We start from the raw sequence: 56,380 nt of genomic DNA, 5'->3' as shown, positions 1-56,380 counted from the left end.
CGCGATGGCATCGGCGCGATGAGCGACGCGCGGGTGGCGAGCTTCTTCGACAAGATGGTGCGGGCCGGCGTGGTCCGCCGCGATATCGACTACCGCCAGGCGTACACGCTTCGCTTCACCAACAAAGGCGTCGGTCTCGACCGCCGGCCGAAGAACTGATCGGGCATGGCCGGGCCTGCATCATCCAGCGGGGATCGACGCGCCGAGGCTTTGGCCGTCCAGCTGCGCGGCGCCACCAAGGTCTATGACAACGGCGTGGCCGCGCTCGGGCCGCTCGATCTCGACGTCGCCAGGGGCGAGTTCGTGTCCCTGCTCGGCCCATCCGGCTGCGGCAAATCGACCGCGCTGCGGCTGATCGCGGGGCTCGGCGCGCCGAGTTCAGGCACCGTCAACGTCTCCCGCCATGCCAGCGAAGCGGAGGGACGGCGTTCGATCGGCTTTGTGTTTCAGGAACCCACGCTGATGCCGTGGGCGAGCGTGCGCGACAATGTCCGGCTGCCGCTGAAGCTTGCAGATTTGCCCGCGGCCGAGGCGGGCCGGCAGGTCGGCGACGCGCTGGCGCAGGTCGGTCTTTCCGAATTCGCCGATGCGTTTCCGCGCGAACTGTCCGGCGGCATGAAGATGCGGGTCTCGCTGGCGCGGGCGCTGGTCACCGACCCCGATATCCTGCTGATGGACGAGCCGTTTGCGGCGCTCGACGAGATCACCCGGTTCCGCCTCAACAACGACCTGCTGGCGCTGTGGCGCACGCTGAACAAGACCGTCATCTTCGTCACCCATTCGGTGTTCGAATCGGTCTATCTGTCGCAACGGGTGATCGTGATGACGGCGCGACCGGGGCGCATCAGCCGCGAATTCCGCATCACCACGTCAGAGCCGCGTGGCGAGGCGTTTCGCACCTCCGCGGAATACGCCGCCCATTGCCGCGAGGTCTCCGCCGCGCTGACGCCGTCCTATTCCGGGCAACCCGCCGCATGAACGCCTTCCAGAATGTCGGCCGCTGGCTGCTTCCCGTCGCCGTGCTCGCGGCGGGCCTGGCGCTGTGGGAGTTCGCGGTGCGCGTCAACGACATCCCACCTTACGTGCTGCCGAGCCCGTTGGCCGTGTTGCAGACGCTCGCCAGCGACTGGCCGGTGCTGTCGGAATCCCTGGGCGTCACCCTGCTCACCACGCTGCAGGGCTTCATCGCCGCGGCCGTCGGCGGCGTCGCGCTGGCGCTGATGTTCAACCAGTCCAGATGGCTGGAATATTCGTTGTTTCCCTATGCGGTGATCCTGCAGGTCACGCCGGTGATCGCGATCGCGCCGCTGTTGCTGATCTATCTGCCGCAGCAGGTCGCGGTGATCGTCTGCGCCTGGATCGTCGCTTTCTTTCCGGTCTTGTCCAACACTACGCTCGGGCTGAATTCGGTCGATCGCAATCTTTCCGGCCTGTTCCAGCTCTATGGCGCGTCGCGGCTGCAGACGCTGCGGTACCTGAAATTGCCGGCCGCGCTGCCCTATATCCTGGGTGGACTGCGGATCGCGGGCGGCCTGGCATTGATCGGGGCGGTGGTCGCCGAAATCGCCGCGGGCGCCGCCGGGGCCGGTTCCGGGCTCGCCTTTCGCATCGCCGAGTCAGGCTATCGGCTCAACATTCCCCGCATGTTCGCGGCGCTGTTGCTGCTGTCCGTCGCCGGGATTGTCATCCATGGGCTGCTGGCGCTAGTTTCGCATCTGGTACTACGGCGCTGGCACGAAAGCGCGCTTGGAAGGGAAAATTGATGGCTGCAGCGAATGCTTCGTCCGAGAAGGTCGATCTCCTGGTCTATGGGCCGATCCGGCCGATCATCGCGAACGGTTTCTCGGACCGGTTCGTCCTGCATATGGCGGAAGGCCGCGCCGACCTCGAGCGCCTGACGCCCGACGTGCTGGCGAAAACCCGCGGCATGGCGGTGACCTATCACACGGTGCCGGCCGACAGGAAGGCGCTGGCGCACTTTCCGAAGCTCGAAATCGTCGCGAGCTTTGGCGTCGGCTACGACCACGTCGATTCCGCCTATGCGCGCGAGCACGGTATCGTCGTCACCAACACGCCGGACGTACTGACCGAGGAGGTCGCCGACGTCGCGATGGGCCTCCTGATCGCGACCTTACGCGAATTCGTCAAGGCCGACCGCTTCCTGCGCTCGGGCATGTGGCAGACACAAAACTATCCGCTGAGCGCGGGCTCGCTGCGCGACCGCAAGATCGGGATCGTCGGCATGGGCCGGATCGGGCAGGCGATCGGACGCCGGCTGGAGGCGTCCCGCGTTCCCGTGTCCTACCATTCGCGCAACCCGTCGCCGGCCGTAAAGTACCAGCACTATGGCAACCTGATGGAGATGGCCGAGGCGGTGGACACACTTGTCGTCATCGTGCCGGGCGGCGCCGCCACCGCGAAGATGATCAACGCCGACGTCTTGAAGGCGCTCGGACCGCGCGGCGTGCTGATCAATGTGGCGCGCGGCTCGGTGGTCGACGAGCCGGCGCTGGTGGCGGCGCTGCAGTCCGGCACCATTCTCGCGGCCGGGCTCGACGTGTTCGCCAATGAGCCGAACGTGCCGGATGAACTGAAGGCCATGCAGAATGTCGTGCTGTTGCCACATATCGGCTCGGCTTCGGTGGTAACGCGCAACGCCATGGACCAGCTCGTCGTCGCCAATCTGAAAAACTGGTTTGCCGGCAAGGCGCCCTTGACGCCGGTGCCGGAGACCCCGGTGAAGGGGCGCTGATGCCGGCTGGACGCTTGAGCACAGCGGCGCTGGCGCTGCTTGCATGTGCGTCGCCTGCGCCGGCGGCGCAGGATGCCGCGACCCTTAAAAAGGAAATGGTCGGGCAGTGGGAGCTGTCGACCACCGAGCGCAGCAAGACCTGCGTCGTGACGCTGAAGCCGGACACCACCCCGCAAGGGCTCAGGCTCGAGCTCGAGCCAGGCTGCGCGGCGGCGCTGCCGTTCACAAAGGATATCATGGCCTGGAACGTCAAGGGGCTGGACATCGTGCGGCTGCAGGACGCGGCCGGGCAGCCGGTGATCGACTTCACCGAAGTCGAAAGCGGGATTTTCGAGGGCTTGCGGACCGGCGAGGGCGTCTACATCCTGCAGAACCTCGCCGCCGCCCGCTCGCTCGCCAAGTCGATGGACCAGATGATCGGCGACTGGTCGATGGTTCGCGGCAATGGCCGGCCGATCTGCGGCCTGACGCTGACCAACACCGAGGCGACAGGCGATAATTTCCAGGTGTTCCTGAAGCCGAAATGCGATCCCGCGGTCGCCGCCTTCGCGCCCACGCAATGGCGGCTTGAGCGCGGGCAGATCATCCTGATGTCGGATGCCGGCCAGTCCTGGCAATTCGAGGCCGACGACAACGCGCAATGGCGGCGGGTGCCCGACAGCGCCGATCCCCTGATCATGGTCCGGGGACAGTAAGTAGGGTTGCCGGAAGGTGCGACGCGTCTAGATCAGCCGCATCCCCTTCAGGCTAGCATGCCCGTTCTTGCCGACGATGATGTGGTCGTGCACGGAAATGCCGAGCGGGGTGGCGATGTCGACGATCGCCTTGGTCATCTGGATATCGGCCTGCGAGGGCGTCGGATCGCCGGAGGGATGGTTGTGGAGGAGAAAACCCTGCGAGCTACCAGACTGATCTCTCAATATAATTCGGTCTCAATAAAACGATAGGGGACGTGCACTGGGGGCGGTAAGTGGTGACTGTTCGTGATCATTCCAGTTGGTCATACACTGTCCCGCTAGATAATTTTTCGGCACGGAAAATCATTTCCGAGAGTCCGATTTGGACTCGATAGCGGACATTTTCTGCCATGAGCTGCATGTCCGAAAAGTGCCAATTTCGGAAGTCGGAGGTTGCGGTGGGTTTTAGCGGTAAACCACCGCACCCGCTTTTAAAGAGACAGCCCTATCTGTTCTAAGGCTTCGAAACTTTCAGGCGAATTAGACAGGCGCTCAACACTTCCTTCTCTCCCCCTCCGAGGCGATAAGCAGTTACCGCGTATTCGCTGTCGAATAGCTCGTTGACGATAATATCGTCCCCGACGATGTTGGGCCTCGATATTCCTTGAGCGTTCGTCGTTACCGTCCAGGAAACACCTCCAGATGCCGCAATCACTAAATGCCATCCAGAATTGAGAAGTTGAAAACTCGAATATTGCACGCAGAGCGTAATGGACGTACCGTTGGCGGCCCTATCAGGAACGAAGAGCTTCGACGTGATGGGATTGGGTGCTCCTGAATGAAGCCAGGCGACATCATCTTCTGCAAACCGGAGAGCCGGACCGGCTACAGTGTTGTGGGCCTTCAATGGCTCAAGCTCGCGCCAGGCGTCTGGTCGCACGCGGCCGTCTGCATTCATGGGCCTTTGGTGATCGAGGCATTCAAACCCGCTGGGATCAAGCTAAACATATGGAGCGAGGCAGCGCTGTGCTCGAAGCACTATACTGCATTCCGTTTGAAAGAACCTGTCGATCCGCTTGCGCTACGAACGGCGTCCCGCTTTTTTCTCGACCAATCCTACCGGTTACGTGCGCCCGAAACCGGGAACAGCTACTGCTCCTTTCTTGTGCAACAGATATATAAGCAGCTAAACGTCCCGCCCTTCTCGCAAATCACAAAACCGCTCTCCCCCAATGAGCTCTACCGCGTACTGAAACGTACACCCAACTGGCAGCGCGTCCATGTCCCCGCGCACTCGTACGAAGACGCAAATGTACTTGCGCAGCTCGGGGGTCGCGTGGTGATTGAGCGCGAACTATCGGGCCTATGTCGACTAATCCACGATGGCATATTGCGCGAAGTGCAGATGGCCGAAGAGGCGAGGTCGATGGCCGCGCTGGTGCATGAAGTCGAAAGTGGCTGGGACGCCTTTGATCGCCTTCTTGCCGCTGATTGGTTTCCGGACACCAAGAAGCGCGAGATTCTTGAATCTTATTTCGCCTCCAACGCGCCGCCGGCGGAACCGAACTTCTTGGCCTACCGGACGTATTCGTGCGAGTCTCCGGAGCGCGAAACGGCGAAGGTTGTTTCAATAAATGCGGCCATCCGAACGAACTGGCGGCACGAAGCATTCGATGCGGCCCAGATGTCCACCTTCGCGATAGGCCGATCTCGGCAGAAATTCGAACACTTTCTTGAGGTCGATGCAAAGCTGGATGAACTGCTGTTTGGCTTATTGAGGACAGCCATTACTTTCGGCGCCGTAACTAAGCCGGATTCCATTACCGCCGACGAGTTTGAGTACCGGAAGAAGGCACTGATGGCGTTGTTCGTCAGTGACCTCCACGCCCGCGGAGCCAAGTCGAATGCAATCTTGTCCGAAATCATTCAGGAGCTCAGCGGAGATCTGCAGTGGGCTAAGGCTTCGCCCGTTGACGCGAAATTAGTGCCGTACCTGGAACATCGCGTTGCGCTTCTCTCCCTCTCCCAGACATTTCTGTCCATGAAGAACGTCGACTTGTCTGATGAGTTCTGGACTGAACTCGGGGTCGCTGTCATGGCTAAAGGACGCGCGCAGCAGGCGGCAGTCGCCCCTGGCGAGCAAGCGTAGCACGACAGACGCGTCTTGTGTTTTCGGCCAACTGCTTCGGCGATGCTTGAGGTCCGCTGCGCACGTCTGATGCGTACGCTGTCGAAGCGCGGCTGTTTGGTTCGCGAGAAACCTTGGACGTGCCGCATTTGCAGCAAGAATCTAAAGTGACGTCTAGGGGTTCGCGTCGATCAGCTTCCGAATATAGGCGATTGGCGTATCGGTCGCCGCCCTTTCCGGAGTGGAAAGTCCTGCGGTCTTCAGAGGTTGGGCGACGTTCGAGATGAAGTCCATGCAGTCGTGGCCGTTGAGAGAGTAGCGCTCGACGGAAGCTGCGACGGCATCGGGAATCCCCAAAGCGCTGAGCGTCGGGCGGGCGGCGTCGAGAGCTCGCTGGTAGATTTCGCGATCAACCTTAAGCGTCAGGCAGGCCTGTTTCAGGTGCGTGTAGCGTTCTTCTTCCTGCTGGCCGGCCACGGAGCCGCCGCTGAAATAGGTGAACACGGCAGCCGCCAAACCCGTAGTGGGCGCGACCGTGTGCCCGATCGCGCGGAAACTGCGACTGCCGCCAGCCGCCTGGTAGCTGAAGGCAATAAATGCATGGCCAGGGAAGCCGAAGGCGTTGGGGCTTGGACGGGCGCAGACGCTGATCTCCGTGAGCCCTGCAGCATCGGTTCGTTTGCGAAGGTCCTTCTCATGTGCGCCGGCAGGCTGCTCGAAGCCAACAAGAAGCAGGCAGGCAAATAAGATGAACCTGGAGCACGAGAGTTTGCGCATAGGACATTCTCGGTACCAGGGGCGACGTGCCAATACGCACCTGATCGCAGAATCACGCAGCCGGCTTTCCCGCCATCACGTAGGTGAACTCAGGGGGCTTCCCACCTCTAATAGGATCAAAGCCATTCTTGTTGATCGTCACCGATGTCACGGATTTGTCTTTGAATAAGGGGCAGATTGGAGCGGTGAGATTTACGGTGTCTCCGTCCGCAATCTTGTCCGCGTCTGGAACAGTATCAGTGTTGAAATAGGCTGTAATAAGCTTCGCCTCCTGCTGAACGATACAAGTCGCGCTGATGTTCCAGGCCTTCCCAGTTGGGGTAGTATTCGGGTTGATCTTAACTGAGGCGGTCTTCTCCTTGCCGTCCTGGCCAGAGAGAATCTTTATGAAAAGCATAGTAGCCGCCGGGTCGGTTGTTATTCCGGCTACTACGCCGGTCGTTACAACTGCCGATTTTACGTTCCGTTTGTCGGCATCCGAAAGAAGTGCGTATCCAGGGACGCGATTGAGTTCGTCGTCGAGTACTTCTGCTGGCGACCTGACGCGGACCCGGCCTCTGCCATCGACATCGATGGGCCCGACGCGTAGCCCTCCGCCGGGCGGTCCTATTTGCACAGGTGAGGATCTCACCACCTGGTCGACAACACTTTGTGCGTACGCGGGGACAGTAGATATCGTCGCAGCGATGCCAAGTACGTATGCCGGAAAATACGGGCCCATTTCTACCTCCGTGCTGGCCGCACGCTTGGCTGTGGCGGGGTTAGGTCGCCGATGTAACAAGCGCCGTCAGATTTGATGCACTCGTCAGCTCGGTGTTTGATCAACGCCCTGAATTCGTTGAGGCTCTCCGCTTCCTGCGCAAGCTGCGGTAAATCCGTCGGTCTGCTGTAGAACTGCGATGGGTGGTTCATTATGAACTGGAGGTCACCGAGTTGGTTTCGCGCACGCGAAGACAGATCTGCCAGTTTCTCAATTTGCGCAGCACGTTCGGAAAAGGTGTCCAATGGAATACTGGGATCGTCGAGCACCGTCGTATACGAGAAGACTGCAATCTGTAGCGGAGCGGGCGTTTTGGCTGCGCTTACAGGCAAGTTGGCTGCTTCGGTTGCGATATCGTCTGGCGTGATAGGCACCGGTCCGCCTCCGCCGCGACGGAAACTCCATATCCGCACTTCGTTTGTCGAAGCTGCTTTTTTGACGGAGTTGGAGAACGAGGCTGCCCCGGAATAAGCGGCATAGGAACCGCCGATCGAAGCTGCCATGGCCTCCGTTTCGGAGCGCGAGTTCGTTGCTATCTGGATGATTGCCTTGAACTCTCCGCCTGTTGGCATCTCTGTTATGTAGCCGTCTCCGCAAATCGATCTGAATCTACCGAGTAGCTCTGGCTTGCCGCTCGCCAACAGCTTTCTGTATGGCTCCTTCAAGGTCTCGGCGAGTACGCTTTTTCCTTTTTGCTTGATCGAGCTCTCCACGACGTAGTTCAGTCCGTAGCTGCTAACGGAAAGCGCGTTGGAGTAAGATACTGAGCCACTCGCGCTGCCGACCCCCATCTTGATGGAGGCCGAGGCAGAAATACCGAGCGCCCGGTCCAATTGTTGAGAGTTCTCAATTCTGTAGGATCGAAACCCGACGCTGTCGGGGCCATAGCCCGGATTTTCTTCGGGTTTCTTCGGCACTACGCACTCGGCGCGCGGTGCGCCGGTCAGGATATCAAATCCCCTGGCCAAATTCAGGCCGGTGGTATGCTCGATGTCGTAGATGCGGAAAGTATCATCCTGTTGCGCTCGCGCCACCGGCGCGTTTAGCGCCAACTCGCATGCAGCGAAAAGAAAGAGGCCGGAAACTGCAAGACGGATCATCGCCATCTCCCAACCTTTAGTAAAAAGTGTAACGCTTCCGACTTCTTTGTCAAGACGGGGCTGTCTATTGAGCATCACCTCGATCTACCCGAGACATTGCTCGCCGAAATCGACGGTCCCGCTTCACCGGCCCTTTGCGCCTGCTCGCCTCGCAGGGTACGGTCATTGGAATGCGAAAACGTTGGATCGCGCGCCGACGACCCAAGTCGTTGCGATCCGCTTCCCGCTGCGCCCAACTCGTCCATTTTTCGGATTCCACTTGCGTCATTGGTATCTCGGCAAACCGCAATCGGGCTGATTCCACATACGTTCGGATCTGGTTAGCACGGTCCAGCGCCTTGGCCTAAGAGAGCAAACGTCGAATCCGTTCCAGCCTCTCCTGAACCTCGCGTGAGCAAACGCGCACGAACGGGCACGATTCTGATCGGGGTTCACTGAATTTGCTCGATTGTTCAGGTAGGTCACTGCGCTTATAACGGTCTGGTCGCAGGTTCGAGTCCTGCCGGGCCCACCAATGAGTCAGCGTGAACCGCGGACAGTCACGCGGCGATCATGGTCGTGGGTTTGGCGAGAAGGCGCTCGAGAAACGCGTTCCACTTCTCCATGCCGGTGCGTTTCTCGGGCATGTAACTCCAGCGATCGTAACTCTTTGAACTGACATCCTGGAATGCGTGGTTCTGAATGCGGTCGCGAATTTCCTTCGGCACGCCAGCCTTGCCGGCGAGTGTCTTCCACGTCCGCCGAAGGTCGCGATTGGTTACGAATGGAATGACGTCGCGCTGGCGCTGACGCCACATAAAGGCGTAAAGTGTTCCGTGGCTAACCCGGCTTCGTCGGGTCCATTGCGGAAGGGAAGAACCAGCCGTACTCGTTCGGCTTGTTGCTCTCGATGAGTTCGGCCGAAGCGCTCGAAGTGCCGCTGCTCACGCCTGACCGACGGTTTGCTTTCGCGGCCGGACATCGTGCGACCATCGCGAAGGTGTGAAGGCGCTGTCCTCGACGCTTCCACCGCGGACCATGACGTCGCCATTCTATATCAATCGCATCCCCTTCAAACTCGCATGCCCGTTCTTGCCGACGATGATGTGGTCGTGCACGGAAATGCCGAGCGGGGTGGCGATATCGACGATCGCCTTGGTCATCTGGATGTCGGCCTGCGAGGGCGTCGGATCGCCGGAGGGGTGGTTGTGGACCAGGATCAGCGCGGTCGCCGACAATTCCAGCGCGCGCTTGATCACCTCGCGCGGATAGACCGGGGTGTGGTCGACCGTTCCGGTCTGCTGCACCTCGTCTGATATCAGCTGGTTGCGCTTGTCGAGGAACAGCAGGCGAAACTGCTCCTTCGCTGCAAACGCCATGCCGGAGCGGCAATAGTCGATCACGTCGTTCCACGACGACAGCGCGATCTTCCGCTTGATCTCGCCCTTGGCGACCCGGTTGGCGGCCGCGGCGAGCAGCTTGATCTGGTTGATCGAGGCCTCGCCGATGCCGTCGACCTCGCGCAACCGCGCCACCGGCGCGTGAATGACCTCGGCGAAGGAGCCGAAGGTCTTGAGCAGGGCCTTGGCGAGCGGCTTGGTGTCGCGCCGGGGCAAAGCGGGGAACAGCGCCATTTCCAGCAATTCATAGTCGCTCAGCGCCTCCGGCCCGGCGCCGTGGAAGCGTTCGCGCAGCCGCTCGCGATGGCCGTGATAATGCGGCGTCTCGGCGGCTTCATCCGGAGGGTTGCTGGTCTTGCCGGGCATCGGCGGCAACCATGCCGTGCCGGTCAGGTTTTGCAACTCCGAAGTGCCGGCGCCGCCGCCGATTTAGCTAAGGAAAAAGGCGCCGTGCGTGAGCACGGCGCCTCGGTCGGGTCCGCCTGCCGTCAGGCCTTCACGGCCGCGAAGGCATAGCCGTTGCCGTCCTTGGACAGCGTGCCGACATTCGGGAAGCCGAAATGATAGCCGGCGATCATGGCCTTTTCGGCGATCACGCGGTCGAACAGCGCGCGGCGGGTGGCTTCCGCCTTCGGCCCGTCGGCGTCGAACATCGAGAACCAGCCGGGGTTGCGGACGAAAAGCTGGTGGATGCCGGTGACGTCGCCCTGGATGAACAGTTGCTGCCCGCCGGAGGCCACCAGGAACGAGGTGTGGCCAACCGTGTGGCCGGGCGTGGCGATAGCCTTGACGCCAGGCGCGACCTCGGCGCCGTCACTGAACTGCTTGATGTTCTTCCAGGTCGGGAAGGTCGCCTGGATCCGCTTGAGGTGCGGTCGGTTGGCTTCCGGCACCTTCTCCACCAGCGCTGGATCGGTGAAGAACTTGTACTCCACCTCGGGCATCATGATCTCGGCGTTCGGGAACACCTGGGCGTTGGTTTCCTTCACTCAGAGGCCCGAGATGTGGTCGGGGTGGAAATGCGAGATGATCACCGTGGAAACGGTGGCCGGATCGAGACCGGCCGCCTTCATGTTCTCGGCGAGCTTGCCGACGGTGCCCGGCCCGTTGCCGCCGAAGCCGGTGTCGAACAGCACGACCTTGCCGCCGGTCCGGATCGCGGTCACCGTGAAGGGATCGTTGAATTTGTCGGGGCCAATGCCGCCGTCCGTCAACGCCTTCTTGACGTCGTCAAGGGCAGCGTTCTTGACAAAGCCGGCATCCAGCACCCGCTCGATGGCGCCCTCATGCAGGCTGAACACGTCGATGTCGCCGACCTTGTATTTGAGGCTGTCGGCGGCGCGTTGCGCATGCGCCGCATCTCTCCCCAGAGGGCCCGTGCCATGTCCTACCCCGGACCACCCCGGATATTCCGAGGATAATCCGGCTCAATGACAATCATGTCTGCCCAGGACGGGGCGGCCGGGCGGAAAACAACGCGCCCGGTCTCATCATGTCGCAACGAACGGCTTTTCGCCGTGCCGCTGCGAGGGCGTGAAGATCTCGACACCGGTGGCGGTCACGCCGACCGAATGCTCGAACTGCGCCGACAGCGAGCGGTCCCGCGTCACCGCGGTCCAGCCGTCGGACAGGATCTTCACATGCGGCTTGCCGAGATTGATCATCGGCTCGATGGTGAAGAACATGCCGGGCTTCAGCGTCACGCCCTCGCCGGGCCGGCCGATATGGATGATGTTCGGCTCGTCGTGGAACATGCGCCCGAGGCCATGGCCGCAGAAATCGCGCACCACGCTCATGCCCTGCGGTTCGACGAAGCTCTGGATGGCGTGGCCGATATCGCCGGTGGTGGCGCCAGGCTTCACCGCCGCAATGCCGCGCATCATCGCCTCGTAGGTGACCTCGATCAGCCGCTCGGCCTTGCGGGCGATCAGGCCGATCACATACATGCGGCTGGAATCGCCGTACCAGCCGTCGACAATGAAGGTGACGTCGACGTTGACGACGTCGCCCTCCTTCAGCGGCCGGTCGCCAGGCATGCCGTGGCAGACCACATGGTTGATCGAGGTGCAGGTCGAATAGCGATAGCCGCGGTACATGAGCGTCGCCGGATAGGCGCCGTGGCTGAAGGCGAAGTCGCGGACGAAATCGTCGATGGCGGAGGTCGGGATGCCGGCCTTGACGAGATCGGTGAGTTCGTCGAGGCACTGCGCGACCAGCGCGCCGGCCTTGCGCATGCCGGCGAACCCGCTCGCGCCGTGCAGCTTGATCTGGCCGGTCTTGCGCAAGGAGGTGTCGGTCGCTTCGATATAGCTCATGAGGACATGCTTCGGCGGGAACGGGGATGGCTGGTCTGATGAGCTAATTTAGGGATCGGAGCGCTCAGCGGCAAGCCGAGGTTGGGGCGGGGGGCGGCTAAATCGGCCTGCATCTAGCCGGAAACCTCGACCACGGACTCCACCGGCAGTGCGCCGCCGCGCACCCGGATTTCACGCACCGGGTAGGGAACGCGAATGCCCTCGCGCTTGAAGGCGTCCCACAGCGCCAGCATCACGTCGCTCTTCACGCTGTCCATCCCGTCGGGGTCGGCGATCCAGAAGGTCAGCGAGAACTTCATTCCAGCCTCGCCGAATTCGGTCAGGATACAGCTCGGCGGCTTGTTCTTGAGCGCGCGCGGGGCCGCCGCTCCGACCGCGGCGGCCAGCTGGCAGACCAGCCGGGGATCGGCGTCATAATTGGCGCTGAACAGCACCTTCACCAGCGTGTTCTTGTCGGTGTAGGTCCAGTTCACGACCTTCTGCGTCACCAGATCCTCGTTCGGGATCAGGAACTCGCGGCCGTCGCCGGCGGCGACCGAAACATAGCGCGTCTTCATGGCGCTGATCCGGCCCGAACTGTCGCCGATGGTGACGAGGTCGCCGGGTTTCACGGATTTATCCGCCAGCAGGATGATGCCCGAGATGAAATTGGCGACGATCTTCTGCAGGCCGATACCGATGCCGACGCCGACTGCGCCGGAAAACACCGCCAGCGCCGATAGATTGATGCCGACCGCGCCGAGCGCGACGATGACGGCGACCGTCAGCAGTCCGATCCGGATCATTTTGACCAGCAGCACCTGGATCGACGGCGTCAGGTCGGTCGAGCGGTTGATCCGGCTTTCGACGAAATTGCTGGCGATGTTGGTCAGCCACAGCGCCACGATCAGCAGCGCGCCGAGCTTGATCAGCACCAGCGGCGTCAGTCGCAAGCCGCCGAGCTCGATCGAGACGGGATCGGAATTCAGAAACTGCAGCGTCGGCTCAAGCTGGCCGACGACGCTCAAGGCCGCGATCAGCCAGGCCGACACCGACACCAGGCGGACGATGAATTCGTTGCGAATGACCGAGGTCACCAGCCGGATCACCAGCCAGGCAAGCGCGAGCTTGGCGCACACCGCGAGCAGGTAGCTGCGGCTGGGCCAGGTCGCGTGGACCATCGCAAGACGCGCCGCGCTCACCAGGATCGCGAACACGACCGTGGAAGCGCTGCCGACCAGCACGTGGGCGAGGCGGCGCAGCGCCACCGGCCAGCCCATCGCGATCGCGCCGATGTCGATGCGCGCACGAATCGCCCTGTCGCTGGCCCAGGCAATCCCGGCAGCGGTGAGGATCAGGCCAAATTGCAGGTAGAACCAGGGCGAGGTGACCTCTGCGCCAAACGAGCGTGCGGCGGCATGCAGAAACGCGATGATTTCATTCAGGTCCATCGGCGCAATCTCGTTCAAGGCCGTTCGCCACTGCGGCCAAGGTTGATTCGCAAGGCACGGGCAGAATCCCACAAGCTCGGTGCGGATGCCATCGACAGGACGGCCGGGAGGGCAAGGCAGGCCCTCGGATCGGGCGTAGTGCGTAACTCGCAGAAATGGGGCTGGCGTTCAACTGTGGCATCGATAAGGATGCAATTGCAAGTATTTGCGGTGGTTGCGGAGATCCATGGCCTCTCTCGATTCGGTCAGCATAGCCATCCTTCTGGGCGCCATGCTGGTGATGGCGGGCATCCTGTCGAGCCTGCTGGCGCTGCGTTTCGGCGCGCCGTTGCTGCTCGTGTTCCTGGTCATCGGCATGCTGGCCGGGGACGCCGGGCCGGGCCAGCTCAGCTTCAACGACTTTGGCACCACCTATCTGGTCGGGTCGGTGGCGCTGGCGCTGATCCTGTTCGACGGCGGCTTGCGGACCAAATTCCAGAGCATCCGTACCGTGCTTGCGCCATCAATGGTGCTGGCGACGGTCGGCGTGCTGGTGACCGCGCTGGTCACGGCGCCGGTGGCCAGATATGTGCTCGATCTGAACTGGACCGAGTCGCTCCTGGTGGGCGCCGTGGTGGCGTCGACCGATGCCGCTGCGGTGTTTCTGCTGGTGCATACCCAGGGGCTGCGGCTTCGACCCCGTGTTGGCGCAACCCTGGAAGTGGAGTCCGGCACCAACGATCCGTTTGCGATCTTCCTCACGTTGATGCTGGTCGAGTTCATTTCGATGGGCCCAAGCTCGCTGGCGCAGGTGGCGGGGGCGCTGGCGCGCGAAGGCCTGCTCGGCGCCGTCGTCGGCGTCGTCGGCGGCCGCCTGGTGGTGCTCGCGCTCAACCGGATGGCGCTGCCGCAGGGCCTGCACGCGCCCTTTGTCACCACAGCCGCGCTGGTGATTTTCGGCGCGGCGCAGATCGCGCACGCGTCGGGCTTTCTCGCGGTCTATCTGGCCGGCATCATCGTCGGCAACCGGCCGACCCGCGCGCACAATTCAGTGGTGACGTTTCTCGATGCCGCGACCTGGCTGGCGCAGATCGTGATGTTCGTGCTGCTGGGGCTGCTGGCGTCGCCGCAACGCCTGCTGGATAGCGTCGGTCCCGCCGTGATCGTGGCGCTGGTGCTGATGCTGGTGGCGCGGCCGCTTGCGGTGCTGCTCTGCCTGGCGCCGTTCCGCTTCAACTGGCGGGAGAAGGTGTTCATCGGCTGGACCGGCCTGCGCGGCGCGGTCGCGATCTTCCTGGCCTCGATCCCGATGCTGGTGGGCTTGCCGAAGGCCTATCTGTATTTCGATGTCGCGCTGGTGGTGGTCATCATCTCGCTGTTGCTGCAGGGCTGGACGCTGGCGTCGGCGGCGCGCTGGCTGCATGTGGCGCTGCCGCGCACGGACCGCGGACCCCGGCGGGTCGAGCTCGATCTGCCCGGGCAGCTCGAGCAGCAACTGGTCGGCTACCCGGTCCGTTCCAGGAGCCTGTTTTTCCGCCGTGGTCTCATTCCGTCCTGGTCGAAGCCGACGCTGGTGATCCGCGACCAACGGATTCTTTCGCCCGCCGAGGCCGATCCGATCGCGCCCGGCGATTACATCTACCTGCTGGCGCCGCCGGAAAAGGCCGGGGCGCTGGACCGTTTTTTCGTCGACATGCCCCCGGGTTCGACGCCCGACCCGCATCTGCTCGGCGATTTCTTGGTTTCCGGCGACCACACGCTCGGCGAACTGGCCGAGATCTACGGCGTTTCCGTCGCGGAAGAGCAGGCGGCGCTGACGCTGGCGGATTACTTCGACATCCATCTCGACCACGCGCCGAAGGCGGGCGCCGAACTGGTGCTGGATCCCATCGTCCTGGTCGCGCGCAGCATCAGCGGCGGGCGGGTCAGCGTGATCGGCCTGCGCCTGCCCGAGGAGGAGGAGGTTGTGTCGCTGACACGTCGGCAGAAGGCCAGGCGCAAGCTCGCGGATATCTGGTCACAGGTGGCGGGGGTGTAGAGTCTGACCAGATGTGGATCGATTTGCGTCCACGACGAAGCTGCGCTCCCTCTCCCGCTTGCGGGGGAGGGTCGGGGTGGGGGTGCTGCCGCGCGTCATACTGTTCGGATGGACAGCAGTGCGCGAGGTGGATTGCGCCTTCGGCTCCAATCCGCCCAACGAGCTGCGTTTTTCTGCGGGCGCACGGCCATATCCGCTGTTGAGGAATGTCCTGAGTATCATTAGCCTCAGGACAAAGGCCGCCGCCTCAAGACAACGCCGTTAACCAGCCTCGCCGCGGAAACGCAAGGAAAGGCAACCATGTCCGCTCCCCCCGACGATCAGCTCGGGTTCGCGCCCGATCACGATGCGCCGATCCCCTACATGCAGCGGACCCGCGAATATTACGCCGCGATCGGCTACACCACGCCCTATCGCTGGGCGCATTATATCGACGCGCCGTTCCAGCCGTTGAAGAAGCCGCTGGCGCGGTCGCGGGTGGCGATCGTCACCACGGCGGCTCCTTACGATCCGGCCAAGGGCGATCAGGGTCCGGGCGCTGCGTATAATGGCGGCGCCAAGTTCTACCAGGTCTATGACGGCGATACCTCCAGGCCGCACGATTTGCGGATCTCGCACATCAGCTACGATCGCAAGCACACCACCGCCACCGACAGCGGCACCTGGTTTCCGCTGCCGCAACTTCTCAAGGCCAAGGCGGCGGGGCGGATCGGCGAGGTCGCGCCGCGCTTCTTCGGCGCGCCGACCAACCGCAGCCATCGCGTCACCATCGACGTCGACGCCCCCGACATCCTCGCGCGCTGCCAGGCCGACCAGGTCGATGTCGCCGTGATTGTGCCGAACTGTCCGGTCTGTCACCAGACCGCCGCGCTGGTGGCGCGCCATCTCGAAGAGAGCGGCATCGCCACCGTGGTGATGGGCTGCGCCAAGGACATTGTCGAGCATGCGGCGGTACCGCGCTTTTTGTTCTCGGATTTCCCGCTCGGCAATTCCGCCGGCAAGCCGCATGACGAGAGCTCGCAGGCGCTGACGCTCGAGCTGGCGCTGCGGCTGTTGGAGCAGGCCCCCGGCGCCCGCACCACCATGCAGTCGCCGCTGCGCTGGAGCGCGGACGCCGGCTGGAAGCTCGACTACAACAACGTCGCGCAGATGAGTCCGGAAGAACTGGCGAAACGCCGAGCCGAGTTCGACAAGCAGAAAGAGATCGCGCGCGGCAACCGCGCGGCCTGAGACCCGGGTCTCCTTACCTCTCCCGCTTGCGGGGGAGGTCGGATCGCATCGCAAGATGCGATCCGGGTGGGGGAAACTCTGTCCATACGAACAGTGTCACCTGTGGAGGCACCCCCACCCCGACCCTCCCCCGCAAGCGGGAGAGGGGGCCTACGTCGCACGCGCGGCCTGAGGCGCTCTGAATGATTTGCTTGCCTCTCCCGCTTGCGGGGGAGGTCGGATCGCATCGCAAGATGCGATCCGGGTGGGGGAAATTCTGTCCATACGAACAGTGTCACCTGTGGAGGCACCCCCACCCCGACCCTCCCCCGCAAGCGGGAGAGGGAGCGCAGTCTTGCCGCGGTCGCACCTACGCCAGCACCCTGACGCCACCGAGCGCAGTCACGCGGCCGTTCTTCAGCACCACGATCTGCGTCGCCAATTGACGCAGCTCGGCGGCGTCGTGGCTGACATAGACCATCGGAATGCCCTCATCGCGCAGCCGCATCAGATAGGGCAGGATTTCCCCCTTGCGGCCCTCGTCGAGCGACCCCAGCGGCTCGTCCAGCAGCAACAGTCGCGGCTTCGACAGCAAGGCGCGGCCAAGCGCGACGCGCTGGCGTTCGCCGCCGGAGAGCTGGCCGGGGCGTCGTTCGAGCAGATGGCCGATGTCGAGCAGGGCGGTGATGCGGGCGCGCTGGGCGGGATCCGCGGCGAGGCGGTTCATGCGCCGGCCGTAGTCGAGATTCTGCCTGACGTCGAGATGCGGGAACAGCCGCGCATCCTGGAACACGTAGCCGATCCGGCGCCGGTGCGGCGGCACATGCACGCCGGCGGATGTATCATCGAGTGTCTCGCCGTCGAGCGCGATGACGCCGCGGTCGGGCCGCAGCAGTCCGGCGATGATGTTGACCAGCGAGGTCTTGCCGGCGCCGGAGGCGCCGAACAGGCCGGTGACGCGGCCCTGGCTTTCGAACGCGGCCTGCAGCGAGAACTCGCCGAGTTGCTTGGTGACATCGACGCGCAGCATGGTCAGTTCCCGTGCAGGCGTTGGGTGGCGCGCCGCGCGAACCACTCGGATGCGATCAGGGCGGCCATCGCGATCACGATGGAAATCACGACCAGCCTTGCCGCCGCGCTGTCGCCGTCCGGGGTCTGGATCAGCGAATAGACCGCGGAGGAAATGGTCTGGGTCTCGCCGGGGATGTTGGAGACGAAGGTGATGGTGGCGCCGAATTCGCCGATCGCCTTGGCGAAGCCGAGCACCATGCCAGCCAGCACGCCCGGCAGCGCCAGCGGCAGGGTCACGGTGGCGAACACCCGCCACGGTGCTGCGCCAAGCGTGCTTGCGGCCTGCTCCAGCCGGCGGTCGACCGCCTCGATCGAGAGCCGGATCGGCCGCACCAGCAGCGGAAACGACATCAGGCCGCAGGCCAGCGCGGCCCCGGTCCAGCGGAACGCGAACACGACGCCGAAATTGTCGGCCAGCCAGCCGCCGACCAGGCCGCGGCGGCCGAAGGCCAGCAGCAGCAGATAGCCTGTCACCACAGGGGGCAACACCAGCGGCAGATGCACCAGGGCGTCGAGCACCGGCTTGCCCCAGAAGTCACGCCGCGCCAGCAGCCAGGCCAGCGCGATGCCGAACGGCGTCGCCACCAGGGTCGCGATGCTGGCGACCTTGAGCGACAGCAGGATGGCGGTCGATTCGGCGGGTGAGAGATCGAACATCAGGTGGACGGGCTGACGAGAAATTTGAAGCCGTATCGCTCGTAGATGTTTTTCGCTGCGCTCGAGCGCAGGAAGGCGAGGTAGCCTGCGGCGTCCGGTTTTGCGGTCGCCGTCGCCGCCACGGGATAGACGATCGCCGGATGTGAATCGGCGGGGAACGCGCCGACGATCCTGACGCCCGGCTCGACCCTGGCGTCGGTCGAATAGACGATCCCGAGCGCGGCTTCCCCGCGCGCCACCAAGGTCAGCGCGGCGCGGACGTTCTCGGCCATCGCGAACTTCGCTTCCGCCGCGCGCCATGAACCGAGTTTCTCAAGGGCGGCCCTGGCGTATTTGCCGGCCGGCACCGATGTGACATCGCCGGTCGCGATCCTGCCGTCGCCTGCGAGTTTGGCGAGGTCGAAACCAACACCGATGTTCACATTGTCGATCCTGGAATCCTTCGGCGCGATCAGGACGATGCTGTTGCCGAGCAGGTTGGTCCGACTCGATGTGTCGATGCTTCGCTTTGCGGCCGCGTAGTCCATCCAGTCGGTATCGGCGGAAATGAAGATGTCGGCCGGCGCGCCCTGTTCGATCTGCCTGGCGAGTGCCGAGCTCGGCCCGTAGCTGGCGACGATCCTGACGCCTGACTTCGCACTGTAGGCCGCATTGACGTCGTCGAGCGCATTCTTCATCGAGGCCGCGGCGAACACGGTCAGCGTCTTGTTCTGCGCGGCGGCGGGTGAAAGCGCCAGCCCCGCCAGAACGGCGCAGGTGAGTAGAATTCCGGCGAGACGATGCATGGGCGCTCCGGACATGGTCGCGGGCCGCAACGGTTGCGCGCGAAAATGGCCACGGTTGAATTCGAAGGGGCGACAGGCGGAAGCGCCGTTCCGGCATTCCCTGGGGACTTGCGGTCGATCGGGATATCGCCGGTCGAACAATATCAGGATGGCGGTCGAGGTAAAGGCGCTTCGATGCGGCCCAAGACGGAAGCGGGTTGGTCCTCGGTCAGTGGTGCCGATGCTTGTGGTTGCCGCTCCCGTAACCCCGTAGTGCCGCATATTTCTTCATCTGTGCCGGGGTGAGGATGCTGCCTGTCGACAGGTGATACTTCAGGTGGGTTTCACGCAAAATTCCCTGGGTGGCGGCAATCGCTGCGGTAGCCGCTTTCAAGCTCTCCGGTGTGACGGTGCGGCTTGCAAACTGCCCGTCCAGATCGGCCTCTTGGTCGATCAGCTTCGTGCCGAGCGGCATCGCGTCGGCCTTCATGGAATCGAATAGCCGTTGCATTCTGGCCCGTTGCTCGGCGGAGAGTTCGAGCTTGTCGGCGAGTTCAAGGACGTGCAGGGGCCCTGGATACCCGTTCAGTTCAGCGGCAAGCGCAAGGCTCATTCCGCGGCCGGCGCCGAGGTCGGCAATTTGCTGTTCGGAAAGCGCCTTGATCGAACGGGTCTGCATCCCGGCATAAGGTGCTTGCGCGTTCGCGCTGGTGAGAAAGGCAAGAGATGCAATCAGGCACAAAATCTTCATCGTTGATCTCCATCGGGTTGAGTGACGCTTGGCTAAGGTTTCGCGTCCGGCGCGGCCAGCACGGCCTTGCAGGCGGGGGGCAGCGCCGCCATCGTCATCGGCGGTTTCGGCTTCGGCGGCACCTTGGGCTGCTTCGGGTGCAGGACCGAGTCGCTGAACCAGTAGGCGAAATCGCCGGCGCTGCAGCCTTCGCCTTCGGTCGGATCGGGCTGGCTATCGCATTCGTTGCTGCCGGGCGGGCACTTGATGCGGATGTGGAAGTGGTAGTCATGGCCGTACATCGGCCGCACCTTGGAAAGCCATTGCCGATCGCCCTTGGCTTCCCGGCACAGCGCCTTCTTGATCGCGGCGTTCACGAAGATGCGCTGCACGGCCGGTTCCTGCGCGGCGGCGCGGATCACCGCCAGATGCGTCGGCGTCCAGGCGTTGGGGTCGATGTCGAGCCGGTCGGCGCGCACCATCATGACGGCGGACATTTCCTCGCGCTCGTTGCGCGACAATTGCCGGTTCGGCATCGGCGTCAGCCAGATGTCGGCGTCCAGTCCCACCTGGTGGCTGGCATGGCCGGTCAGCATCGGCCCGCCGCGCGGCTGCGACATGTCGCCGACCAGTATCCCCGGCCAGCCCGCGTCCTTGCGCGCCCTTGCGGCCAGCCGCCTGACCAGCGCCACCAGGTCGGGGTGCCCCCAGTAGCGATTGCGCGACAGCCGCATCACCTGCCAGGTCTCGCCGTTGATCGGCAGCCCTTCGGCGCCCGCGATGCAGCCATGGGCGTAGAACCCGAGCACCCGCGTCGGCATCGCCGCCGGCAGCACCTTGCGGCCGAACAGTTCCTTGGCGCCGATCTTGGGATCGTCGGGATTGGCGAGCGGCGGTAGCGGCTTCGGATTGACCGTGCCCTTGTCCTGCGCCAGCGCGGTTGCGGCGCTGGCGATCGCGATCAGTGTCAGGAGCGGGATCAGAATCAAGCGGGGTGTCATCGGGTCACGAGCTTAGCACGAAATCTGCCGGACCGGACAGGCTTGGCCATCGCGATTGCTTGATCGCTTCTTCGTCTTCGACGTGCATCGAGCAGGGTCCGTTGCAGCGGCGCTGGCTTCACCGCATCGTCGGAGGCGCATCGAGGTTGCCGGACAGGATCGCCTTGCCGGCGTCCTCGTAATGGGCGTCGCGGCCCTGGATCTGCTGGGCGATGGCGTGCATGTCGCGAAAACGGCGCTCGAACTTGTTGGCGTTGAACACCGCCGTCGCGCCCGCCATGTGATAGGCGGTGTCGACGATGGCGGCCGACTGGTGGATGGTCCAGGTGACGGCGATGCGTAGCGCCACCCGATGCGCTTCGGTGACGGGTTCGCCGCGCGACAGGTCGCGCCAGACCTCGGCCGCGGTCGAATAGAGATAGGCGCGCGCGGCGCGCCAGGACGCCTCGGTGCGGCCGATCACTCCCTGCACCGCGTTGTTGTCGCGCATCGCGATCTGCGCTTGCGGGGTCTTGCCGCGCGACAGTTCGATGGCGGCATCGAGCGTGGCGCGCGCGACCCCGAGCGAGGTCGCGCCAAAGCCCATGCCGAACACCATGTTGGTGGAGAGCTTGTACAGCGGACCCGGTTCGCGCAGCGCCGCGGGCTCGTCGCGTAGCGCGGCGAACTTCTCCGGGATGAACAGGTTCTCGACCGAATAGGAATCGGTGCCGGTGCCGCGCAGCCCGATCACGTCCCAGACGTCGTGCAGGGTGGCGCTGGTCGCCGGGAACAGGATGGTGCGGATCTCCGGCGAACCATCAGGCTTGCGCCGCGGCGTGCCGTCGGCCTCGACGACGCGGACATGGGCGCCGAGCCAGCTCGCCTGCCGCGAGCCGGAGGCAAAGTCCCAGCGCGCGTTGGCCATGTATCCGCCGGGAACCGCCTGCACTTCATGCTTGATCGCGCCCCAGGCCAGGATGCCGGGCGCGACGTTGAATATCTGGTTGGCGGCGTCGGGATCGAGATAGGCGGCCGTCATGGCGCAGACGCTGCACTGGCCAAGGCACCACGCGGTCGAGGCGTCGGCCCTGGCGACTTCCTCCTGCATCTGCATGAAGCTTTCCAGCGGCAGCTCGGCGCCGCCGAAGCTCCTTGGCAGCAGCGCCCGGTAAAGCCCGTTCTCGACCAGGGCCTGCGTCACCGCCGGCGTAAGGCGCCGGGTTCTCTCGGTTTCGTCGGCCTCGCGCGCGATCAGGGGAGCGAGCGCCCTGGCGCGCGCCACGAGGTCGATGCCGGGATGCTTGTTCATGTGCGTCCTCGCGTTTCCTGTTCACGCCGCGGCGCGGCCGAGATCGAGCGACGGCCGCGTCGGGCGCTTGGCCGAGGGGAAGCCCAGCGCCACCGCAACCGCGGCTAGTCCGATCGCAAACGAGCCGATATAAAGCCAGTTGTAGGTCTGGTAGGTGTCGAACACCCATCCGCCGGCGAGCGGACCCAGCGCCATGCCGAGGCTGGCGAAGGCGGAGACGGCGCCGAACACGGTGCCCATGATGCGCGCGCCGAAATACTCGCGCACCAGCACCGCGTAGAGCGGCATCACCCCGCCATAGGCAAGGCCGAAGATCACCGACAGCGCATAGAATTCGCCGAGCTGGCCGACCGCGAGATACGTCGCGACCGACAGCGCCTGCACCAGCAGGCCGCCGACCAGGACATGCTTGGCGCCGAGGCGGTCGGCCAGCGCGCCGAGCAGCAGGCGGCCGCCAAGGCCGGAGAACCCGGCGAGGCTGTAGACGGTGACGGCGGTCAAAGGCGCGATGCCGCAGACCATGGCGTAGCTCACCATGTGGAAGATCGGCCCCGAATGCGCCGCACAGCAGGCGAAATGCGCCAGCGCCAGCGTGATGAATTGCGGGGTCCTGAAAGCCTGCGCGGCCGTCCATGGTGCGTCAGGCGCGTTCGCTCCCCCTGCCGCTGCGGGCGTGGCGGCTCGCGGCGCCGGGCGCACCAGCAATGCTGCGGGAACCAGCAGCGCCAGCGCCACGATGCCGATCACCAGCATCGCGGTGCGCCAGTCGTAGGCCGTGATCAGCCAGCTTGCGAACGGCGCGACCGTCAGCGGCGCCACGCCCATGCCGGCCGACACCAGCGCGACCGCGAGGCTGCGGTGCTCCTCGATCCAGGCGCTCGCGGCCGCCATCATCGGCGCGTAGAAACTGCCGGCCGCAATCCCGATCACGACGCCGAACGCTAATTGGAACTGCCAGAGCGTGGCGGCCTGGCTCGCCGCGATCAGCCCGATTCCGAGCAGCAGCGCGCCCGCCAGCACCACGATGCGGGTGCCGAACCGGTCCGACAGCGCGCCCCAGAACAACGCCGAGAGCCCCATGCAGAGGAAATCGATCGTCGCCGCCGCCGAGACGCCGCTGCGCGACCAGCCCATGTCTTGCGAAATCGGCTGCAGGAACACCGCCAGCGACAGCATCGACCCGAAGCCGACGCAGGTCATCAGCGCGCCCACGGCGACCACGACCCAGCCGTAGGAGAAACCGGAGGGTTGGCTCATGCGTTCCTCGCGTTTTTTTGGCGATTTTGATTGAGTAGGCGGGATGGTGGCTCATCCGGCGGCGCAGGGCAAGATGGGTTGGTTTCTGCCGTCATTCCGGGGCGCGCGTCAGCGCGAACCCGGAATCTCGAGCTGCAATCTCCAGAATCCCCGATGCGCAATTGCGCATCTGAGGTCTGGTCCCTCGGACCATCCCGGAATGACGGGTTCTTCAGCTATCCATGTTCGGCGCACCGGCACGACATCGCCGCACATCAGTTCCAGCTGTCGGACAACGCGTTCATAGTACCGTCATTCCGGGGCGCGAGCAAAGCGAGTGAACCCGGAATCTTGTGCTGGCAATTGCGCATCTGAGGTCTGCGTTTCGCGCTTCCCGGAATGACGGGTCAAGGACTCAAGTTACCTTCAGCGCGCCAGCCCAGTGACCGTCATCAGCGCACTGTTGAGCCGCTCGCATGTCTCGCTATCGAGCGATCCCAGCACCCGCCGGATGCGGTCTCGCCGCAACGCGTTGATCTTGTCCGTCATGATTTGGGAGCGAAGCCGCAAGCCTTTTGCCGCCGAAGGCCGGTGCAGTGCGATTGCAACACTCATGCGTGGGGTTGGCTTGCGCCGGTTCCGACCGCTCGGCAGGGCCCCATCGGTCACACGCGCTGCGATGATGGAACGTGCCGCTGATTTGCCCGACGTGTCAAATCGTTTTGCAGGATGGTTTTGCAGGATGGGTCAGGTATCACGCCACCGTCGTCTTACTGTGCATGGGGTTGTTTTCGATATTTTGGTTGGCCGGTCCCGGAAGCCTCGGACCGGACCTCATCCCATCATGCGTTGGCTGTCATGCATCCGCCTCAGCTATCCACCTTCAGCGCGGCAATGAAGGCTTCCTGCGGGATGTCGACCTTGCCGAACTGCCGCATCTTCTTCTTGCCTTCCTTCTGCTTCTCCAGAAGCTTGCGCTTGCGCGTGATGTCGCCGCCGTAGCATTTGGCGGTGACGTCCTTGCGCAGCGCGCGGACGGTTTCGCGGGCGATCACCTTGCCGCCGATCGCGGCCTGGATCGGGATCTGGAACATGTGCGGCGGGATCAATTCCTTCATCCGCTCCACCATGGCGCGGCCGCGGCCCTCGGCGCGGGTGCGGTGGACCAGCATCGACAATGCGTCGACCGGTTCGTTGTTGACCAGGATCTGCATCTTGACGAGGTCCGCCGGCTTGTAGTCGGTGAGGTGGTAGTCGAACGAGGCGTAGCCCTTCGATACCGATTTCAACCGGTCGTAGAAGTCGAACACGACTTCGTTGAGCGGCAGGTTGTACTTCACCATCGCGCGCGAGCCGACGTAAGTCAGTTCCTTCTGCGAGCCACGGCGGTCCTGGCACAGCTTCAATACGCTGCCGAGATATTCGTCGGGGGTCAGGATGGTGGCTTCGATCCACGGCTCCTGGATCTCGGCGATCTTGACCACGTCGGGCATGTCGACGGGATTGTGGATCTCGATCTCCTGCCCGTCGGTCAGGTGCATCTTGTAGATCACCGAGGGTGCGGTCGCGATCAGGTTGAGGTCGAACTCGCGCTGCAGCCGCTCCTGGATGATTTCCAGATGCAGCAGCCCGAGGAAGCCGCAGCGGAAGCCAAAACCCAACGCAGCCGAGGTTTCCATCTCGAACGAGAAGCTGGCGTCGTTGAGCCGCAACTTGCCCATCGCCGCGCGCAGCGTCTCGAAATCGTCGGCGTCGACCGGGAACAGGCCGCAGAACACAACGGGGATCGCCGGCTTGAAGCCCGGCAGCATTTCGGTGACCGGCTTGCGGTCGTCGGTGATGGTGTCGCCGACGCGGGTGTCGGCGACTTCCTTGATCGCTGCGGTGATGAAGCCGATCTCGCCGGGGCCGAGTTCGTCGACCTGGGTCATCTTCGGGGTGAAGAACCCGACGCGCTCGACGTCGTAGGCGGCGTTGGTGCCCATCATGCGGATGCGGCCGCCCTTCTTCATCACGCCGTCGACGACCCGAACCAGAACCACGACGCCGAGATAGACGTCATACCAGCTGTCCACCAACAGCGCCTTCAGCGTCGCGGTGCGGTCGCCCTTCGGCGGCGGCAGGCGGGTGACGATCGCCTCCAGCACGTCGGGCACGCCAAGGCCGGTCTTGGCCGAGATCATCACGGCCTCGGAGGCGTCGATGCCGATCACGTCCTCGATCTGCTGTCGCACCTGTTCGGGCTCGGCCGCGGGAAGGTCGACCTTGTTGAGGACAGGCACGATTTCATGGCCGGCGTCGAGCGCGTGATAGACGTTTGCCAGCGTCTGGGCTTCGACGCCCTGGCTGGCGTCGACCACCAGCAGCGATCCTTCGCAGGCCGCCAGCGACCGCGAGACTTCGTAGGCGAAGTCGACATGGCCGGGCGTGTCCATCAGGTTGAAGATGTAGTCCTTGCCGTCCTTGGCGTGGTAATTCAAACGAACGGTCTGCGCCTTGATGGTGATGCCGCGCTCGCGCTCGATATCCATGGAATCGAGCACCTGCTCCTTGCCCGCCATTTCCCGATCGGTCAGCCCGCCCGTCATCTGGATCAGACGGTCGGCCAGCGTCGATTTGCCATGGTCGATATGGGCGACGATGGAGAAGTTGCGGATGTTGGAAATGGGCGCTGATGTCATGGGGCGCGGGATAGCATTCACATCCCCGTGCGGCAACCAGATTGCTGTATTCAAAGGGGATTTCTTCACCCCTCGCTGATTCCCCTTGCGCCAAAAACGCGCTACGCACGCAAGGCCATGTCAACCGCATCCATTCTGCCCGCGCCTACGCCTGCGCGCTCCAAGCGTGTTCCCTCCATTCGTCGATTGGCGGCGTGGCTGGCCGCGCGCGCGAGCGATCCGAAGGCCGGGCCGTGGCTGGTGACCGGCTTTGCCGCGGTTCACGCCGTGCTGTGGACGCTGATCCTGGTCAAGCTGAAGACCGGTCAGGACGTCCATATGGATGTGGCGGAGGCCTTCGCCTGGGGCCAGCAGTTCCTGCTCGGCTATGGCAAGCATCCGCCGCTGTCGGGATGGGTGGCCGGCGCCTGGTTCATGGTCTTTCCGGTCACGGACTGGGCAACCTACGCGCTGGCGATGGCGACGCTCGGCTGCGGCCTCGTGATCTGCTGGCTGCTCGCGCTGCGCGTGGTCGATCGCCGCCGCGCGTTCCTCGTGGTGGTGATGCTCGCGCTCTATCCGATCTTCAACTTCAAGGGCTTCAAGTACAATCCAGATATTCTGCAGCTGGTCACGCTGCCGCTGCTGGTCCTGGCCTATCTGGACGCTTTCGAGAAGCGCAGCGTCAAGTCGGGCGTGTGGCTCGGGCTTGCCGGCGCGCTGGCGCTGATGACCAAGTACTGGGCCCTGACCATGATCGGCGGCATCGGGCTTGCCGCGCTGATCCATCCCGACCGCTTGCGCTTCCTGCGCTCGCCGGCGCCCTGGGTCGCGATCGCAGCGCTCGCGGTCGCGATGCTCCCACATCTAATGTGGCTGAAGCAGGTGAACTTCGTCGCCTTCACCTACGCCGGCGACACCTATTCGCTCACCGACCGTGGGATGATCAACGATCTCGCGCTGGGGTATGTCGGACACAATCTCGCACTGCTGGCCTTGCCGGTGGCGCTCGCCGCGATTGCGCTAGCCTGGCGCCCGCTGCATTGGCCGTTTCCATTCTGGCGCCGCGGCGCCAACTCCGGCGTCAACCTCTCGCAGGCGGTCAATGTCTGGATCATCCAGGCGGTGGTGGCGATCGGTCCGCCGCTCGGCGCGCTGACGCTCCAAATCTATCTCAAGACCGATTGGGGCATCCCGCTGTTCTTTCTGGCGCCGCTTGCGCTGGTCGCCATTCCGGCGGTGCGGGTGCGGCGATCCGCGCTGCTGAACCTGAGCGCGAGCTGGCTGGTGATCTCGCTGGTCGTGCTGGCGGTCTCGCCCAGGATCGTCGCCCATGAACTGAGCGAAAAGCGCACCAGCGGGGCGACCTACCGGGCCCGTTCCGAACTTGCCCGCGAGTTGACGGAAGTCTGGCGCGTCCGCTTCGGCTCGCGCTGGCCGGTGGTTGCCGCCTATAATGATACCGGGCAGCCCGTCGCATTCTACAGCCCCGATCATCCGGCGCCGCTGACCCCGGACGAGCCTTGGTCGTCCGGCCTGACCTCGCTTGCCGAGGCGAAGCAGTCGGGCTTCATCGGCATCTGCGAGACCGGCGACTGGAAGCTGGAAAAATGCGAGGCTTGGATGAAGGTCCACGCCGCCAATGGCGAGCGCATGGTGGTCACCACGCGGCGGTTCTTCCTGGATATGCCGGGTCCCGCAACCGTCTGGAACATCATCATCGTGCCGCCGGCCAGATAGCACAGGCGGGCGCAACGGATTTTTTCAAAGGGGGCAATCATGAATCTCGACCTGTCAGGAAAAACGGCGCTGGTCACCGGCTCGACGCGGGGCATCGGGCTCGCTACCGCGATCGGCCTCGCACAGATGGGCGCCGATGTGATCGTCAACGGCCGCGAGAAGACGGCGGTCGAAGCGGCCGTCGAAAAAGTCCGGCATGCTGCTCCCTCAGCCGCGATTGACGCCGCGGCCTTCGATCTCGGCAACGCTGCGGGCTGCAAGGCGCTGGTGGCGCAGTTCCCTGAAGTCGACATCCTCGTCAACAACCTCGGCATCTACGAACCGAAGGGATTCTTCGACATCGAGGACGCCGACTGGACCCGGATGTTCGAAGTCAACGTGATGAGCGGGGTCCGCCTGACGCGGCACTACCTGAAGCGGATGCTGGATCAAAAGAACTGGGGCCGCGTCGTGTTCGTCTCCAGCGAATCCGGCGTCTACATTCCAAAGGAGATGGTGCATTACGGCTTCTCGAAATCGGCCCAGCTCGTCATCGCCCGCGGCGCGGCCGAGTCGACCAAAGGGACCAATGTCACCGTCAATTCCGTGATGCCCGGCCCGACCTGGGTCGAGATGGCGCCGGTCCGTCTGGCTGCGCGCGCCAGCGCGGCGGGAACCACTATCGAAGATCTCGTCGCGCGCACCTTCAGCGAACGCCGACCGGCCTCGCTGCTGCAGCGCTACGCCACGCCCGAGGAGGTCGCCAACCTGATCTGCTATGTCTGTTCAAAGGCCTCCAGCGCCACCAACGGCGCCGCGCTTCGTGTCGACGGCGGGATCGTGACCAATCCATTCTAGAGCCTCGGGCCTCAAACGCCTTCTTCGTTGAATTTGCCCGCGACCAGCGCCGCGATCGCATCGACCGCTGCTTGCGCTTCGGGGCCGGTGGCGGAAACCACGATCGATGTTCCCGGTCCCGCCGCCAGCATCATCAAGCCCATGATCGAGGTGCCGCCGACGGTCTCGTTGCCCCGCGTCACCCAGACCTCGGCGTTGAAGCGCTCGACCATCTGGACGAATTTTGCCGAGGCGCGCGCATGCAGGCCGCGCTTGTTGATGATGAGAAGTTCCCGTGAAACGGCGCCCGGCGGCCCGCTCGGCCCGGGTTCCTTTTCGGGCGCGGCCTTGTCGCTCATTTGCCGGCGAGCACGCGGCTGGCGATGGTGACGTATTTGCGGCCGGCTTCCTGGGCCAGGGCGATGGCCTCGGGCAGCGAGCGCTCTTCGCGCACCTTGGCGAGCTTGACCAGCATGGGAAGATTGATACCGGCGAGCACTTCCACCTTCGGCCGGCTCATGCAGGAGATGGCAAGGTTGGAGGGCGTGCCTCCGAACATGTCGGTGAGGATGGCGACGCCATCGCCGCTGTCGACCCGATTCACCGCTTCGATGATATCGCTTCGACACAAATCGGAGTCGTCCTCGGCTCCAATCGTGATGGCTTCAATTTGTTTCTGTGGACCCATTACATGTTCGAGCGCCGCCCTGAACTCGTCGGCAAGGCGCCCATGGGTCACAAGCACTAGACCAATCATCGGAAACTCCTCGCGGGTGCCTTTGGTGCACCGCACGAACGCGCCACTTTGACCATCCAGAGGCCCCGCGCAAGAGGGCATCTTGGCTATCGTCCCGGAATTTGGCGGTCGTGAGTAAGGCCTGTGCCGGTTTATTCGGTGGCGATATTGGGGCTCATATGGTTACCAAATCCCTTCGGACAATCATCCGAAGGTCGTACAGAACGCGAACGTGAGCCCGTCGTGAGCACCGCTATGATCAGGGGGAGAGCGGAATAGCCGGTTCCTACCGGAATTCGCGGTAACAAAACACCATTCAGGTGAGTCACCAGCGATTGCGGGGCAGGCACCCGTTCCGCATCGCTGGCCGCCAGATCGACGACCAGCCCGACGATGGCCTCGCCGGCAAAGTCACAGCGGCGAATGCCGAGCCCCCTGACCTCGATCAGGCCCTCCAATTCACGGGCCGGCCTGACCCGCAATTGTCCGGCCACTGGGTCGAGATGGACCCGGTCATCGCCGACCAGGATGGCCGCCGGGAGTTGTCCCGCGCGCCCCGCCAGGATCAGGTCGAAGGCGAGCCGGGACTTGCCGGCGCCTGACGGTCCGCGGATCAGCACCGCGCGCTCGCCGACCAGCACCGCAGAGGCATGCACGCTGGCGCCTTCGGTCATGGCGCGGGCAGCCTGACCACGAAGCGGGCGCCGGCCACCGTCGGCTTGCCATCGGCGTCGGGAGCGCCCGGGCGATTTTCGGCCCAGACCCGTCCGCCATGGGCTTCGATGATCTGCTTGGAGATCGACAACCCGAGCCCCGAGTTCTGCCCAAAGCCCTGATGTGGCCGGTCGGTATAGAAGCGTTCGAAAATGCGCTCCAGCGCGTCCTCGCCGATACCTGGCCCGTCGTCATCGACCACGATCTCGATGGCCGCGCGCGCGCGGCGGCAGGTGATGCGGACCTTGCCGCCGGGATTGGAGAAAGACTGCGCATTGGACAAAAGGTTGGAGACCACCTGTCCGAGCCGCGAATCATGGCCGGGCACCGAGAAGGCGTCGCCCGGACCACGGCCCTCGAAACGGACCTCGACCGAGACGTCGTGGCCGAGCCGGGTTTCATTGGCAACCGAGGTGAGAGCGGTCAGCAGCCGGCGCAGATCGACCGGCGCCATGTCCTGCCGCTGCAATTCGGCATCCAGGCGGCTGGCGTCGGAAATGTCCGAGATCAGGCGGTCGAGCCGCCGGACGTCGTGTTCGATCACTTCAAGCAGCCGTGCGCGGCTGGTTTCGTTGCGCGCCAGCGGCAGCGTTTCGACGGCCGATCGTAGCGAGGTCAGCGGATTCTTCAGTTCATGGGCGACGTCGGCGGCGAACATCTCGATCGCCTCGATGCGGCTGTAGAGCGCGTTGGTCATGTCGCGCAGCGCGCGGGAGAGATGCCCGATCTCGTCGCGGCGACCGGTGAAGTCAGGAATCTCGACACGGGTCTGGATCCGGCGGCGGACGCGCTCGGCGCCGTCGGCCAGGCGCCGCACCGGCCCCGCGATCGTGCTCGCCAGCAGCAAGGAGAGTACGATCATGACCGCCGACGCCACCCCGCCGACCTTGAGGATCGCCAGCCGCTCGGCGGTTACCATCTGGTCGATGTCGTCGCCTTGCGTCGAGAGCATCAGCGCGCCATGCACGGCGCGAAATCGCTGCACCGGGACTGCGACCGACACGATCACCTCGCCACGGTCGTTGACGCGCACCATGCTGGTCTTGAGGCCGTCGAGCGCCTGTACGACCTCTTGGTAGCCCTTGCCGTTTTCCGGGCCGAACTCGCGATAGAGCGGCAGGTCGCCGCGGTTGAGCCAGGTGCGAGCGGCGATCAGGCCGCGCTCGACAAAGCCGGGCTTGTCCATCGAAGGGGGCGGCAATTCGAAGCGGAGCACGTCGCCGCGGCCGTAAAGATTGCGGCTGTCGAGAATCATGCCGCCATCGCCGCCATAGATCCGCGCGCGGGTCTTGGTCGGCGAAATCAGCCGCCGGAGCACCGGCGCGACCCGCTCCGGATTGATGGGGAAATCCAGCCCCGACGATTCGTCCGGCGCGCCGTAGCTTTCGCCGGGCTTCAGGTCGAGCAGGCGGTCCGGATCGATGGTGATGGTATTGGTCTCGACGGTGGCTGAGGCCGCGATCGCGCCGGCGATGATCTCGGCCTGCACCAGAAGGCTTTGCGCGCGCGCGTCGATCAGGCCGGCGCGGAATTGCGAAAGGTAGAGAATGCTCGCCACCAGCGCCACCAGGCCGGCGAGGTTGAGCGAGACGATCCGGCGGGTGAGGCTCGAGAAAGACAGCGCGAGGAAGAATTGCCCGGCCCGCCGCAGCCAGCCGAGCGGCCGCCGCCAGCCCTTCTCGCCAGGGATGTCGTTGGCAACGCTACGCTGGTCGAAGGGCTGAGAAACCTCTTCGCCGCTCAGGCCTGGATCGGGCTGCGTTCGATCTAGCAATGGCTGAAACCGCCGGTTGTTTCGACTATGTCCCGCGACGCGCTGCTTTTCGTATCTTACGCCGAACAAGCGGATGTGTCAGTCAGCACAAGCGACCCCGGCTGCGCCGGATCATCTCGTATCAGGCTTCCTTGAAGCGATAGCCGACGCCGTACAAGGTTTCGATCATCTCGAAATCGTCGTCCACCACCTTGAACTTCTTGCGCAGACGCTTGATGTGGCTGTCGATGGTGCGGTCATCGACATAGACCTGATCGTCATAGGCCGCGTCCATCAGCGCGTTGCGGCTTTTGACCACGCCGGGGCGCGTCGCCAGCGCCTGCAGTATCAGGAATTCCGTCACCGTGAGCGTCACCGGCTCGTTTTTCCAGGTGCAGGTGTGACGCTCCGGATCCATCCGCAGCAGGCCGCGGTCCAACGCGCGCGCATCCGGCTCTTTCGGGACGGCGGTCGGATCCTTGGGCTGGCCGCGGCGCAGCACGGCCTTGACCCGCTCGACCAGCAGACGCTGCGAAAACGGCTTGCGGATGAAATCGTCGGCCCCCATCTTGAGGCCGAACAGTTCGTCGATCTCTTCATCCTTGGAGGTCAGGAAGATCACCGGCAGATCGGATTTCTGCCGCAGCCGGCGCAACGTCTCCATGCCGTCCATGCGCGGCATCTTGATGTCGAGGATCGCAAGGTCCGGCGGCGAGGTCCGAAACCCGTCGAGCGCCGATGCGCCATCCGTGTAGGTCATGATCCGGTAGCCTTCGGCTTCCAGCGCGATCGAGACGGATGTGAGAATGTTGCGGTCGTCGTCGACCAAAGCGATTGTGGGCATGAGCCTGCTTTCGAAATGAGAGTGGCTTGAACGGCGGGCAATCCAGCGGCTCGCCGAATAAAATGGCTTCCTACCCGGTCAACGAGCAATGCAAGCTGGGCTGAAGTGTGACCGAGTTCCGCAAAAGCGCATCCGCGGATGCCTGTCACCCATATAGCACCCTCATTGGCCGAGAAAAGTCCCTTTTTTGCAATAAGATGGCTGGACACGACGATGCGACCACCCGCTGATTTCGACGCGCCAAGACTAGCCCGCTCGCTGCTTCGGCGCAGCCGCCAGGGGGCGCTGGCCACGCTGATGCAAGGCAGCGGCGATCCCTATTGCTCGCTGGTCAGTGTCGCCAGCCATGCGGATGCATCGCCCATCCTGCTGATTTCCCGCCTGGCGCTGCACACCAGAAACATCCTGGACGACAACCGGGTGTCGCTGATGCTGGACGAGCGCGCCGCGGGAGATCCCCTCGAGGGCGCGCGGATCATGCTGGCAGGGCGCGCGGAAGAAGCCGGCGGCGAACAGGCAAAAGTTCTGCGCCGGCGCTACCTCAACGCCCATCCGTCCGCGGAAGCCTTTGTAGATTTTAAGGATTTTTCCTTCTTTCGGATCGCGCCGAGCGGCCTTCATCTGGTCGCGGGCTTCGGCCGCATCATCGACCTCACGCCCGTGCAGTTCCTGACCGAAATCGGCGATGCCGGCGGACTGCTGGAGGCTGAGCATGGCGCCATCGCGCATATGAACGAGGACCATCGCGAGACGATGAACCTGTACGCAACCAAGCTCCTGGGCGCCGAGGCCGCCGACTGGTCGTGCACCGGGTGCGACCCTGAAGGCATGGATCTGCGGGCCGGCGCGATGGTCCTGCGGCTGGACTTCCCCGAGCGGGTCACCAGCGCGAGCGGGTTGCGCGAGATGCTGGCGCGGCTCGCGGGCGAGGCCCGGTCAAAGGCTTGACCACAGGTCGATGCCGCACGGCGATGGCAATGCTGCCGATCGCGTCATCCGGGGCGGGTCGCAATCCAAATGCTCGGTTGTGCAACGCAGCATCGGCGGCGTGGCGTGACGACGTGGCGAAAATGGATGGTCGCGCAACCATGAGGGCAAACCCAGCGAAACGCCGTGCACGCGCCTGATCGCTTCGATGTGCTGACCGGAATAAACCAAATCGTGTCGGATCGGCTTGGCAAGCCCGGCGTTCGTCAGTATTAGGTCGCCGGACCGAAGCCGGAAGGCTATATTGAGTGGTCACCGCGACGGAGCGCGTCAAGCGGCAGCGCGCGAACGAGCAACGCGGGTTCGAGGAGGATTCTTCGTGCAAGAGACGGGACTACGCAACGGCGCCTTCGGCGCCGACAAATTCGGCTTAAAGAATCTCAAGACGGTGCATTGGAATCTCGGTGCGCCGCAGCTCTATCAATACTCGCTCGCGGCCGCCGAGGCGGTGCTGTCGGCGGATGGCGCGCTGTGCGCGGATACGGGCGATTTCACCGGCCGCAGCCCAAAGGACAAGTTCACGGTTCGCGATGCGACTACCGAAAAGAACATGTGGTGGGCCGGCAACCAGTCGATCACCTCGGAACAGTTCGCCACGCTTCATGGCGACTTCCTCAAGCATGCCGAAGGCATGACGCTGTACGCGCAGGATCTCTATGGCGGCGCCGATCCGAGCTTCCAGATCAAGACCCGCGTATTCACCGAACTCGCGTGGCACTCGCTGTTCATCCGTACGCTGCTGATCCGCCCCGAGGCTGCGGCGCTGCACGATTTCGTGCCCGAGCTCACCATCATCGACCTGCCGAGCTTCCGCGCCGATCCCAAGCGCCACGGCTGCAAGTCCGAAAACGTCGTCGCGATTGATTTCGCCCGCAAGATTGTCCTGATCGGCGGCTCGTATTATGCCGGCGAGATGAAGAAGTCGGTCTTCACCACGCTCAACTACTATCTTCCCGCCAAGGGCGTCCTGCCGATGCACTGCTCGGCCAATGTCGGACCCAAGGGCGACACCGCGATCTTCTTCGGGCTGTCCGGCACCGGCAAGACCACGCTCTCTGCCGATCCCAACCGCACGCTGATCGGCGATGACGAGCATGGCTGGGGCAATGACGGCGTCTTCAATTTCGAAGGCGGCTGTTACGCCAAGTGCATCAAGCTTTCGGAAGAAGCCGAACCGCAGATCTTCGCCGCCAGCAACCGTTTCGGCGCCGTGCTCGAGAACGTGGTGCTGGACGAACACACCCGCGTGCCCGACTTCGACGACGGATCGAAAACCGAAAACACCCGTTCGGCCTATCCGCTCGACTTCATCCCGAACGCCTCGCGCACCGGCCGGGCCGGCCAGCCAAAGAACGTCGTGATGCTGGCCGCCGACGCCTTCGGCGTCTTGCCGCCGATCGCAAAACTCTCGCCGGCGCAGGCGATGTATCACTTCCTGTCCGGCTACACCGCCAAGGTCGCCGGCACCGAGCGCGGTCTCGGCAACGAGCCGCAACCGGAATTCTCCACCTGCTTCGGCTCGCCGTTCCTGCCGCTCGACCCCTCCGTCTACGGCAACATGCTGCGGGAACTGATCGCCAGGCACGATGTCGATTGCTGGCTGGTCAACACCGGCTGGACCGGCGGCAAATACGGCACCGGCAGCCGGATGCCGATCAAGGTCACGCGCGCGCTTCTGACCGCCGCGCTCGACGGCTCGCTGCGCAACGTGGAATTCCGCACCGACAAATATTTCGGCTTTGCGGTGCCATCGGCGCTGCCGGGCGTTCCGAGCGAAATCCTCAACCCGGTCAACACCTGGAAGGACAAGGCCGAGTTCGACAAGACCGCGCGGGCGCTGGTCGGCATGTTCCAGAAGAACTTCGCCAAGTTCGAAGCCCAGGTCGACGCCGAAGTTCGCGCCGCCGCGCCGGACCTGAAACTGGCGGCCGAATAAGACTCAAATGCAATCGGCGGATCGCGAAGGGCGGCTTCATCGGCCGCCCTTCTTGCTTTGGCCGGCGCAACCAGATCGACGGCGTCACAGCAACGGCAGCGCGCCGCGCAGGCAGACATAGCCGCCGGCAAGGATCACGATGCCGGCGAACGCCGACCGCAACAGCGATTCGCGCGCGCCGATCAATCGGCCCGCTGCGATCCCGGCAAGCCCACCCAGCATGCCACCCGCGATGAACAGGCCGGCCAGGCGCCAATCGACAAGACCGGACAGGGCGTAGCTGGTGGCGGTCGCAGCGCCAAAGGCGACCACGGCGACCAGCGAGGTGCCGATCGCATAGATCAGCGGCATGCCGGTCGCCAGCATCAGGCCAGGAACGATCAGGAAACCGCCGCCGATGCCAAAGAAACCGGCAAGCAGGCCGACCGCAAAACCGATGCCGACGAGCATCGGCATCAATCGCCGCGCGGTCACTGCCGTGAGGCGGATCGCAGGATCGCCGCCGCCGGCGCGCTTCTTCAGCGTCAGCGCGCCGATGACGATCATGAGGATACCGAACAGGATCAGCAGTTTCTGGCCATCGAGTTGTTTGGCGACGCTGGCGCCCGCAAACGTGCCGGTGACGCCTGCAAGCGAGAACACGATCGCGCAGGGCCAGCGAACGTTACCCATGCGCCAATGCGCGATCATGTTGGCGAGGGCGCTGATCGCCACCGCAATGGCGCTGGTGCCGATTGCCACATGCGGCGAGGCGACGCCGACGCCATAAACCAACAGCGGTACCGCGAGGATGGATCCGCCGCCACCGACCAAAGCGAGAATGAACCCGACCACGGAGCCCGACAGTACGGTGGCGATGTCGGCAACCTGAAAGATCATGGCGGGTGTTTCCTCAGGCAGCGGCGACGTTGGCGGCGCGGCGGTTCCATGGCGCGAAGGCCAAGAGCCGCGCCATTGCGCAGGATCCGCTCACGCCGGCGAACACCAGCCCGGCGCCGACGAATGCGGCGAGGAAATAGAACCCGGGATGGACGAACGCGCCGAGCGCCGTACCGGCGAGGACCAGCGAGCCGGCCGCGATCTGAACCTGACGCATGATTTCGATTGGTTGGCCCTTGTCCTCGATCACCGGCAGCCCGGCGCTCTTCCAGGCGTCGATTCCGCCATCGAGAATGAACGCATCAAAGTCGGTGCATTGCGCGAGGCGGGCGGCGTTGCTGGCGGTGCGGTTACCCGATCGGCAATGGAAGATCACTGCGGGCGCGCCGGCTGTGGTCTCGATCCGGTCGAGGGTCGATAGCGGCGCATGGCGCGCAGTTGGAATACGACGGCGCGAATGCTCGTCGAATTCCCGGATGTCGACCAGGATCGCGCCGCGATCGATCAACTCCTTGGCCTTGGCGGGAGAGATATGGGGAACTGCCATGAGTGACTCCTTGTCGGTTGGTCTGGATCAATGACGCCGCACGGCGTTTCGTGGTCGAAACCAGGAACATATCCTTTACATTAGATATTGCTAAATTAGATATATCCAATATATCTGTCAATAGCAGCCAGTATCAGGAGTTCAGGCCCATGCCCCAAGCAGCGCAGTCCCCCCTCATTCGGGCGTTCTTCGACGAGCCCACCAACACTGTCAGTTATCTGGTCGCCGATCCGACGACCCGCCGCGCGGCGGTGATCGACCCGGTGCTCGATTTCGACCAACGCGACGGCACCGTTGATCTTCGTTCGGTCAACGCCATTCTGGCCGCGGCGGGCGAGCACGGGCTGGCGATCGAATGGGTGCTGGAAACCCACGCGCACGCCGATCATCTGTCGGGTGCGCCTTACATCAAGTCCATGACCGGGGCGCGGATCGGCATCGGCGAGCACATCAGGGACGTGCAGCGGATCTTCCGGCCCGTGTTCAATGCCGAGGACCTGCGAACGGACGGCAGCGATTTCGATCGTCTGTTCGCCGACGGCGAAGCCTTCCGCCTCGGTGAACTCGTCGTGGAGGTGATGCATACGCCCGGCCATACACCGGCCGACCTGTCGTACAAGATCGGCGACGCCGTGTTCGTCGGCGACACGCTGTTCATGCCCGATTACGGCACCGCGCGCGCCGATTTCCCGGGCGGCGACGCCCGCCAGCTCTATCGTTCGATCCAGCGCCTGCTGCGGCTGCCCGACGAAACCAGGCTTTTCATGTGCCACGACTACAAGGCTCCCGGGCGCGACGACTATGCGTGGGAAACCACGGTGCGCGAGCAGCGCGAGAACAACGTCCATCTTCGCGGCGGCGTGACCGAAGCCGCGTTCGTTGCTATGCGGCAGGCGCGCGATGCGACATTGTCGGCGCCGACGCTGCTGCTGCCGTCCATCCAGGTGAACATCCGCGCTGGCCGGTTCCCCAAGGCACAGAGCAATGGCGTACATTATCTGCAGTTGCCGGTTCGCGCCCGCGCCGGTGCCGAGGCTGCGATCATGTCCTCAGGCTAGCTCGAGGCGTCCGGAACCGACTATCCGTTGCGAGGGAACAGCGCGTTGCTGGGCGTCCGCCGATCGGTGATCTGCAGGCCAAACAGGCTGCCGACCAGCTCGGCGGCGACGCGCGCGGTGCGGCCGCGCTCGTCAAGAAACGGATTGAGTTCGACAATGTCGACCGACCGCACCAGGCCGGAATCGTGCAGCAGCTCCATGATCAGATGGGCTTCGCGATAGGTCGCGCCGCCCGGCACCGTGGTGCCGACGCCGGGAGCCACCGCGGGATCGAGAAAATCGACGTCGAAGCTCAAATGCAGCACGCCGTTCTGCGCCCGCACGCGTTCGATCACCTTGCGGATCAGCACGCCGACGCCGAATTCGTCGATCGCGCGCATGTCGGCGATGGCGACGCCGCGCTCGAACACCAGTTGCTTTTCCAGCGGGTCGATCGAGCGGATACCGAACAGGTCAAGCCGGTCGGGGCCGATCGAGGCGCGGATGCCTCCACCGAGCAGCCGGTCGAGCCCGGGCTCGCCGCACAGAAAAGCCGCGGACATGCCGTGCATGTTGCCGGTCTCCGTCGTCTGCGGCGTATTGTAGTCGGCATGGGCATCGAGCCATAACACGAACAGCGGCCGGCCCTGTTCCTGCCAATACCGCGCAACGCCGTTCACCGATCCCATCGACAGCGAGTGATCGCCGCCCATGAAGATCGGAACCGCGCCGGAACGCGCCAGCGCGTAGGAACGTTCGCTGAGCGCGCGGACCCAGGTCTTGATCACGTCATAATACTTGGCGTTCGCCGGTGGTGGCCCCTCGGCGGGAGCAACGCCAGGCCTGGGCATGTTTCCGTGGTCCTCGACGGCAAAGCCCAGCTGATCGAGGATGCGGCCGATGCCCGCGGTGCGCAGCGCGTCTGGCCCCATCAAGGTTCCGGGTTGCGAGGCCCCGATCTCGATCGGGACCCCGAGCAAGGCGATGCGCGGCTGGACAGCTTCGGGTTCGGACATCAGCGAGACTTTCAAGGCCGAACAAAGGGCGACGCCTTACGCCACTACGCCTTGAAATACGCGATTTGCGTTGTGGTGGCGAGCAGGCGCCCCGACGGCGACCACAATTCGCCGTGCTGATCACCGTAACTCCTGTGGAAAATTCGGGCGTCGGCAACCGCCAGCACATGGGTGATGTCCTCGGCCGCCAGCTCCTCCGACGCGGTGTGGAAATAGGTCGTAATGGATACCGTGCCGAACGGTATCAGCTCCTGACGCGCCAGAAAGACCCGGCCGAAGAAGGCGTCCGACATCGACATCAGCGAAAGCATGTCGATCTTCCTCGGCGTGTGGTCGCCGATCCATTGCTTGGAGAAGGCATCGCGCGGCGACACGGCGGGCGATCCGTAGAGGCTGGGCTCGCCCTCGACAAACCTGAAATCATACTGGTGGGTCCAGGTCATCTTGGTGCGCGGATAAGAACGCGCTTGCCCGAAAGGCGTGGCGGCGGGAAAGGCGGCCTGCTGGTGCGACCAGGATGGACGGCGCTCGGCGAAAACGGCGGTCGCCAGCGTCGCGACGTCGCCGCCGCTTTGCGACATCTCCACGCACCAATGCTGGCTCGACCGGTTGGCCTTGACCAGGCGGACGTCGAGATCGAAGGTCCCCTCCGCCACCGGCGCGCAGAAATTCACGGTCAGCGACAGCGGATCGCCCGCCCGCTGCGGATGGTCGATCAGCGCCCGCAGGATGGTGGCGGCGGTGCAGCCGCCGAACGGGCCGACAAAGGCCCAGTAGTCAGGGCTGGTCCGCCCCTGCCAGCGGCTGTCGCCGGCCGTGACCCGCGTGGCGTCGTCGAACAGGTGGGGAGCCTTGGTCAGCATGGGATTTCCTAGGGTTGCCGGCGCAGTATCACGGCTGGCTCGCCGAACTCAATGACGTGTGAGGCAATAATCCGGCCTTCGTCATGGCCGGGCTTGACCCGGCAATCCACGTCTTTCTCGCCGAACCGGGCTCAAGGCGTGGATGCCCGGCACAAGGCCGGGCATGACGACGGCTCGTGTCTCACCGCGTCGCGCCGCGCTGGGCTTCCTGCTCAGGCAGGCTCGCTACCGCGCGCACCGGCACATGCCAGATATCCTCGGCATATTCGCGGATGGTGCGATCGGAAGAGAACCACGGCATTCGCGCGACGTTGAGGATCGCGGCGCGGGTCCAGGCCGGCGCCACCTGCCAGCGGGCGTCGATGCCGCGCTGGGCGTCGTAATAGGAATCGAAATCGGCCGATACCATGTAGTGGTCAAGATAGCGCAGCGCGTGCCCGACCGAGGCAAAGCGGGCGGGATCGTCAGGCGAGAATGCGCCGCTCTCGATCGCGGCAATCGCCCGCGTCAGCCGCGGCGAACGGCCGATGGCGTCGGTCGCATCCAGTCCCTGCTTGCGCCGGACCATGACGTCGCCGGCTTCCAGGCCGAAGATCGCGATGTTTTCAGGCCCGACATGGTCGCGGATTTCGATATTGGCGCCGTCCAGCGTGCCGATGGTCAGTGCGCCGTTCAGCGCCAGCTTCATGTTGCCGGTGCCGGAGGCCTCCATGCCTGCGGTTGAAATCTGCTCCGACAGGTCGGCCGCCGGAATGATCACTTCGGCGAGGCTGACATTGTAGTCGGCGAGGAACACGACCTTGAGCCGGCCGGCGATATCATGGTCGTTGTTGACCGTCTCGGCGACGTCGTTGATCAACTTGATGATCAGCTTGGCGTAGCGGTAGCTCGCCGCCGCCTTGCCGGCGAAGATCTTTACCCGCGGCACCCAGTCGCGCTGCGGCTCGTCCTTGATCGCCTGATAAAGCGCGACGGTCTCGATGATATTGAGCAATTGCCGCTTGTATTCGTGGATGCGCTTGATCTGAACGTCGAACAGCGCCGACGGATCGAGATTGATGCCTGTTCGCTCGCCGATCAGCCGCGCCAATGCCAGCTTGTTGTGACGCTTGACCTCGCGGAAGCGTTGCTGGAACGCATTGTCGCCGGCGCGGCCTTCGAGGCGATCGAACAGCGAGAAGTCGTCGAGCACCGCCTCGCCGCAGGCCTCGCGCAGGAGGTCGGTCAGGCGCGGGTTGGCCAGCATCAGCCAGCGGCGGAAGGTGATGCCGTTGGTCTTGTTGGTGATGCGGCCGGGATAGAGATGGTGGAGATCCTGGAACACGGTCTCCCGCATCAGTTCGGAATGCATCGCCGAGACGCCGTTGATGCGATGGCAGCCGACGAAAGCGAGCTGCCCCATCCGTACCCTGCGCCCCGACGTCTCGTCGATCAGCGACACCGAAGCGCGGAAATCGACGTCGCCCGGACAGCGCATGTCGGCCAGCGCCAGGTGCGCAGCGTTGATCCGGTAGACGATTTCGAGATGCCGCGGCAACAGCCGCTCGAACAGTTCGAGCGGCCAGGTCTCCAGCGCTTCCGGCAACAGCGTGTGGTTGGTGTAGGCCAGCGTCGCCACCGTGACCTTCCATGCCTCGTCCCAGCGGAAATTGTGCAGGTCGACCAGGATCCGCATCAGCTCGGCGACGGCCAGGCTCGGATGGGTATCGTTGAGCTGCACCGCGACCTTCGAGGCGAGGCTGCGCAACTGCCCGTCGGAGGAGAGGTGCCGCTTGACCAGGTCCTGCAACGAGGCGGAAACAAAGAAATACTCCTGCCGCAACCGCAGCTCGCGCCCTGCAGGGCTCTCGTCATTGGGATAGAGGAATTTGCAGATCGATTCCGCGCGCGCTTCCTCGGCGACGGCCCCGAGATAGTCGCCGCTGTTGAAAACGTCGAGCCGCAGCGGATCGGGCGCGCGCGCCGACCACAGCCGCAGCGCGTTGACGTGCTCGCCGCGCCAGCCCACGATCGGGGTGTCGTAGGCGACGGCCTGCACGGTCTCCCCCGGCCGCCATGTCGCGCGGTCGCGCCCGCGGTCATCGACATGATCGACATGACCGCCGAAATGAATGTGGTAGATCACCTCCGGCCGCTGGAATTCCCAGGGGTTGCCGAAACTCAGCCATTCGTCGGGATATTCCTGCTGCCAGCCTTGCGCGATGATCTGGCGGAACAGGCCGAAATCGTAGCGGATGCCGTAGCCGGTGGCGGGAATCGCCAGCGTCGCCATGCTCTCCATGAAGCAGGCCGCGAGCCGCCCGAGGCCGCCATTGCCGAGCGCGGCGTCGGGCTCGCATTTGCGCAGGTCGTCAAGACCCACCCCGAGATCGCCAAGCGCCACCTCGAACTCCGGCAGCAGCCCCATGTTGTTCAGCGCATCGGTGAACAGCCGCCCGATCAGGAATTCGAGCGAGAGATAATAGACCCGCTTGCTGCCGGCGTCGTAGCTCTGCTTTTCCGCACTCAGCCAGCGGTGAACGATGCGGTCGCGCAGCGCCAGCGCCGCCGCCTTGTACCAGTCCCGCCGTGTCGCCATGCCGGCGTCCTTGCCGACCGCAAGCCGGAGCTTGACGAGGATGGCGCTCTTGATCTCGGCCAGCGCCAACTCGTCAAGCGCTGGATACTTCCCTGGGATTTTCTCTGGCAACACTTCATCCCTGCAGTTCAAAATCCGCGTCAGGCCACGCGGCTTGCACTCCGGCCGAAACCGCAGGCGGTATGTTGTACACCACCTGAATGCCAATTTATGCAAGGACCGGGCCGAATTCGCGGCATCGGCACGGTCGGGTTTTATGATAGAATTCAATCTGAAAGTGGGCGGGAAGATTTCCTGCCCGCGCCTGATGCCGGTTGGCGCGAGCAAGACGCGCATCAAATGAAGGGGAGGCCTGCCATGAGATTGATGATCGAGATCGCAGCCGCAACGCTTCTGGTGATCTGCATCAGCGCCACCGGCGCCGCGTTCGCAGCGGGCAAGGCGGGCAAGCGCGCCGATCCCCTGAGCTGTTCTTTCACCATAGCCAAAGGCGCTTCGTCGGCGGCGCGCTGTGCCGCGATCAAGCGGCAGTGCGGCGGGAAATTCTACGCCAATTACTGCGGCGACAGACTGCTGTCGGCGATGTGAGATCTCATCGCCATCGCCAGGCTCGCCGGGATGATGTCCCGCGAGCCGTGCTGCCGTCCGATCCGGAACAAATTAAGAACACCTTAGCAAGTATTTGATATACCATAGTGATTCGGCGCCGTGCCGACACAACATCTATGGTCTATCCGAGCTTGCGAGGACTATATGTCCACCACCGCCTTCGATCAATTCGCGCTCACCCGCATCGCCGACTACGCGCGGTCGCTGTCGCGCCTGCACCAGGCCGCGCGCCGCCAGGTCGTCGACGACGACGCGATCGACCGCGCGTTCAACGCGGTCTGCATGTCGGTATGGGGCTACACCACCGACGATTTCAGCGACGATCTGTTCTCGGCCGCCGATCACGCCTTTCTCGACGCGCTGGATGAGGCGCAGGCGCGGATATTCGCCGCCGAGCAGGGCTACGACCTCATCGACGATCAGGGCATGCTGACCGACTGGTGGGGTTATTGCTGGATGATACTGGCCGAGAAACGCGGCCTGCTGACGCCGGAAAACCGCGCCGCGGCGCGCGCGGCGATCGAGGAGAAATACCTGTCGGCGCCGAACGTGATCGGCGTCATCGTCGGGCGTTGACTTCGCTGGCGTTGAGCTGGTCTCCGTCATTCCGGGATGGTCCGAAGGACCAGACCTCAGATGCGCAATTGCGCATCGGGGAAGCTCGAGATTCTCAGGTGCGCAATTGCGCACCATAGTTCGATGCGTTGCATCGCCCCGGAATGACTGTGCGAGATTTTAGTTCACTTCAGCCCGCTTCGCAGCTTTCGGCATGGAAGCCTTCGGCACGCTCGACGTCACGTCGCGGGCTTCGGGTGTCACGATCTCGCGGACCATCTCCGCAGTGACCGGCGCCACCTTCATTTCGCCGAGCCGCGCGCGGACATCCGCCGTGAGGCCGGGATAGGCGGCAACCGGCGTGAACTCGGCGGCCTGGCCGACGCCGAGCCGCACGCCGGTATAGGCCACCAGTCCGTCGGTGGTGGCGACGATGTCGCCGGAGCGGAGCGAGGTGTCGAAGGTGAGGTCGATCGGCGCAAGTCCGAGCGGATTCTTGCCGTTGCAGGTGCAATCGGCGCGCAGCGCCTTGCGGTAGGCATAGGCGTTTTCACTGTCGGCGTAGCGCTCGCCATTGCTGGCGGCGGCGCCTTCGATGGTGCTGCCGTAGAACACCCTGGTTACGCTGGCCGGGCAGAAGGCCTGGCAGGTCTGCGCCGGCGAGGCGTTGCCGCGCATGGTCAGCGGAAAATACTTGCCGTCGCAGCTGCGCACGCAGAACGCCGGTCCGGAACCGGCGAGGCGGGGGGCTGGCGCGGGCTGTTGCGGTTGGCTGTTGCCGAACGGATCGGCGAAGAAGTTGAGCTGCGAGGAGGCCTGCCGCTGCTTCTGAAGGCCGCCGAAAAAGAACTCGAACAGGCCCGCGGCGGAGACGCTTCCGGGCGCAAGCATCAGGGCGCCCGAAAGCGTCGCGACCGCGACAAGCCGGGCGCGGCGCGGCCCGCGCGAAAAAGCCAACTCTGTACGCAACGCCAACTCCACCCACGCAACACTACGCACCGAAGCGCGCCATGCTTCAGTTCGGGTAACCTTAATGCGCGATGGTAAACGCGCAGTGACCGGGGCGGGGATAAGCGAAAAGAAAAGCGGCTTCCTCTTACCTCGCCCCGCATGCGGGGAGAGGTCGGATCGCAATTGCGATCCGGGTGAGGGGGTACCGGCCTCACCGTCAGCTTCAGAATTCGCGGCGCGATCCTTCTCCCCGCAAAGAGCGGGGCGAGGGAGAAGCGAGAAGATCAGCCCTTCAGGAACTCGCCGGCCTTGTAGAGCGAGCGAAACGCGATCCCGGCGGCGGCAAAGGTTTCGCTGGCGCCTTCTTCGCGATCCACCATGGTCAGGACCAGCACGATCTCGCCGCCGGCGTCGCGCACCGCCTCGACCGCCTTCAGCGCCGAGCCGCCGGTGGTGGTGACGTCCTCGACGATCACGATCCGCTTGCCCTGCAGGGTCTCGCCCCTGGCGAGGCCCTCGACCGCCAGCCGGGCGCCGTGCTCTTTCGGCTTCTTGCGCACGAAGAACGCCGCGATCGGGTGGCCCTTGATCCAGGAGAGCTGCGCGATCGCGCCCGCCAGCGGCACCGCGCCCATTTCCAGCCCGCCGACGAAATCGAGATTGTCGTCCTTCAGCGCCTCATAGGTCAGTTCCGCCAGCAGCGTCGCGCCTTCGGGATCGAGCATGGTCGGCTTGAGGTTGAAGTAGAAGTCGCTCTTGCGGCCCGAGGCCAGCGTGATCTCGCCGCGGCCGAACGAGCGTTTGCGGATGATCTCGGCGAGGCGGGCGCGGGAGGCTGATTTGGACAAGGCGTTTTCCGGGTCGTTTGAGGCGGACGGCAATCTATCGGTGCTCCCGGGCACATTCCAGCGCCGACCTCGTGCCGTCAACAGGGCACGATGTCCCGCCGCGGCCACGCGGGCGCGGGGACGACATTCGCAAAAGCCCGTTGTAAGCCCCGTCGGTTCCGCGCTACGGGAGGTCAAAGCATCAACAAGCTCTTGTGGGGGAAACCAGTCCATGACGATCGAATTGCACACCTGGAATACGCCGAATGGCCGCAAGATATCGGTGGCGCTGGAGGAAATGGCGCTGCCCTACAAGGTGTTTCCGGTGAACATCAGCAAGGGCGAACAGATGGCGCCCGCCTTTCTCAAGATCAGCCCGAACAACAAGATTCCCGCGATCGTCGATCCCGACGGCCCTGAGGGCAAGCCGGTCAGCGTGTTCGAGTCCGGGGCGATCCTGCTTTACCTCGGCGAGAAGACCGGCAAGTTCCTGCCGAAGCCGCTCGCCGGGCGGATCCCGGTGTATGAATGGCTGATGTGGCAGATGGGCGGCTTCGGGCCGATGCCGGGCCAGGTGCATCATTTCATCGCGCTGGAGAACGAGACCGACCGCGCCTATGGCCTCAAACGCTACATGGACGAGACCCGGAGGCTCTACGGCGTACTCGACCGCCGGCTGGCGGGGCGCGACTTCGTCGCGGACGCCTTGTCGGTCGCCGACTTCGCCATCCTCGGCTGGGCCTGGCGCCACCCGCGCCACAAGGTGGAGCTGAAGGATTTTCCCCATGTCGAGCGCTGGTACTACGCTCTGATGGCGCGGCCGGCGACCAAGCGCGGCATGGAAGCCAAGCTGGATTGATTCTCTCGGCCCCACCCAGAGCTGTCGTCGCCCGGCTTGACCGGGCGATCCAGTACGCCGGGGCCTATCCAGTGAAGTACGATAGCCAGCGCGGCACAACTGTGCCTCACACTCCGCGGCCTGGAATACTGGGTCGCCCGGTCAAGCCGGGCGACGACAGTCTAGCTGGCTCAATGCGCCTCGTCCCAGTTGCTCGCCGCGCGCGCGTCGACCTGTAGCGGCACCGAGAGCCGCACCGCCGGGAATGGCGCATCCTGCATCACGCGCTGCACCACCGGCAGCGTCGCCGCCACCTCGGTCTCGGGCACCTCGAAAATCAGTTCGTCGTGGACCTGCAGCAGCATCTGCGCTGCGAGCTTCTTCTCGGCCAGTGCGTCCTCCATGCGGATCATGGCGCGGCGGATGATGTCGGCCGCGGTGCCCTGCAGCCGTGCATTGATCGCGGCGCGCTCGTTGAAGGCGCGGACCGAGGCGTTGGAGGCCTTGATATCAGGGTAATGGCATTTGCGCCCGAACAGCGTCTCGACATAGCCGTTGGCGCGGCAGAAGTCGCGTGTGGCGTCCATGTAGGCGCGGATGCCAGGAAAGCGCTCGAAGTATTTCTTGATGTAGGCTGAGGCTTCCTCGCGGGCGATGCCGAGCTGGTTGGCCAGACCAAAGGCCGAGATGCCGTAGATGATGCCGAAATTGATCGCTTTCGCCCGGCGGCGCACCTCGCCCGGCATGTCCTTGATCGGCACTCCGAACATTTCGGAAGCCGTCATGGCATGGATGTCCAGCCCGTCGCGGAACGCCTGTTTCAGCACGGCGATGTCGGCGATCTCCGCCAGCAGCCGCAGTTCGATCTGCGAATAATCCGCCGATACCAGCCTGTGGCCTGATGTCGCGACAAAGGCGCGGCGGATCTTGCGGCCGTCCTCGGTGCGGACCGGGATGTTCTGCAAGTTCGGCTCGTTCGACGACAGCCGCCCGGTGGTGGTGGCCGCCAGCGCGTAGGTCGTATGCACGCGCTTGGTCTGCGGATGGACATATTCCGGCAGCGCGTCGGTATAGGTCGATTTCAGTTTCGAGACCTGCCGCCATTCCAGGATCTTCTTCGGGAACTCGTGCCCCTGTTCGGCGAGCTCGTCGAGGATCTGCGCCGAGGTCGACCACGCCCCGGTTTTGGTCTTGGTGCCGCCGGTGATCCCCATCTTGCCGAAGATGATGTCGCCGATCTGCTTCGGACTGCCGACATTGATCGGTTCGCCCGCGATCTCCTGCAACTCGGCTTCGACCCGCGCCGCGGTCTGGGCGAATTCGCCCGACAGCCGTGACAGCACCTGGCGGTCGATCGAGATGCCGCGCCGCTCCATCCGCGCCAGCACCGAGATCAGCGGTCGCTCCAGCGTCTCGTACACCGTGGTCATCCGCTCGGCGGCCAGCCGGGGTTTCAAGATCCGCCACAGCCGCACGATCACGTCGGCGCTTTCGGCGGAATATTCGGCGGCCCTGTCGATGGCGACCTGGCCGAAGGCGAGCTTGTTCTTGCCGCTGCCGGTCATCTCGCCATAGCTGATGACGGCGTGGCCCAGCCAGCGCTCGGCCAGCGCCTCGAGGCCGTGCGCATTGCGGCCGGCATCCAGCGCGTACGACATCAACTGCGCGTCGTCATGGTTGCACAGCGTGACGCCGTGCTGCGCCAGCATCACCGCGCTGAACTTGATGTTGAACCCGATCTTGAGGATGCCCGCCGATTCCAAGAGCGGCTTCAACACCGCCAGCGCTTCGCTGGTCGCGATCTGGTCCGGCGCCGGGCCGGCGTCGAACAGGCCCTCGCCGCCGCCGGATTGCCGGTGGGCGAGCGGGACGTAGCAGGCGTCATTGGGCGCGAGCGCCAGCGCAATCCCCGATAACTCTCCCTGCATCGGATCGATCGTGTGGGACATCGCCTCGATGGCGAAGAAACCGGCATCGTGGACGCGGGCGAGCCAGGCCTGGAGCTGATCGAGGCTGCGGATGGTCTGATACTTCTTGCGGTCGAAGGGGATCTTCCGGATCGCCTGCTCACGCGCGCCGGCGAGGGATATAGGCGTGCCCTTCAGGCTCGCGGCCTTGTCGCCCTTGGTCGATGCGCCCCCTCTCCCGCTTGCAGGGGAGGGCTGAGGTGGGGGTGTTTCCGCATGTGAAGCGCCTGAGTTCGCGAAAAGATCTCCCCCAGCCGCCGCGCTTCGCGCGCTGAGCTCCCCCGCAGGCGGGAGAAGTGAAGGACCGCCGCTCTTGTTCGCCGCATCGGCTTCGACATCCGATGGATCGATCTGCGAATAGTCGGCGACGCGGCGGGTGAGGGTGGCAAATTCCATCGCCTTGAGGAAGGCGATCAGCTTGCGCGCGTCGGGCTCATGCACCGCGAGCTCGTCGAGCGGCACCTCGAGATCGACCTTGTCGTCCAGCAGCACCAGCTTGCGCGAAATCCGCGCCTTCTCGGCGTTCTCGATCAGCGCCTCGCGCCGCTTCGGCTGCTTGATCTCGCCGGCGCGGAACAGCAGTTGCTCCAGGTCGCCATATTCGACGATCAGTTGCGCCGCGGTCTTGACGCCGATGCCCGGCACGCCCGGCACGTTGTCCGTCGAATCGCCCGCCAGCGCCTGCACCTCGACGACCTTCTCCGGCGGCACGCCGAACTTCTCGATCACCTCGGCAATGCCGATCCGGCGGTCCTTCATGGTGTCGTACATGGTGACCTTGTCGGTCACGAGCTGCATCAGGTCCTTGTCGGAGGAAACGATGGTGGTGGTCGCGCCGCGCTCAGTGGCAAGCCGCGCATAGGTCGCGATCAAATCGTCGGCCTCGAAGCCACCCTGCTCCAGGCAGGGCAGGTCGAACGCGCGTACCGCCTCGCGGATCAGCGCAAATTGCGGGATCAGATCATCAGGCGCCGGCGGCCGGTGCGCCTTGTACTCGGGATAAAGCTTGTTGCGGAAGGTCACTTCGGACTTGTCGAACACGATCGCCAGATGCGTCGGCCGGTTGTCCGGCGGCATCTCCCGCAGCAGCTTCCACAGCATGTTGCAGAAGCCGAGCACGGCATTGACCTGCAGCCCGTCGGATTTGCGGTTCAGCGGCGGCAGCGCATGATAGGCGCGAAAAATGTAGGAGGAACCATCGACCAGAAAGACATGGTCGCCCTTGCCGGGCAGCTTGGCGGGTTTCTCGGCGGCTTTGGGGGCTGTTTTCGGCATGGCCGAAATCTAGGGGTTTTTGCGCGGAATGACAGCCTTAGGGGTCGGGTTGTGCCGGGATTTTTCTGTTTTGTCCCGGATCAAGGGGATCGGTTGCAAGTGTGTCCGTTCCATGCCCCCTTGTGGTCCCGGCGCACCGAAGGGAAGCGAAATGACCACGCCACTCGATACGCTGATGGAGAAGCTGCGTGGCGTCGAGGCCGAGATCGAGGTCGAGCTGACGAAGCGGAGGGAAGAACTGCGCTTCCATATCGAAAAGCGAAGGATCTTGTTCGAGGAGGAGGTGCTGCGGCTTCACCGGGAGCTCAAGACGCGGGTGTCACGCTACGTCATCGAGGCCAATCTGCTGACGGTCCTGACGGCGCCTGTGATCTATTCCATGATCGTACCGATCGCGCTGCTCGATCTCGCGGTCATGCTTTTTCAGGCGATCTGCTTTCCGATCTACCGGATTCCGAAAGTGCGACGGCGCGACTATCTGGTGTTCGATCGCCATCATCTGGCCTATCTGAACATCATCGAAAAGATCAATTGCGCCTATTGCTCCTATGCCGGCGGTGCAATCGGGTTCGCGCGCGAGGTGGCCGCGCGCACCGAAGTATTATGGTGCCCGATCAAGCACGCCCGCCGGGTGCTGGGCCCGCATCCGCACTATCAGGGTTTTGCCGATTTCGGCGATGCCGAGGGCTTTCGTGCCAGAATCGAGCAGACGAAGGGCGGCGTAAAGCTCGAAGCCCCGCGCTGAACCCGGCGGCTACTCCGCCGGCTGCAACGCCGGAGCCGGCCTTTTCGGAACGATCCAGAAGGCGTCGGGCCGCTCGAACAGGAAGTTCGCCCGCAGCGCCAGCGCCAGCCGCCAGATCGCCACCGCGCCTGCGACGCCGGCGACGGTCACGATCAGCGAGACCAGGCCGACGTCAGGGATGAGCCCGCTGCGCAGCAACAGGGTTCGGGTCGCGGCCATCGGCAGGAAGAACGCGAGATAGATCACGATGGAATGCTCGCCGCAATAGCGCAGGAAGCCGAGCCACTGGGTGCGCGACAGCAAGGTCGCCATCACCACGATGGCGCCGGCGCCGGCGAGCCCGAGCGCCAGCGAAACCAGCGGCCATTCGCTGAAGCCCGACCATACGATGCCGCCATTGAAAAGCGCCCACAGCGCCAACCCGACAAGCGCCAGCGAAGGCTTCGCCCGCGCGCGATCGGAAAGTGCGAAGACGTAGCCTGCAAGAATGTAACCGGAGTAAAAATAGACGAAGCGCGCGCAGAATTCGTCGATGACCGTCCAGCCCGTGGCGACGTGGGCGATCTCCAGCGCGGCGGCGACCAGCCAGACCGCCATCGGCGGGACTCGTCGTGACAGTTTGGTGACGACAAAGCAGATCGGCAGCAAATAAATGAACCACAGCGTGCCGAACGGCTCGATGAAGGCCTCCAGGTACAACAGGCCGACGTGTCGCCAGCCGGCCTCGGCGGCGAAGCCCGGCGCCTTGAAGCCGAACTGGATCGTCACCCAGAGCAGGTAAAAATAGGCGAAGTGGACCACCTTGCGGTCGAGATAGGTACGCCAGTCGCGGTCGATCACCACCGCCAGGAACAGCCCTGAAATCAGGAAGAAGTCCGGCATCCGGAACGGCTTGGCGTAGGTCACGAAGTGGTTCATGAAGCCGGTCTGGCCGGCCGCGGCCTCGACGCCCAGCACCGAATGCATCATCACCACCATGACGATGCAGATGCCCTTGGCGTAGTCCACCCAGTCGATCCGGGCGGAACGCTCGGGTGATACGAATATCCCGTTTACAGTCATCGGTGTCCCTTTTCGGCGCAGCGCGGCCGCATTCTGGGCCCGATCCGTTGCCTTCTCCTCTATTCCTTCAAATCACATGCCCTTTTTTCCGGAGCCCGCCCTTTCCCTCGGGCTGAAAAATGTCCTAAGACGCGGTCGCGTTAACCATCGAAAGCGGATGCTTGCATGCGAATTGCCATGATCGGCACGGGCTATGTGGGGCTGGTGTCGGGCGCCTGCTTTGCCGACTTCGGCCATCAGGTCACCTGCGTTGACAAGGACGCCGGCAAGATCGCCGCCTTGCTCCGGGGCGAAATGCCGATCTTCGAGCCTGGGCTCGACGCGCTGGTCGCCGCCAACGTCAAGGCCAAGCGGCTGGACTTCACCACCGAGTTCGCCGCGCCGGTCGCCGAGGCCGAGGCGGTGTTCATCGCCGTCGGCACGCCGTCGCGGCGCGGCGACGGCCATGCCGATCTGAGCTATGTCCACGCCGCCGCGCGCGAGATCGCGGCCGCGCTTTCCGGCTTCACGGTGGTCGTCACCAAATCGACGGTGCCGGTCGGCACCGGCGACGAGGTCGAGCGGTTGATCCGCGAAGCCAATCCGTCCGCTGACGTGGTGGTCGCCTCCAATCCGGAATTCCTGCGCGAGGGCGCCGCGATCCGCGACTTCAAATTCCCCGACCGCGTCGTGGTCGGCACGCTGGACGAGCGCGGGCGCAAGGTGCTCGGCGACATCTACCGGCCGCTGTCGCTCAACAAGGCGCCTCTGATGTTCACGGCGCGACGCACCGCCGAACTGATCAAATACGCGGCGAACGCATTCCTTGCCACCAAGATCACCTTCATCAACGAGATCGCCGACCTGTCGGAAAAGGTCGGCGCCGACGTCCAGGAAGTCGCGCGCGGCATCGGGCTCGACAACCGCATCGGCTCGAAATTCCTGCATGCCGGTCCCGGCTTCGGCGGCTCCTGTTTTCCAAAGGATACCCGCGCGCTGGTCAAGATCGCGCTCGATCACGATGTGCAATTGCGGATCGTCGAGGCGGTGCTCGGCGTCAACGAGAACCGCAAGCGCGCGATGGCGCGCAAGGTTTCCCATGCGGCCGGCGGCAATCTGCGCGGCAAGACCGTGGCGGTGCTGGGGCTCACCTTCAAGCCCGACACCGACGACATGCGCGAGGCGCCGTCGATCCCGCTGGTCACCGGCCTGCTCGATATGGGCGCAAGAGTGCGCGCGCACGATCCGGTCGGCATGGAGCAGGCACGGCGCGAACTGCCTGACATCGAATATTGCGACGACCCCTATGAGTGCGCGCGAGGCGCCGATGTACTGGTGATCGTCACCGAGTGGGCCCAGTTCCGGGCGCTCGATCTGGCGCGCCTGAAGGGCGAAATGGCGCGGCCGGTCGTGGTCGACCTGCGCAATGTCTATCGCCCCGACGACATGGCGGCTCATGGCTTTATCTATGAGAGCGTGGGGCGGGCGGCTGAGCCGGCAAAGTGAAGCCGCTGGGTCCGTCGTCGCCGGAGCTTTCCTGTCCGCCCGGCTTCTGCGCGCTGTTCGTGTATCGGGAACGTGGAGGTCCGGCACGAGGCCGGGCATGACGCATTGGTGAAATCCTTGCCGCGCAGCTTCGACACGCCTCTGCCGATCGACGCGGTGCTGGACGAACTGTCCCGGACGCTGACGGCGCATACCGCCGCAGTGCTGGTGGCCCCTCCGGGGGCCGGCAAGACGACGCGGGTGCCGCTGGCGCTGCTGGACGCGCCCTGGCTGCAAGGCCGGAAGATCATCATGCTGGAGCCGCGGCGGATCGCGGCGCGGGCCAGCGCCGAGCGCATGGCGCGGACGCTCGGCGAGCGCGCCGGGGAGACCGTCGGCTACCGCGTCCGTTTCGGTTCGAAGATATCGCGCGCGACCCGGATCGAAGTCGTCACCGAGGGAATCTTCTCGCGGCAGATTCTCGACGATCCCGAACTGAACGGCGTCGCCGCCGTGCTGTTTGACGAATTCCACGAACGCTCGCTCGACGCCGATCTCGGGCTGGCGCTGGCGCGGGATGTGCAGACGGGGTTGCGCGAGGATCTGCGTCTCCTGGTGATGTCAGCGACACTCGATGGCGCGCGGGTCGGCAAATTGCTGGGCAACGCGCCGGTGATTGCCAGCGAAGGCCGCGCCTTTCCGGTCGAGACGCGCTATCTCGGCCGCAAGGCCGATGCGCCGCTGGAGCGGCAGATGGCGGACGCGATCGCGTCAGCGCTGCGCGCCGACCCCGGCTCGGTGCTGGCCTTCCTGCCGGGTGCCGCCGAAATCCGCCGCACCCAGAATTTTCTCGCCGAGCGGGTTCATGATCCCGGCGTCGAAATCGTGCCGCTGTACGGCGCGCTCGATGCCGCCGTGCAGGACCGCGCCATCGCGCCGGCGCCCAAGGGAAGCCGCAAGGTGGTGCTGGCGACCTCGATTGCCGAAACCTCGCTGACCATCGAGGGCGTCCGTATCGTGGTCGATTCCGGCATGGCGCGGGTGCCGCGCTACGAGCCAGATATCGGCCTGACGCGGCTGGAAACCGTGCGCGCCTCGCGCGCCGCGGTCGATCAGCGCCGCGGCCGCGCCGGCCGCACCGAGCCTGGCGTATGCTACCGGCTGTGGGACGAACCGCAGACCGCCTCGCTTGCCGCCTACACGAGGCCCGAAATTCTCTCGGCCGACCTTTCCTCGCTGGTGCTGGATCTGGCGCAGTGGGGCGTCCGCGATCCCACGACGTTGGCGTTTCTCGATTCCCCGCCGGCGGCGGCGCTCAAGGAAGCCAACAGCCTGCTCCGCGAACTCGGCGCACTCGACGCCGATGGCCGGATCACGACGGAAGGCCGCAGCCTCCGCGCGCTGGCGCTGCCGCCGCGGCTGGCGCGCATGATCGTGGATTCGCATCGGCTGGGGGCGGGCGAAGCGGCCGCCGAGATCGCCGCTGTCCTGACCGAGCGCGGCCTTGGCGGCGACAGTGTCGATCTCGATCACAGGCTTGACCAGTTCCGCCGCGACCGCTCGCCGCGCGCCAGCAGCGCGCGCACCCTGGCGCAACGCTGGGCGCAGCAGGTGGCGGCGACGGAAGGCCCGCCCGGCCAGCATTTCGCGCCTTCCACCGGGATCATGCTGGCGCTGGCGTTTCCCGACCGGGTCGCGCGCAACCGCGGCAGCGGCAGTTTCGTGCTGGCCAATGGCCGCGGCGCCGCCGTCGATCAAACCTCGTCACTGGCGCGCGCGCCCTATGTCGCGGTTGCCGAACTGACCGGCACCGCCGCCCAAGGGCGCATTCTGCTGGCGGCGCCGATCACCCAGGACGAGATCGAAGTGCACTTCGCCGACCAGATCGTAAACTCGGAGGAGATTTCGTTTGATCGCAGCGCGATGGCGCTGCGGGCGCGCCGCAGGCGGACGCTGCACGCGATCACCCTGTCGGAAGCGCCGGTCGCGTTGTCGCCCTCGGCGGAAACGGCGCGCGTCTTCGCCGCAGGCCTGGTCGCCGCCGGACTCGACAAGCTGCCATGGTCGAAGTCCCTCAAGCAATGGCGCGACCGCGTCACCTTTCTGCGCAAGGCCGAGGGCGATAGCTGGCCCGATCTGTCCGACGCGGCGCTGGCGGCGGACTGCGAGAACTGGCTGGCGCCCGTTCTCTACGACAAATCCTCGTTGAAGGAGATTTCAACCGGGGACCTCTCGGACGCGCTGGTGGCGCGGTTGCCGTGGGAGTTGCGCGCGCGGCTGGAGCGCGAGGCGCCGACCCATTTCGAGGCCCCCACCGGCACGATGCTGGCGATCGACTACGAGGCCGAGCAGGGGCCGACCATTGCGGTCCGGCTGCAGGAATTGTTCGGCCTCAACACCCACCCCTCCATCGCCAGGGGCGCGGTGCCGCTGGTGCTGGAACTGCTGTCGCCGGCGCAGCGGCCGGTGCAGGTAACGCGCGATCTTCCGGGGTTCTGGCGCGGCAGCTATGCGGCCGTGCGCGCCGACCTTCGCGGCCGCTATCCGCGCCACCCTTGGCCGGAGGACCCGGCAACCGCGCAGCCGACGCGCCGGGTCAAGCCGCGCGGGACATGAGCGCCGACGTTAACGCTTCACTCATCCTTTTCGGCGAAATGGCGGCCTTGCCCGTGTACCGGCCGCCTCCGTTAGTCGCGGCTTGGCGGCTGGCGTGGTGATATCGGCCGTCTGGCAAGCGAGTAGGGCGTGATGCGTAACCTGATGATCTTTGCCGCCATCCTGATCGGCCTCGGCACCTTCATGGCGCAGATGGCGGACAAGATGTCCCCGGCGCCGGCATCCAGCCCATCGCCGAAAAAGGCTTCCACGGAGACGGTCGGGCGAGCCTCCGGGCGAAGCCTCGACATCTCCCCCGACGCCCGCGGCCATTTCCAGGCCGACGGCCGCATCGAGGGGCAGCGCGTCAACTTCGTCATCGACACCGGCGCCTCGCTGGTGGCGCTGAACGAGAAGTCCGCGGCGCGGTTCGGCCTGCGTCCCTCCCGCGGCGACTACAATGCGATGGTCACCACCGCCAACGGCACCATCAAGGCGGCGCGCACGCGGCTAGCCATGATCGAACTCGGCGGGATCGTGGTGCGCGACGTCGAGGCCCTGGTGCTGCCGGACGAAGCGCTGTCGGAGAACCTGCTCGGCCTGTCGTTTCTGTCGAAGCTGAAGCGCTACGAATACGCCAGGGGCCGGCTGGTGCTGGAGCAGTAGAAATTGCCGTTTTTTGACTACGGCCCCTCCCGAAATGACCGTCGGCATGCTATGTTTTATTGATGAATTGCGCCGAAGCCCTAGAGACCCTGCGACGCTCCGAGCAAGCCCTGCGTGGGCGCGGCGTAATGCATGCCGCGTTGTTCGGCTCAGTGGCGCGTGGCGACAACCGTTCGGGAAGCGACATCGATATCATGATCGAAATCGATCCGGACGCCCGCATTACGGTCTTCGATTACGTGGACATCAAGGAATACATAGCGAAGCTTTTTGATGAGCCGGTGGATGTTGTGAACCGGGAGGGGCTCAAACCCTACGTTCGCCCCGCGGCGGTCGCCGACATGATCTATGCCTTCTGACCATACGGAGCGCGCGCTTCGCGATATCCTGCATCCCATCGACTTGGCGCAGCGCTTCGTCGAAGGA

General features: G+C 64.5%; 53 protein-coding genes and 2 pseudogenes (2 of these 55 only partly in view). 22 read left to right on the top strand and 33 right to left on the bottom strand.

Annotation, left to right across the window (positions count from 1 at the left end; all coding sequences use genetic code 11):
- The 5 genes in view from Q0D31_RS13245 to Q0D31_RS13225 are tightly spaced (at most 6 nt apart) and all read left to right on the top strand, a layout consistent with a single transcriptional unit that may run on beyond the window.
- Positions 1-159, top strand: partial view of an ABC transporter substrate-binding protein gene (locus Q0D31_RS13245; protein ID WP_291851237.1) — the 3' end only. 861 nt of this gene lie to the left of the window's left edge; only the last 159 of its 1,020 coding nucleotides appear in the window; its start codon lies off the left edge, out of view; it ends in the stop codon at positions 157-159.
- A gap of 6 nt (positions 160-165) precedes the next feature.
- Positions 166-978 carry an ABC transporter ATP-binding protein gene (locus tag Q0D31_RS13240; RefSeq protein WP_291851234.1) on the top strand — a complete coding sequence of 271 codons (813 nt, stop codon included), beginning with the start codon at positions 166-168 and terminating at the stop codon, positions 976-978.
- Positions 975-1,763 carry an ABC transporter permease gene (locus Q0D31_RS13235; RefSeq protein ID WP_291851231.1) on the top strand — a complete coding sequence of 263 codons (789 nt, stop codon included), beginning with the start codon at positions 975-977 and terminating at the stop codon, positions 1,761-1,763. The genes Q0D31_RS13240 and Q0D31_RS13235 overlap by 4 nt, the downstream gene beginning before the upstream one ends.
- Positions 1,763-2,752, top strand: a complete 990-nt coding sequence (locus Q0D31_RS13230) for a 2-hydroxyacid dehydrogenase (protein ID WP_291851228.1) — start codon at positions 1,763-1,765, stop codon at positions 2,750-2,752. Before Q0D31_RS13235 ends, Q0D31_RS13230 begins: the two co-directional genes overlap by 1 nt.
- A complete protein-coding gene (locus tag Q0D31_RS13225; protein WP_291851225.1) occupies positions 2,752-3,447 on the top strand; it encodes an AprI/Inh family metalloprotease inhibitor in 696 nt (231 codons plus the stop codon). The genes Q0D31_RS13230 and Q0D31_RS13225 overlap by 1 nt, the downstream gene beginning before the upstream one ends.
- Before the next feature lie 27 nt (positions 3,448-3,474).
- Here the strand turns inward: Q0D31_RS13225 and Q0D31_RS13220 are convergent.
- Positions 3,475-3,639: pseudogene (locus Q0D31_RS13220) on the bottom strand (JAB domain-containing protein); the annotation flags it as partial.
- A gap of 628 nt (positions 3,640-4,267) precedes the next feature.
- Here Q0D31_RS13220 and Q0D31_RS13215 point away from each other — a divergent pair.
- Positions 4,268-5,578: a hypothetical protein gene (locus Q0D31_RS13215; protein WP_291851222.1), complete on the top strand. Its 1,311-nt coding sequence runs from the start codon at positions 4,268-4,270 to the stop codon at positions 5,576-5,578.
- A gap of 153 nt (positions 5,579-5,731) precedes the next feature.
- On the opposite strand, the gene Q0D31_RS13210 is transcribed toward Q0D31_RS13215, so the two are convergent.
- The 9 genes and pseudogenes from Q0D31_RS13210 to Q0D31_RS13170 form a co-directional block, all read right to left on the bottom strand.
- Positions 5,732-6,334 (bottom strand): hypothetical protein, encoded by a 603-nt coding sequence (locus tag Q0D31_RS13210; RefSeq protein WP_291851219.1) that lies wholly within the window; start codon positions 6,332-6,334, stop codon positions 5,732-5,734.
- A gap of 52 nt (positions 6,335-6,386) precedes the next feature.
- Complete coding sequence (locus Q0D31_RS13205; RefSeq protein ID WP_291851216.1) at positions 6,387-7,055, bottom strand: hypothetical protein; 669 nt, start codon at positions 7,053-7,055, stop codon at positions 6,387-6,389.
- Positions 7,056-7,057: 2 nt separating this feature from the next.
- Positions 7,058-8,194 carry a hypothetical protein gene (locus Q0D31_RS13200; protein WP_291851213.1) on the bottom strand — a complete coding sequence of 379 codons (1,137 nt, stop codon included), beginning with the start codon at positions 8,192-8,194 and terminating at the stop codon, positions 7,058-7,060.
- Positions 8,195-8,733: 539 nt separating this feature from the next.
- Positions 8,734-9,097, bottom strand: a pseudogene (locus Q0D31_RS13195) (site-specific integrase); the annotation flags it as partial.
- A 128-nt stretch (positions 9,098-9,225) separates the two neighbouring features.
- Complete coding sequence (gene radC, locus Q0D31_RS13190) at positions 9,226-9,939, bottom strand: DNA repair protein RadC (protein WP_291851428.1); 714 nt, start codon at positions 9,937-9,939, stop codon at positions 9,226-9,228.
- A gap of 122 nt (positions 9,940-10,061) precedes the next feature.
- Positions 10,062-10,562: a hypothetical protein gene (locus Q0D31_RS13185; RefSeq protein WP_291851210.1), complete on the bottom strand. Its 501-nt coding sequence runs from the start codon at positions 10,560-10,562 to the stop codon at positions 10,062-10,064.
- Complete coding sequence (locus tag Q0D31_RS13180; protein ID WP_291851207.1) at positions 10,563-10,874, bottom strand: MBL fold metallo-hydrolase; 312 nt, start codon at positions 10,872-10,874, stop codon at positions 10,563-10,565. It abuts the gene before it with no gap.
- Positions 10,875-11,063: 189 nt separating this feature from the next.
- Positions 11,064-11,888, bottom strand: a complete 825-nt coding sequence (gene map / locus Q0D31_RS13175; RefSeq protein ID WP_291851204.1) for a type I methionyl aminopeptidase — start codon at positions 11,886-11,888, stop codon at positions 11,064-11,066.
- A gap of 113 nt (positions 11,889-12,001) precedes the next feature.
- A complete protein-coding gene (locus tag Q0D31_RS13170; protein WP_291851201.1) occupies positions 12,002-13,318 on the bottom strand; it encodes a mechanosensitive ion channel domain-containing protein in 1,317 nt (438 codons plus the stop codon).
- Positions 13,319-13,544: 226 nt separating this feature from the next.
- Here Q0D31_RS13170 and Q0D31_RS13165 point away from each other — a divergent pair, with 226 nt between their 5' ends.
- Positions 13,545-15,335 carry a potassium/proton antiporter gene (locus Q0D31_RS13165; protein WP_291851198.1) on the top strand — a complete coding sequence of 597 codons (1,791 nt, stop codon included), beginning with the start codon at positions 13,545-13,547 and terminating at the stop codon, positions 15,333-15,335.
- A 300-nt stretch (positions 15,336-15,635) separates the two neighbouring features.
- Positions 15,636-16,565: a glycine reductase gene (locus Q0D31_RS13160; protein ID WP_291851195.1), complete on the top strand. Its 930-nt coding sequence runs from the start codon at positions 15,636-15,638 to the stop codon at positions 16,563-16,565.
- 349 nt (positions 16,566-16,914) lie between these two features.
- Here Q0D31_RS13160 and modC read toward each other — a convergent pair whose 3' ends face one another.
- The 9 genes from modC to lepA form a co-directional block, all read right to left on the bottom strand.
- Positions 16,915-17,574: a molybdenum ABC transporter ATP-binding protein gene (modC, locus tag Q0D31_RS13155; protein WP_291851192.1), complete on the bottom strand. Its 660-nt coding sequence runs from the start codon at positions 17,572-17,574 to the stop codon at positions 16,915-16,917.
- A 2-nt stretch (positions 17,575-17,576) separates the two neighbouring features.
- Complete coding sequence (gene modB, locus Q0D31_RS13150) at positions 17,577-18,272, bottom strand: molybdate ABC transporter permease subunit (protein ID WP_291851189.1); 696 nt, start codon at positions 18,270-18,272, stop codon at positions 17,577-17,579.
- The gene (modA, locus tag Q0D31_RS13145) at positions 18,272-19,057 is read right to left on the bottom strand and encodes a molybdate ABC transporter substrate-binding protein (protein ID WP_291851184.1); all 786 of its coding nucleotides are present in this window, start codon (positions 19,055-19,057) and stop codon (positions 18,272-18,274) included. The genes modB and modA overlap by 1 nt, the downstream gene beginning before the upstream one ends.
- Positions 19,058-19,265: 208 nt before the next feature.
- Positions 19,266-19,787 carry a Spy/CpxP family protein refolding chaperone gene (locus Q0D31_RS13140; protein ID WP_291851181.1) on the bottom strand — a complete coding sequence of 174 codons (522 nt, stop codon included), beginning with the start codon at positions 19,785-19,787 and terminating at the stop codon, positions 19,266-19,268.
- Positions 19,788-19,819: 32 nt separating this feature from the next.
- Positions 19,820-20,767, bottom strand: coding sequence for a penicillin-insensitive murein endopeptidase (gene mepA / locus Q0D31_RS13135; protein ID WP_291851178.1), 948 nt, complete (start codon positions 20,765-20,767; stop codon positions 19,820-19,822).
- 118 nt (positions 20,768-20,885) lie between these two features.
- A complete protein-coding gene (locus Q0D31_RS13130; RefSeq protein ID WP_291851173.1) occupies positions 20,886-22,058 on the bottom strand; it encodes an acyl-CoA dehydrogenase family protein in 1,173 nt (390 codons plus the stop codon).
- A gap of 21 nt (positions 22,059-22,079) precedes the next feature.
- Entirely contained in the window at positions 22,080-23,315 is a 1,236-nt protein-coding gene (locus tag Q0D31_RS13125) for an MFS transporter (protein ID WP_291851169.1), read from the bottom strand.
- A 405-nt stretch (positions 23,316-23,720) separates the two neighbouring features.
- A complete protein-coding gene (locus tag Q0D31_RS13120; protein WP_366518518.1) occupies positions 23,721-23,909 on the bottom strand; it encodes a type II toxin-antitoxin system PemK/MazF family toxin in 189 nt (62 codons plus the stop codon).
- Between the two features lie 254 nt (positions 23,910-24,163).
- Entirely contained in the window at positions 24,164-25,975 is a 1,812-nt protein-coding gene (gene lepA / locus Q0D31_RS13115; protein WP_291851163.1) for a translation elongation factor 4, read from the bottom strand.
- A gap of 117 nt (positions 25,976-26,092) precedes the next feature.
- Here lepA and Q0D31_RS13110 point away from each other — a divergent pair, with 117 nt between their 5' ends.
- Together Q0D31_RS13110 and Q0D31_RS13105 are read left to right on the top strand one after the other, a co-directional pair.
- Positions 26,093-27,694: a glycosyltransferase family 39 protein gene (locus tag Q0D31_RS13110; protein WP_291851160.1), complete on the top strand. Its 1,602-nt coding sequence runs from the start codon at positions 26,093-26,095 to the stop codon at positions 27,692-27,694.
- Between the two features lie 39 nt (positions 27,695-27,733).
- The gene (locus Q0D31_RS13105) at positions 27,734-28,531 is read left to right on the top strand and encodes an SDR family oxidoreductase (protein WP_291851156.1); all 798 of its coding nucleotides are present in this window, start codon (positions 27,734-27,736) and stop codon (positions 28,529-28,531) included.
- Positions 28,532-28,542: 11 nt separating this feature from the next.
- Here the strand turns inward: Q0D31_RS13105 and Q0D31_RS13100 are convergent, their stop codons facing one another.
- The 5 genes from Q0D31_RS13100 to Q0D31_RS13080 form a co-directional block, all read right to left on the bottom strand.
- Positions 28,543-28,869 (bottom strand): HPr family phosphocarrier protein, encoded by a 327-nt coding sequence (locus Q0D31_RS13100; protein WP_291851153.1) that lies wholly within the window; start codon positions 28,867-28,869, stop codon positions 28,543-28,545.
- Positions 28,866-29,267, bottom strand: coding sequence for a PTS sugar transporter subunit IIA (locus Q0D31_RS13095; RefSeq protein WP_291851425.1), 402 nt, complete (start codon positions 29,265-29,267; stop codon positions 28,866-28,868). Before Q0D31_RS13095 ends, Q0D31_RS13100 begins: the two co-directional genes overlap by 4 nt.
- Before the next feature lie 131 nt (positions 29,268-29,398).
- Positions 29,399-29,920 (bottom strand): HPr kinase/phosphatase C-terminal domain-containing protein, encoded by a 522-nt coding sequence (locus Q0D31_RS13090; RefSeq protein ID WP_291851150.1) that lies wholly within the window; start codon positions 29,918-29,920, stop codon positions 29,399-29,401.
- Positions 29,917-31,734, bottom strand: a complete 1,818-nt coding sequence (locus Q0D31_RS13085) for a sensor histidine kinase (RefSeq protein WP_291851146.1) — start codon at positions 31,732-31,734, stop codon at positions 29,917-29,919. Before Q0D31_RS13085 ends, Q0D31_RS13090 begins: the two co-directional genes overlap by 4 nt.
- A gap of 121 nt (positions 31,735-31,855) precedes the next feature.
- Positions 31,856-32,557, bottom strand: a complete 702-nt coding sequence (locus Q0D31_RS13080; RefSeq protein WP_027541437.1) for a response regulator transcription factor — start codon at positions 32,555-32,557, stop codon at positions 31,856-31,858.
- Between the two features lie 213 nt (positions 32,558-32,770).
- Between Q0D31_RS13080 and Q0D31_RS13075 the strand changes: the two genes are divergently transcribed.
- Complete coding sequence (locus tag Q0D31_RS13075; protein ID WP_291851422.1) at positions 32,771-33,505, top strand: DUF2470 domain-containing protein; 735 nt, start codon at positions 32,771-32,773, stop codon at positions 33,503-33,505.
- 358 nt (positions 33,506-33,863) lie between these two features.
- Positions 33,864-35,480, top strand: a complete 1,617-nt coding sequence (locus Q0D31_RS13070) for a phosphoenolpyruvate carboxykinase (protein WP_291851136.1) — start codon at positions 33,864-33,866, stop codon at positions 35,478-35,480.
- An 84-nt stretch (positions 35,481-35,564) separates the two neighbouring features.
- Here Q0D31_RS13070 and Q0D31_RS13065 read toward each other — a convergent pair whose 3' ends face one another.
- Positions 35,565-36,359 carry a sulfite exporter TauE/SafE family protein gene (locus Q0D31_RS13065; protein ID WP_291851133.1) on the bottom strand — a complete coding sequence of 265 codons (795 nt, stop codon included), beginning with the start codon at positions 36,357-36,359 and terminating at the stop codon, positions 35,565-35,567.
- A gap of 13 nt (positions 36,360-36,372) precedes the next feature.
- On the bottom strand, positions 36,373-36,906 hold the full coding sequence (locus Q0D31_RS13060; RefSeq protein WP_291851130.1) for a rhodanese family protein: 534 nt from the start codon (positions 36,904-36,906) through the stop codon (positions 36,373-36,375).
- 149 nt (positions 36,907-37,055) lie between these two features.
- Between Q0D31_RS13060 and Q0D31_RS13055 the strand changes: the two genes are divergently transcribed.
- Positions 37,056-37,964: an MBL fold metallo-hydrolase gene (locus Q0D31_RS13055; protein ID WP_291851420.1), complete on the top strand. Its 909-nt coding sequence runs from the start codon at positions 37,056-37,058 to the stop codon at positions 37,962-37,964.
- Positions 37,965-37,984: 20 nt separating this feature from the next.
- Here Q0D31_RS13055 and rocF read toward each other — a convergent pair whose 3' ends face one another.
- The 3 genes from rocF to Q0D31_RS13040 all read right to left on the bottom strand — a co-directional run bounded on the left by rocF (position 37,985) and on the right by Q0D31_RS13040 (position 42,514).
- Positions 37,985-38,959: an arginase gene (rocF, locus tag Q0D31_RS13050; protein ID WP_291851127.1), complete on the bottom strand. Its 975-nt coding sequence runs from the start codon at positions 38,957-38,959 to the stop codon at positions 37,985-37,987.
- A gap of 44 nt (positions 38,960-39,003) precedes the next feature.
- Positions 39,004-39,822: a thioesterase family protein gene (locus tag Q0D31_RS13045; protein WP_291851124.1), complete on the bottom strand. Its 819-nt coding sequence runs from the start codon at positions 39,820-39,822 to the stop codon at positions 39,004-39,006.
- A 181-nt stretch (positions 39,823-40,003) separates the two neighbouring features.
- The gene (locus Q0D31_RS13040) at positions 40,004-42,514 is read right to left on the bottom strand and encodes a glycogen/starch/alpha-glucan phosphorylase (RefSeq protein ID WP_291851121.1); all 2,511 of its coding nucleotides are present in this window, start codon (positions 42,512-42,514) and stop codon (positions 40,004-40,006) included.
- Positions 42,515-42,757: 243 nt separating this feature from the next.
- Here Q0D31_RS13040 and Q0D31_RS13035 point away from each other — a divergent pair, with 243 nt between their 5' ends.
- Positions 42,758-42,988: a hypothetical protein gene (locus Q0D31_RS13035; RefSeq protein WP_291851117.1), complete on the top strand. Its 231-nt coding sequence runs from the start codon at positions 42,758-42,760 to the stop codon at positions 42,986-42,988.
- A gap of 165 nt (positions 42,989-43,153) precedes the next feature.
- Positions 43,154-43,585 carry a hypothetical protein gene (locus tag Q0D31_RS13030; RefSeq protein WP_291851114.1) on the top strand — a complete coding sequence of 144 codons (432 nt, stop codon included), beginning with the start codon at positions 43,154-43,156 and terminating at the stop codon, positions 43,583-43,585.
- Positions 43,586-43,744: 159 nt separating this feature from the next.
- Here the strand turns inward: Q0D31_RS13030 and Q0D31_RS13025 are convergent, their stop codons facing one another.
- Both Q0D31_RS13025 and pyrE read right to left on the bottom strand, forming a co-directional pair.
- Complete coding sequence (locus tag Q0D31_RS13025; RefSeq protein WP_291851111.1) at positions 43,745-44,533, bottom strand: DUF2865 domain-containing protein; 789 nt, start codon at positions 44,531-44,533, stop codon at positions 43,745-43,747.
- Between the two features lie 266 nt (positions 44,534-44,799).
- Positions 44,800-45,363, bottom strand: a complete 564-nt coding sequence (pyrE, locus tag Q0D31_RS13020) for an orotate phosphoribosyltransferase (RefSeq protein WP_291851108.1) — start codon at positions 45,361-45,363, stop codon at positions 44,800-44,802.
- A 211-nt stretch (positions 45,364-45,574) separates the two neighbouring features.
- Between pyrE and Q0D31_RS13015 the strand changes: the two genes are divergently transcribed.
- Positions 45,575-46,201, top strand: a complete 627-nt coding sequence (locus Q0D31_RS13015) for a glutathione S-transferase family protein (protein WP_291851105.1) — start codon at positions 45,575-45,577, stop codon at positions 46,199-46,201.
- A gap of 170 nt (positions 46,202-46,371) precedes the next feature.
- On the opposite strand, the gene polA is transcribed toward Q0D31_RS13015, so the two are convergent.
- Positions 46,372-49,422 carry a DNA polymerase I gene (gene polA / locus Q0D31_RS13010; RefSeq protein ID WP_291851102.1) on the bottom strand — a complete coding sequence of 1,017 codons (3,051 nt, stop codon included), beginning with the start codon at positions 49,420-49,422 and terminating at the stop codon, positions 46,372-46,374.
- 151 nt (positions 49,423-49,573) lie between these two features.
- Here polA and Q0D31_RS13005 point away from each other — a divergent pair, with 151 nt between their 5' ends.
- Positions 49,574-50,167, top strand: a complete 594-nt coding sequence (locus Q0D31_RS13005) for a hypothetical protein (RefSeq protein WP_291851098.1) — start codon at positions 49,574-49,576, stop codon at positions 50,165-50,167.
- A 9-nt stretch (positions 50,168-50,176) separates the two neighbouring features.
- On the opposite strand, the gene Q0D31_RS13000 is transcribed toward Q0D31_RS13005, so the two are convergent.
- Positions 50,177-51,229, bottom strand: coding sequence for an acyltransferase family protein (locus Q0D31_RS13000; protein ID WP_291851096.1), 1,053 nt, complete (start codon positions 51,227-51,229; stop codon positions 50,177-50,179).
- Positions 51,230-51,394: 165 nt separating this feature from the next.
- Here Q0D31_RS13000 and Q0D31_RS12995 point away from each other — a divergent pair, with 165 nt between their 5' ends.
- The 5 genes from Q0D31_RS12995 to Q0D31_RS12975 all read left to right on the top strand — a co-directional run.
- A complete protein-coding gene (locus Q0D31_RS12995) occupies positions 51,395-52,714 on the top strand; it encodes a UDP-glucose/GDP-mannose dehydrogenase family protein (protein WP_291851093.1) in 1,320 nt (439 codons plus the stop codon).
- A gap of 117 nt (positions 52,715-52,831) precedes the next feature.
- On the top strand, positions 52,832-55,309 hold the full coding sequence (gene hrpB, locus Q0D31_RS12990) for an ATP-dependent helicase HrpB (protein ID WP_291851417.1): 2,478 nt from the start codon (positions 52,832-52,834) through the stop codon (positions 55,307-55,309).
- Between the two features lie 144 nt (positions 55,310-55,453).
- On the top strand, positions 55,454-55,954 hold the full coding sequence (locus tag Q0D31_RS12985) for a TIGR02281 family clan AA aspartic protease (RefSeq protein WP_291851414.1): 501 nt from the start codon (positions 55,454-55,456) through the stop codon (positions 55,952-55,954).
- Between the two features lie 62 nt (positions 55,955-56,016).
- A complete protein-coding gene (locus Q0D31_RS12980) occupies positions 56,017-56,313 on the top strand; it encodes a nucleotidyltransferase domain-containing protein (protein ID WP_291851090.1) in 297 nt (98 codons plus the stop codon).
- Positions 56,303-56,380, top strand: the 5' end (the start) of a protein-coding gene (locus Q0D31_RS12975; protein ID WP_291851087.1) for a HepT-like ribonuclease domain-containing protein. Its footprint extends 270 nt past the window's final position; only the first 78 of its 348 coding nucleotides appear in the window; its start codon is at positions 56,303-56,305; the stop codon falls past the right edge of the window. The genes Q0D31_RS12980 and Q0D31_RS12975 overlap by 11 nt, the downstream gene beginning before the upstream one ends.

The organism is Bradyrhizobium sp., from assembly GCF_022844465.1.
In the GTDB taxonomy this organism is placed as follows: domain Bacteria; phylum Pseudomonadota; class Alphaproteobacteria; order Rhizobiales; family Xanthobacteraceae; genus Bradyrhizobium.
This window is presented reverse-complemented; position numbering and strand designations above follow the sequence as displayed.

Excerpts from the sequence above, each read along its gene's own strand:
- Q0D31_RS13060 (WP_291851130.1), bottom strand. The coding sequence starts at position 36,906 with ATGGCAGTTCCCCATATCTCTCCCGCCAAGGCCAAGGAGTTGATCGAT.
- Q0D31_RS13200 (WP_291851213.1), bottom strand. The coding sequence starts at position 8,194 with ATGATCCGTCTTGCAGTTTCCGGCCTCTTTCTTTTCGCTGCATGCGAG.
- radC (WP_291851428.1), bottom strand. The coding sequence starts at position 9,939 with ATGCCCGGCAAGACCAGCAACCCTCCGGATGAAGCCGCCGAGACGCCG.
- Q0D31_RS13110 (WP_291851160.1), top strand. The coding sequence starts at position 26,093 with ATGTCAACCGCATCCATTCTGCCCGCGCCTACGCCTGCGCGCTCCAAG.
- Q0D31_RS12985 (WP_291851414.1), top strand. The coding sequence starts at position 55,454 with ATGATCTTTGCCGCCATCCTGATCGGCCTCGGCACCTTCATGGCGCAG.
- modC (WP_291851192.1), bottom strand. The coding sequence starts at position 17,574 with ATGCTGCGCGTCGATGTCACCAAGCAACTCGGCGAGTTCTCGCTGCAG.
- Q0D31_RS13090 (WP_291851150.1), bottom strand. The coding sequence starts at position 29,920 with ATGACCGAAGGCGCCAGCGTGCATGCCTCTGCGGTGCTGGTCGGCGAG.
- Q0D31_RS13215 (WP_291851222.1), top strand. The coding sequence starts at position 4,268 with ATGAAGCCAGGCGACATCATCTTCTGCAAACCGGAGAGCCGGACCGGC.
- Q0D31_RS12980 (WP_291851090.1), top strand. The coding sequence starts at position 56,017 with ATGAATTGCGCCGAAGCCCTAGAGACCCTGCGACGCTCCGAGCAAGCC.
- Q0D31_RS13130 (WP_291851173.1), bottom strand. The coding sequence starts at position 22,058 with ATGAACAAGCATCCCGGCATCGACCTCGTGGCGCGCGCCAGGGCGCTC.
- Q0D31_RS13105 (WP_291851156.1), top strand. The coding sequence starts at position 27,734 with ATGAATCTCGACCTGTCAGGAAAAACGGCGCTGGTCACCGGCTCGACG.
- Q0D31_RS13075 (WP_291851422.1), top strand. The coding sequence starts at position 32,771 with ATGCGACCACCCGCTGATTTCGACGCGCCAAGACTAGCCCGCTCGCTG.
- Q0D31_RS13140 (WP_291851181.1), bottom strand. The coding sequence starts at position 19,787 with ATGAAGATTTTGTGCCTGATTGCATCTCTTGCCTTTCTCACCAGCGCG.
- Q0D31_RS13045 (WP_291851124.1), bottom strand. The coding sequence starts at position 39,822 with ATGCTGACCAAGGCTCCCCACCTGTTCGACGACGCCACGCGGGTCACG.
- Q0D31_RS13015 (WP_291851105.1), top strand. The coding sequence starts at position 45,575 with ATGACGATCGAATTGCACACCTGGAATACGCCGAATGGCCGCAAGATA.
- Q0D31_RS13035 (WP_291851117.1), top strand. The coding sequence starts at position 42,758 with ATGAGATTGATGATCGAGATCGCAGCCGCAACGCTTCTGGTGATCTGC.
- Q0D31_RS13000 (WP_291851096.1), bottom strand. The coding sequence starts at position 51,229 with ATGACTGTAAACGGGATATTCGTATCACCCGAGCGTTCCGCCCGGATC.
- Q0D31_RS13080 (WP_027541437.1), bottom strand. The coding sequence starts at position 32,557 with ATGCCCACAATCGCTTTGGTCGACGACGACCGCAACATTCTCACATCC.
- Q0D31_RS13235 (WP_291851231.1), top strand. The coding sequence starts at position 975 with ATGAACGCCTTCCAGAATGTCGGCCGCTGGCTGCTTCCCGTCGCCGTG.
- Q0D31_RS13210 (WP_291851219.1), bottom strand. The coding sequence starts at position 6,334 with ATGCGCAAACTCTCGTGCTCCAGGTTCATCTTATTTGCCTGCCTGCTT.
- Q0D31_RS13170 (WP_291851201.1), bottom strand. The coding sequence starts at position 13,318 with ATGGACCTGAATGAAATCATCGCGTTTCTGCATGCCGCCGCACGCTCG.
- Q0D31_RS13100 (WP_291851153.1), bottom strand. The coding sequence starts at position 28,869 with ATGAGCGACAAGGCCGCGCCCGAAAAGGAACCCGGGCCGAGCGGGCCG.
- Q0D31_RS13205 (WP_291851216.1), bottom strand. The coding sequence starts at position 7,055 with ATGGGCCCGTATTTTCCGGCATACGTACTTGGCATCGCTGCGACGATA.
- Q0D31_RS13165 (WP_291851198.1), top strand. The coding sequence starts at position 13,545 with ATGGCCTCTCTCGATTCGGTCAGCATAGCCATCCTTCTGGGCGCCATG.
- Q0D31_RS13005 (WP_291851098.1), top strand. The coding sequence starts at position 49,574 with ATGACCACGCCACTCGATACGCTGATGGAGAAGCTGCGTGGCGTCGAG.
- modA (WP_291851184.1), bottom strand. The coding sequence starts at position 19,057 with ATGCATCGTCTCGCCGGAATTCTACTCACCTGCGCCGTTCTGGCGGGG.
- map (WP_291851204.1), bottom strand. The coding sequence starts at position 11,888 with ATGAGCTATATCGAAGCGACCGACACCTCCTTGCGCAAGACCGGCCAG.
- modB (WP_291851189.1), bottom strand. The coding sequence starts at position 18,272 with ATGTTCGATCTCTCACCCGCCGAATCGACCGCCATCCTGCTGTCGCTC.
- mepA (WP_291851178.1), bottom strand. The coding sequence starts at position 20,767 with ATGACACCCCGCTTGATTCTGATCCCGCTCCTGACACTGATCGCGATC.
- Q0D31_RS13225 (WP_291851225.1), top strand. The coding sequence starts at position 2,752 with ATGCCGGCTGGACGCTTGAGCACAGCGGCGCTGGCGCTGCTTGCATGT.
- Q0D31_RS13095 (WP_291851425.1), bottom strand. The coding sequence starts at position 29,267 with ATGATTGGTCTAGTGCTTGTGACCCATGGGCGCCTTGCCGACGAGTTC.
- Q0D31_RS13240 (WP_291851234.1), top strand. The coding sequence starts at position 166 with ATGGCCGGGCCTGCATCATCCAGCGGGGATCGACGCGCCGAGGCTTTG.
- Q0D31_RS13055 (WP_291851420.1), top strand. The coding sequence starts at position 37,056 with ATGCCCCAAGCAGCGCAGTCCCCCCTCATTCGGGCGTTCTTCGACGAG.
- polA (WP_291851102.1), bottom strand. The coding sequence starts at position 49,422 with ATGCCGAAAACAGCCCCCAAAGCCGCCGAGAAACCCGCCAAGCTGCCC.
- Q0D31_RS13230 (WP_291851228.1), top strand. The coding sequence starts at position 1,763 with ATGGCTGCAGCGAATGCTTCGTCCGAGAAGGTCGATCTCCTGGTCTAT.
- Q0D31_RS13160 (WP_291851195.1), top strand. The coding sequence starts at position 15,636 with ATGTCCGCTCCCCCCGACGATCAGCTCGGGTTCGCGCCCGATCACGAT.
- lepA (WP_291851163.1), bottom strand. The coding sequence starts at position 25,975 with ATGACATCAGCGCCCATTTCCAACATCCGCAACTTCTCCATCGTCGCC.
- Q0D31_RS13065 (WP_291851133.1), bottom strand. The coding sequence starts at position 36,359 with ATGATCTTTCAGGTTGCCGACATCGCCACCGTACTGTCGGGCTCCGTG.
- Q0D31_RS12995 (WP_291851093.1), top strand. The coding sequence starts at position 51,395 with ATGCGAATTGCCATGATCGGCACGGGCTATGTGGGGCTGGTGTCGGGC.
- rocF (WP_291851127.1), bottom strand. The coding sequence starts at position 38,959 with ATGTCCGAACCCGAAGCTGTCCAGCCGCGCATCGCCTTGCTCGGGGTC.
- Q0D31_RS13120 (WP_366518518.1), bottom strand. The coding sequence starts at position 23,909 with ATGAGTGTTGCAATCGCACTGCACCGGCCTTCGGCGGCAAAAGGCTTG.
- Q0D31_RS13125 (WP_291851169.1), bottom strand. The coding sequence starts at position 23,315 with ATGAGCCAACCCTCCGGTTTCTCCTACGGCTGGGTCGTGGTCGCCGTG.
- Q0D31_RS13030 (WP_291851114.1), top strand. The coding sequence starts at position 43,154 with ATGTCCACCACCGCCTTCGATCAATTCGCGCTCACCCGCATCGCCGAC.